A 41,049-nucleotide genomic window follows, 5' to 3' on the forward strand; every position below is an offset into this window, starting at 1 on the left:
TGGTTCCGGGCCCCAACCGTTTAACCGTTAGCTTCCGACAGCATACTGTCCATCTATCCGAGTGGTAGCGCTGTCTGGACGGTCTGGGCCAGGTGCCGGGCCTCGTCGGTGGCTTGCTCTTCGGTTGCGGCTTCAACCATGACGCGCACAACAGGTTCGGTACCCGATGGACGCAACAGTACGCGCCCAGTGTCTCCGAGGCGTTCTTCGGCTTCAGCCACGGCTTTCTGGATCTCGACAGAAGAACCAACGCCAGCCTTGTCAACGCCGCGCACGTTGATTAGGACCTGCGGCAGAACCGTCACGGCATCACCGAGTTCCTTGAGGGTCTTACCGGTAGCGGCAACCCGTGCGGCCAAGTGCAGGCCGGTCAGCACGCCGTCGCCGGTGGTCGCATACTCCTGCATGATCACGTGACCGGACTGCTCACCGCCTAGCGAGTAACCGTTCTTACGCATCTCCTCGAGAACGTAACGGTCCCCCACCGAGGTCTCAACAACCTTGATGCCGCGTTCCTTCATCGCAAGTTTCAACCCGAGGTTGCTCATCACCGTGACAACCAGAGTCTCGTCCTTGAGCTTGCCGGCCTCATGCATCGCGATCGCGAGGATCGCCATCTCCTTGTCCCCGTCGATCACGTTGCCCTCATGGTCAACGGTCAAGCAGCGGTCCGCATCACCATCGTGGGCCACACCCATGTCCGCTCCGTGTTCAACAACAGCCTTCTGAAGCATCTCCAGATGCGTTGAGCCGCAGCCTTCGTTGATGTTCACCCCGTCCGGGGAAGCGCCGATCACCACGACCTCTGCGCCAGCGGCACGGAACGCGTCCGGGGAACAACCGGAAGCAGCGCCGTGGGCCGCATCGATCACAACTTTGACGCCGTCCAGACGGTTCGGCAACGTCTGTAGCAAGTGCATCACGTAGCGGTCTTCCGCATCAGCAAAGCGGTATACCCGCCCCACGTCGCCGCCCTGGGGACGCAGAGGCTCCAACTGCATCCGGGATTCGATCGCGTCCTCTAGCGCGTCATCGAGTTTCTGCCCGCCGCGGGCGAGGAACTTGATCCCGTTATCCGGGGCGGGGTTGTGGGAAGCGGAAATCATGACGCCGAAATCCGCTTCTAGGTCTGCAACCAGGAAGGCCGCTGCGGGGGTTGGGAGTGTGCCGGCGTCATAGACTTCCACGCCAGAGGCGGACAGCCCCGCCTCGATCGCCGCGGAAATGAAGGAACCAGAGATGCGAGGGTCTTTAGCGACCACAGCGACCGGTTTCCGGTTCCCTTCAATGTCGTTGAAACCCAAGACAACGGAAGCTGACTGAGCGAGGCTCATCGCCAGTTCCGGGGTCAAAAGTTTATTAGCTCTGCCGCGCACACCATCGGTGCCGAATAGTCGAGTCATATATCTATCCTACGAGTCCGGCGGAGTGCTCTTGACCCCCGCCACATACGAGCACACCGCGAGCGATGCTGTTGACAGCATCACCCGCGGCGTGACAAAGAATTGTCTAGCGGCCCGCTCACACGAGCTACTGATTAGTTATCTGATGCGAAACCGTCGATGAGCGGGAACTCACCCACTGGGCCCTCATCTGCTTCGAATACACGGTCAGCGGAACCCACGATCAGCGGATCCGGTTCGTAGACAACCTCAGGGTCCTTACCTGGGTAATCGACCGTGTTCAGGACGTGACGGATCGCTTCGAGGCGGGCACGCTTCTTGTCGTTGGACTTCACCACGGTCCACGGGGCGTCTCCGGTGTGGGTGTAGAAGAACATCGCCTGCTTAGCCTCGGTGTAGTCGTCCCACTTATCCAGGGAGGCCAGGTCCGTTGGCGAGAGCTTCCACTGGCGTACCGGATCGGTGCCGCGGGATGCGAAGCGGTGCAGCTGCTCGGCACGGGAGACCGAGAACCACAGCTTGACCAAACGGATACCGGAGTTCACGAGCATCCGTTCAAGCTCTGGGGTTTCACGCATGAACTCAACGTACTGGCGTGGGGTGCAGTACCCCATGACGCGCTCAACGCCGGCACGGTTGTACCACGAGCGGTCGAACAGCACGATCTCACCACCGGATGGCAGGTGCTGGATGTAACGCTGGAAGTACCACTGGGTCTGCTCAACCTCGGTTGGTTTCGCGAGTGCAACAACGCGGGCGCCGCGCGGGTTCAGGTGCTCGGTGAAACGCTTGATCGCGCCACCCTTACCTGCGGCGTCACGGCCTTCGAAGATGATGACGAGGCGCTCGTCGTTATCCTGCATCCAACGCTGCATTTTCAGCAGCTCGATCTGCAGTTTGCGCTTCTCTTTTTCGTATTCGCGGCGGCCGAGCTTCTTCTCGTATGGGTAGCCCTGGCGCCATGCGTCGTCATCGAGCTCGAGCTTCGAGATCCTGTCTTCGGCATCGTCCTTAATAGGGTCGAAGCGGGTCTCGCTCTTATCGAGCTCTTTGTAGTCCACGTCATCTCCAAACTGCTTCAGGAACTCATCTTTTTCCTCACGACGGTTGGTCGTACCGCTCACGGTGTACAGCGCTTCTTCGCCATTGAGCTCGCGGTTCGGTTCCGCCGTCATCGCGGCCTGTTCCTTCGAAGCATCCGATGCGTCAGCTGGCTTCACGTCTTTATCCTCGACCGTGTTCGCCTCGCTCTGGGCTTTGGAGTTATTGCTGCTGCCTTTTCGTGAGGTAGCCATGCGATTCCTTCTTCAGGGTGAATGATGCAAACGTTGGCAGGATAGACCACTCCCAACATTCCCATTTTACGTTAGAAAAGGGCTACTTTGCGTGTTTCGTAAGGGCCATCACAGGCATCCCGCGTCACGATGGGCGGGCAGGCAGAGCCGTCTGGACGCACAGGTGGGGTTGCCAAACATGCGCGCGGACAGAGCCGGCTGGTTGCCGTGCGGGGTTAAACGAACGGGGTTAAACGAGCGGGTGGCCCGCCCCAAAGGGACGAGCCACCCGCGCATACACACTCCAGCGGGAGGTGTGTGAGCGAAAATTAACGCTTCGAGTACTGTGGCGCCTTGCGTGCCTTCTTCAGACCAGCCTTCTTCGACTCGATGACGCGTGCGTCACGGGTTAGGAAGCCAGCCTTCTTGAGTGCTGGGCGGTTGTTCTCGCGGTCAATCTCATTGAGCGCACGAGCGATACCGAGACGCAGGGCACCGGCCTGGCCGGATGGGCCACCGCCGTGGATGCGAGCGATCACATCGTATGCGCCTTCGAGTTCTAGAACGGTGAACGGATCGTTCACTTCCTGCTGATGCAGCTTGTTCGGGAAGTACTCGGCGAGTTCACGGCCGTTGAGGGTCCACTTGCCGGAGCCAGGGACAACGCGAACGCGTGCGATCGCGCGCTTGCGGCGGCCAACAGCGGAACCAGCAACGGTCAGGTTGCGTGGGGTTGCTTCGGTTGCTTCTGCAACCGGCGCGGATTCAGTCGTGTAGGTCGAGGGAACCTGGCCCTCGGTGAGCTCTTCGTTCTGAGCCACTTTAGTCTCCTTAGAAGATGTCCGTTATCGGGTGGCCCAGTGTTACTGGGAGACCTGCGTGATTTCGAAGGTCTTAGGCTGCTGAGCGGCGTGTGGGTGCTCTGCACCGCGGTACACCTTCAGCTTGGTCAGCTGCTGCTTACCCAGGCGGGTGTGAGGCAACATGCCCTTGACAGCCTTCTCCACTGCGAGCGTCGGGTTCTTCTCCAGAAGCTCAGCGTAGTTGGTGGAGCGCAGACCGCCCGGGAAACCGGTGTGGCGGTATGCGCGCTTCTGTTCGAGCTTGGCGCCGGTGAGGGCAACCTTCTCAGCGTTGATGATGATGACGTAGTCGCCCTGGTCATTGTGTGGGGCGAAAGTCGGCTTGTGCTTACCGCGCAGCAGGGTTGCGGCCTGGCTTGCGAGGCGGCCCAAAACAACGTCCTCAGCGTCGATGATGTACCAATCGCGCTCGACGTTTTCGGCCTTAGGAGAGTACGTACGCACTGTTCTTTTTGCCTTCGGTTGAATACTGGTCAGACGGTCTCGAGCTGGTTGTCGTGAGGTAACCAGGGTTCGCACCGCCGTGCGGATGATGCGCCGGCGCACACGCGCTACGGGTGAGGGCCGTAGCCGGTTCGCTTACTCTCTTGCGCTGTTCACAGACCAGAGGTCCTGCAACTGGACCGTCACGTAAACAGGTGGTGTCAAGAGCGCACTGCGCAACAGCTATCTAGTCTAGCTTAAACTCCTCGCCGATGACCAACCTATGGTGACCAGCATCTCCTAGCTCGGCTGTCCTGGGCCAACTCCCCCACACCGAGCCCCTATTCCTGATCCCTGCGGGCGCGGGTCGCATCTGCGCGGGCCGCCGCCGCATCGTCGTCAGGGTAATCAACATCTATCAAGACCAACGCGTGCCCGGCGGCCATCTTGGTGTTCGCATCGCGCACCCGCTCCCCTAACCGTTGCGCAGGCCAGTCCACGGGGCGCGTACCTTCGCCTACGCTGATGAGCGCACCGACGATCGTGCGGACCATGTGGTGGCAGAACGCGTCCGCGCTCAGCCGAGCCTCAACGAAGCCATCCGGCGAGCGTGTCACGCTGATCTCTTGGAGGTCACGGATCGTAGAGGAATGCTCGCGCGGCTTACAGAACGACAAGAAATCGTTGAGCCCCAAGAGCCCCTGAGCGGCTTCGTGCATCGCCGCTGGGTCGAGTTCGCGTGGATGGAACAGCACGTCGTTGCGGCGGAGCGGATTCCAACGATGCGGCCCGTCAGCGATCAGGTACCGGTAATGCCGGCGCAGAGCGGAGAACCGCGCGTCAAATCCAGGCGGTACCATGCGGGCTGAGTCGATGATGACGGCTCGGTCCGTGGCGCGGGCGAGCACCGCGTTGAGGCGCCGCACCAGGGTTTCCTCGATGCGCGCCGATCCGTCCCGTACGGTCAGTTTGGCGGTCGCTTCCGGGGAGAGGTCGCAGTGGATCATCTGCCCGAGCGCGTGTACCCCGGCATCCGTGCGCCCCGCAACCACCGTGCGCACTTCGGTTCGAGTGATCGTGAACAATGCATCTTCGACAGCTTGCTGCACACTCGGCTGATTCGGCTGCCGAGCCCACCCGCTGAAAGGCGTGCCGTCATACGAAAGCCGAATCGCGAACCTCTGCATATCCACGAGCCCCATCCTAGCCGCGGTGCCACTAACCGAACGTCAACGCATAGATGGAAGTACACGGCACGGCCAAATAGGGCCGTCGGCTATCCTGCCCTCGCTATGTCAGCTTAGCTGCGATCTTCTTGCGGAAGACCAGCAAAAGCACAAGCCCTGCGAGGACGAGCGCCGCCAGCACACCCATCGTGATGAACCACGCCGAGGACGGGCCGCTATAGACGAAGTGCTGATGGGCTTCGCTCAGGTCATAGCCTTGATCCGGCACCTCATCCTTCACCCCGTGCATGAACGGAAGCTCAACCCTGAGCCTCGGCGTGGTTTCGATGGTGGTTTTCAGGTCACGTTCCGGGGCAAACCGTACCTGCGCCCTAGTTTCTGGCCACAGGCCACCCTTGCGGCTCTCACTCATTGTAAAAGATGTGAAGGTCTGCCGAACCTTCTCAGTGAGTTCCTCAGGGTCCTTCCCTTCCCACGTGAAAATGAAGACCTGTTGGTCACCTTTCTTCTGCAACGTCAGAGAGCCGTTCTCCGGTGTTAAAGCCTCTTCAAAGTTTTCGCTTCCTCCGCCCAGCTCGGACTCCGGAACCGTTACCGAAACTTCAAAGGAAACCTTTCCCCTGAGCCCGGTTTCACAACCGCCGTTACGCTCGTTAGCTTCACTCCTCTCGCCTCACGAGCGCGGAACGCATTATCTCCATCCCTCTTGATGAGCTGAGTAAACGTTGCCCCTTCGGTGAAACCGAGACCCTTCATCCTTGAAGCGTCGATGTACTTCTCTCCGCCTATCCCAGGGCCGGGAGTCGATACGTACGGAGATAGCACCAGCTCTGGCCGACCTCCGCAGATGTGCGAGCAGTCCGTCTCAAGCGCGTACTCGTAGCCGCGTGCAAACGATCCAGGCGGCTCTGCCAACTCTGTGATACTGACCTTAAGGTTCTTGTCCCCCAGCAAAGCACGTAACGCGGTTGGAGCTCCGCATCGTCCTTGGCATCCATCACCACAGCGGCTTCTTCGCGCCCCAAGCCGATTGTGATGGTGGATTTCACCTTCCGAGCGTCTTCCGGCATCGTGGAGTCAATCCACCTCTCACGCGCCTTCTCCGCGTCTTCGCCTTCCCCATCTAGTCGATAGACGACCGCGAGCCGGTATCCATCAGCTCGGTTCTCGATCAGCGGGACGATCTGTCTGAAACCATGTTCTTTGATCTTGGGCTTGCGCAAGGGGCTGTTACTAGGCGTATTCGATGCCTTCCCGGCAGCCACAACTATGCTGCGGGTTCCCTTGCCGTACGCACCCACGTCTTGATCGGTCTCGATATCCACCGCGCATGCCGTCAACACCAGCGAACACAAGGCCAACAAGACAACGAACAGCACCGGCCAGCGGCGTTGACACCGCTCGGCATCAGGTCGCTGAGCAAGGGGCCGGCGTAATGCGTTCATGCAAGACTCATTTCTCCGGTAGAGGCGGAGGCGCTGGCGGCCCAGCGTCTTCAGTTGAAGGCACTGGAGGTGCGGGCGGCGTCGACGGCGCGGGAGGTGCGGTGCTATCACCTGGAGGTGCGGGAGGTGCGGTGCTATCAGCTGGTGGAGCCGGAGGTCCGGCATCACCCGCTGGTGGTGCCGGCGGATTGTATTGCGCACGCACCGTGTTGTAGGCATTCACCTGGGAACTATGTCCGTCTCTGTTGCCCTCCCCGGCGCTCTTCAACTTAGCTGCGATCTTCTTGCGGAAAACCACCAGCAGCACAATCGCTGCGATGACGATGAGCAGGAGCACACCCATCGTGATAAACCAGGCCAATGCCGGGCCACTATAGGCGAACTCGGCATGGCCGTTGTGCAGCCCGAAGCCGTCCGCTGGTACTCCCCCCTTCACCCCGTGCATCAACGGAAGCTCAACCTTGAGCGTTGGGATGGAACTGATCGTGGTGTTCAGGTCTCGCTCAGGGGCAAAATCAACCTGAACTGTCGACTCAGGCCACAACCCACCCCCACGGTTCTCCTGCATCGAGAAGGAATTGAACGTCACCTGGACTTTTCGTTCAAGCTCCTCAGGGTTCTTCCCCTCCCATGTGAAAGTGAAGACTCGTTGGTCATCCTTCTTCTCCGAGGTCAGAGAACCATGGCTTGGAGTAAAGGCCTCCTCTAACTTTTCAACCTCTGCACCCAGTTCAGACTCTGGGACCGCTACCGCAACTTCGAAGGAAGCTTTCTCCCCTACCCCGGGCTTCAACAGTGCGGTGATGCTCGTCATTTTCATGGGCTTCACATCAAGAGCATGGAACCTGTTGTCACTTGACACCTCGCTGATCGCGGTAAATATTGCTCCGTCGGTGAAACCTAGTTCATCAAGCGTCGATTGGTTGGGATATTTATAACCGTCTGTGCCTACACCCGGGGTCGAGACGTATGGTCTAAGCGGTATCGAACTCCCGTCCTCACATATCTGGGAGCAGTCCGCCTCTAGCGTGTATTCGTAGACGCGGGTAAACAACCCCTCCGGCTCGTCCAGATCGGTGATGCTAACCTCCAGGTTTTTATCCCCGAGCAAAGCACCCAAAGCGTCTTTGAGCTCGGTCTCGTCCTTGACGTCCATCACCACAGCGATATGCTCACGATCAGTTCCCACAGAACCGGGTAGCTCAACCTTTTGGGCACCGTCCGGCATTACGGAGTCGATCCACTTCTCACGCGCTTTCTCTGCCTCTCTACTTCCAGATTCTACTCTGTACACGACCGCGAAGCGGTAGCCATCAGTACGCTTCTCAATCAGCGGGGTAACTGCTATGAAACCGTGATCGGTAACCTTAGACTCTTGGAACGGAGTCCTCGGAGCCTTAGTGGACTCATTTCCAACCGACAATGTCCCGCCGCGGTCCTTGGGCGATACAGCATCGGCCTTCTTCTTGCTCACAATCTTGTTATCGAGTAGCGCCTTGCGCACCCATTGCAATAGCTGCCCGCTTGAGACATTCTCCTCCAGCGTGAATCCGTGACGTAGCTGCGCGTTGATGGACTCAAAGTCAACTCGTACAGACGGGCTCAGGCCACCAGCATCCAACGCGTTATTGAGAACTTTCTTATAGTCCTCAATATCCTTGAATGACATCGTGACGCTGACCGTGAGTTTCCGGCCCTTCTTCTTGACACTGTCAACCTTGGTACCCTCAGGCGCAGCTTTCTTGAGTGTCTTCTCGATCTTCTTCACATCGACCTTGCCGGCTTCTTTCTTGCTCAGCTCAGCCACCACAGTCATGCTGCGGGTCCCCTTGCCGTTGGCGTCCATCTTCTGGGTGGTTGTGATATCCACCGAGCACGCCGTCAGAACCAGCGAGCACAATGCCAGCAGAACCAGGAACAGCGTTGGCCAACGACGTTGGCTTTCTTTCGAGTGCGCGTGAGAGGCAACGCTTGCTTTCAGTGCGTTCATGCGGGCTTCTTTTCTGTGTTCTTGAGGTGTCAAGGGGTCTTGAGGTGAAGACTGACCGAGAAGAGTGATGCTTGTCTCAAGCGTAATCTAGGCACCCAGGATATAGTGCCTCACGTTAAAAACATAAGTCCCCGCACCGTCTTACGATGCGGGAACTTATGTGTGGTCTAAGCGGCGCTTAGCTCAACGTGGAAAGGCTTAGGCCCGGAAGGACTTACTTGTCTTCCTTGGCCTCAGTCTCTTGTGCCTCATCAGCCGGAGCCTCGGCGGCTTCAGTCTCGGTGGCCTCAGCCGGGGTTGCGGCTTCGTCCATCTCAGCTACGTTGGCTGGCGCGTCTTCCTGGGTCTCCACCTCAGGTGCTGCCTGCTCGGTAGCCTTCTGGGCTTCCTTCACAACAGCCTGCTTAGGGGAAACCGGCTCCATGACGAGCTCGATAACAGCCATCGGCGCGTTATCGCCGGAGCGGTTACCGATCTTGGTGATACGGGTGTAACCACCGTTGCGCTCTGCCATAGCCGGAGCGATGTTGGTCAGCAGCTCGTACACAGCGTTCTTGTTCGTTGCCGAACGCGGAGCGATCGCAGACTGCACGCGGCGGCGAGCGTTGAGATCGCCAGCCTTAGCAGTCGTGATCAGCTTCTCCGCGAACGGACGCAGACGCTTGGCACGGGTCAGCGTGGTCTTCAGACGGCCGTGAGTGAAAAGCTCACCTGCCATGTTGGACAAAATGAGGCGCTGATGCGCCGGGCTACCGCCGAGGCGTGGGCCCTTAGTTGGGGTTGGCATAGTCGTAAATCTCCTTGAGTGAGGCCTGACCCGTTACCGCGGGTGAGACCATGCGAGACGCTTCAGAGAGCGAACTCAGAACTCTTCAGTTTCGTAGTCGTCATCCGCCAGAGGAGCTTCGTATCCTGCTGGTGAATCCTTGAGTGCAAGGCCCAGCTCGTCGAGCTTGGACTTGACCTCGTCAATCGACTTTGCGCCGAAGTTACGGATGTCCATGAGATCCGCCTCAGAGCGGGCTACCAACTCACCAACGGTGTGGATACCCTCGCGCTTCAGGCAGTTGTAGGAACGCACCGTAAGCTCAAGATCTTCGATCGGCAGTGCCATGTCAGCGGCTGCCTGCTCATCCGTTGGGGATGGGCCGATCTCGACGCCTTCGGATTCCTTGTTGAGCTCGTGCGCCAAGCCGAACAGACCAACGAGGGTCACGCCGGCGGAGGCTACAGCGTCACGTGGAGACATCGACGGCTTGGTCTCGACATCGAGAATGAGCTTGTCAAAGTCAGTGCGCTGCTCAACACGGGTTGCGTCTACGCGGAACGTCACCTTGAGAACCGGCGAGTAGATCGAGTCAACCGGAATACGGCCGATTTCGGAATCTTCACGCTTGTTCTGAGCGGCGGACACGTAGCCGCGGCCGCGCTCAATGGTGAGCTCCATATCGAAGTTTCCGTTTTCGTTGAGCGTTGCGATCTCAAGCTCTGGGTTGTGGATCTCAACACCTGCAGGTGCAGAGATGTCACCAGCGGTGACAACGCCAGGGCCCTGCTTGCGCAGGTACGCAACAACTGGTTCGTCGTGCTCAGAGGAAACGGAGAGTTGCTTCACGTTGAGAACGATCTCGGTGACGTCCTCCTTGACACCCTCAACGGTCGTGAACTCGTGCAGAACACCCTCGATGCGCACGCTGGTTACAGCGGCACCTGGGATGGAGGAAAGCAGAGTACGGCGCAGAGAGTTACCGATCGTGTAGCCAAAACCTGGCTCAAGCGGCTCAAGGGTGAAGCGTGAACGGGTCTCAGACAGCTGATCTTCGGTCAGGGTCGGGCGCTGTGCAATTAGCACGGATGTTGTCCTTTCAGCGAGCGTCCGCTATATGACGCTGCAGATGGCGACTGGGTGAATGAGGAACTGTTGCTCCCCACTCCGGGGGAAGAACATCGGATCTTCCGGGACAGGACACCACAACACATTTTGTACTGCATTGCGTTGTCCAGCGCGCAACCCGCGTACTAGACGCGACGACGCTTCGGCGGGCGGCAGCCGTTGTGTGCAACCGGGGTGACATCCTGAATGGAGCCAACCTCGAGGCCTGCTGCCTGAAGCGAACGGATTGCGGTTTCGCGACCCGAACCCGGGCCCTTCACAAAAACATCGACCTTGCGCATGCCGTGGTTCTGCGCTTCCTTAGCGGCCTTCTCGGCAGCCATCTGCGCAGCGTACGGGGTCGACTTGCGCGAGCCCTTGAAACCCATCTGGCCCGAAGAGGCCCAGGAGATCACAGCACCGGTCTGGTCGGTGATCGAAACGATGGTGTTGTTAAACGTGGACTTGATGTGCGCATGACCCTGCGCAACATTCTTCTTGACTACGCGACGCGGCTTACGTGCCGCGCTCGTGGCCTGACCCTTTGGGGGCATTTTTACTCCTACCTGAAAGTCTTCTCTAAATTGGGCGAGCTAACCGCGTGGATTAGCGGGCCTTTTTCTTACCGGCAACGGTCTGCTTAGGACCCTTGCGCGAGCGAGCGTTGGTCTTGGTGCGCTGACCGTGGACCGGCAGGCCCTGACGGTGACGCACACCCTGGTAGGAGCCGATTTCAACCTTGCGGCGAATATCGGCTGCAACCTCACGGCGAAGGTCACCTTCAACCGTGTAGGAGCCCTCGATGTGGTCGCGCAGCTTCACGAGCTGATCGTCGCTGAGATCCTTGATGCGCGTGTTCGGGTCGATGCCCGTTGCTTCGAGGGTCTCGGCGGCACGGGTCTTGCCCACGCCATAGATGTAGGTGAGTGCGATGATTGCGCGCTTATCGCGCGGAATATCAACACCGGCGAGACGAGCCATAGTGGTCTCTTCCTTACTGTGTTCAGGAGGTGTTCGGCAATACCCTCCGCACCTTCAGGTGCGGCCCCGGCCTCCTGGTAGCCCGAGGGTAGACGGTAGCGGTACTACCCGGTACTGCTTATTTTCAATGTGTGGCGTGGTGCCGTGCGTCGACTGTTTCGCTTAGCCCTGGCGCTGCTTGTGGCGAGGGTTGGAGCAAATAACCATAACGACGCCGTGACGACGAATAACGCGGCAGTCGTCGCAAATCGGCTTCACGCTCGGATGGACCTTCACGTCGGTTGTGTCCTTACGTTTCTGATTGATCAGTTTTTAGTTGTTCAAACATCACGTCAGACTGCAAATTCCTCTTCAGACACAGACCAACGGCGGACCCTTCCGCAGGGTTCGCCGTGACTGGATCTTCAGAGATCACTTGTAGCGGTAGACAATCCGTCCACGGTTGAGGTCATACGGGGTCAGTTCAACGACCACGCGGTCCTCGGGAAGAATTCGGATGTAGTGCTGGCGCATCTTTCCAGAGATGGTCGCCAAAACTACGTGATCATTTTGCAAACGAACACGGAACATCGCGTTTGGCAGGGCCTCCGTAACGGTGCCCTCCAGCTCGATGACTCCTTCTTTCTTACCCATATCCTCCGCTAACGTCCGAACCCGCCAACACCACGAGCGTGATGCCAACGGATAGCGATGATTGACCAGCTACTTTGCACGTTAAATGCGTGGCAAAGCAACCAGCTATCCATCCTAGCTCACTAGCACATATTCAAGCAACCGCGTGTGAGGCGGATCGCCCTCGCGTGCCGGCCACTACTGGCGCGTGTGCTAGGCCTGAACCGGCGCCGGGGTGACGCCGTAGCGAGCTAGGTCAGCGGCGCCGCCGTCTTCTGCGGTCGATACCCAGATTCCGCCACGGTGGATCAGTACCGTGTGTTCCCACTGCGAGGCCCGGCCACCATCGGTAGTGACCACGGTCCAGTCATCGGCCAACGTCTTGGTATCCAAGCTTCCAGTGACCAGCATCGGCTCGATTGCTAGCGCCATGCCCGGCTTGATGCGCGGGCCGCGGTAGTCCGCGGCGTAGTTGAGAACATCCGGGGCCATATGCATCTCGGAGCCGATCCCGTGGCCGCAGTAGTCCTCGAGGATCCCTAGATCATGCCCGCCCTGTTGGTGCACCGACGCCTCGATCGCCTGCCCGATCTGCCCCACGAAACGGGCCGATGCGGCCGCAGCGATGCCAGCCCACATCGCCTCATGCGTGATGTCAGACAAGCGTTGGTCCGCCTCCGATGGCTTACCGATCAGAACCGTGCGTGCAGAATCGGCATGCCAACCATCGACGATCGCGCCACCGTCGATCTTCAGAACATCGCCGTCCTCAAGGACCTTCTCCCCCGGGATCCCGTGAACAACCTCTTCATTGACGGAAGCGCAGATCGTGGCCGGAAAACCGTAATACCCCAAGAAGTTACTTTTCGCCCCGTGGCGGTCAAGCACTCCGCGGAACACCTGATCCAGCTCCAGCGTGGTCACTCCAGGCTTAGCTGCGGCGACCGTCTCATCGAGTGCCTCACGTAAAACCACACCCGCATCAGCCATCCGCTTCAGCTCCGCCGGCTTCTTGTATTCAATCGAGCGCACCCTAGCGCCCCTCCTCCATACTCCAGAAACGAAACAAACAAGCGGCGCCCGACCCCGCAAACGAGGACCGGGCGCCGCCCAAACAATCTCTAAACCTTCAACGCTTCAGGCCTTCTGAAAATTAGGCCTTCAACGCGTTCATGATGCGTCCGGTGACCTCATCGAGCTCACCGAGGCCATCGACCTCACGGACCAGGCCGCGTTCACGGTAGGCCGCAACCACATCGGCGGTCTGCTCCTTGTAGACCGTCAAACGGTGGCGAATGACCTCTTCGGTGTCATCCTCACGGCCCTCGATCTCTGCACGCTTCAGAAGACGCTTAACCAGTTCGTCCTCATCTGCTGCCAGCAAGATGACTGCATCAAGCTCCTGGCCTTTGGCCTTCAAAACCTCATCGAGGAACTCAACCTGAGCAACCGTACGTGGGTAGCCATCCAGCAAGAAGCCGTCCTTGACGTCATCCTGGGCCAGACGGTCCTCAACCATCGAGTTCGTGACCGAGTCCGGAACGTAGTCCCCGCGATCCATGTACTTCTTCGCCTCAACACCCAGCGGGGTCATTTCCTTCACGTTGGCCCGGAAAATGTCGCCGGTCGAGATCGCTACAACACCCAAACCCTCGGTGATACGTGCAGCCTGAGTACCCTTACCTGAGCCCGGAGGGCCAACAATCAACAAACGCTTTGTCATCGCAGAAGTCCTTCGTAGTGTCGTTGCTGCATCTGAGCGTTGATCTGTTTGACCGTCTCAAGACCAACACCAACCATAATCAGCAGCGAGGTACCACCGAATGGGAAGTTTTGGTTTGCCCCGACCGAAACCAACGCAACCACTGGGATGATCGCGATCAACGCCAAGTAGACGGCGCCAGCAAACGTGATACGGGACGAGACGTAGCTCAGATACTTAGCGGTCGGCTCGCCCGCGCGGATGCCCGGAATAAAGCCGCCGTACTTCTTCATGTCGTCTGCAACATCAACCGGGTTGAACGTGATGGAGACGTAGAAATAAGTGAAACCGAACACCAGCAGCAGGTACAGAACCATGTGCAGTGGCGCCGAGGTGGTAGCGAGGTTAGCGTTGATCCACTCAACCCAGCCAGGCATATTGCCCTGCGGGTCCTGGTTGAACTGGACCATCATCATCGGCAGCGTCAGCAACGAGGACGCGAAGATCACCGGGATCACGCCGGCCATGTTGACCTTGATCGGGATGTACGTGGAGGTACCGCCAACCGTGCGGCGACCAATCATGCGCTTGGCATACTGAACAGGTACGCGACGCTGCGACTGCTCAACGAAGACCACACAACCCAGAACCACGAGGCCAAGGATGATCACGACGATGAAGATGAACCAGCCCTTCTGCTGAAGGATGTTCATCATCGAACCTGGGAAGCCAGCGACGATCGAAACGAAGATCAGCAAGGACATACCGTTACCGACACCGCGTTCGGTTGCCAGCTCACCGAGCCACATGATGAAGACCGTACCGGCGGTGAGCGCGACGATCGCAAGCGAAATAGTCCACAGAGTGCTCTCCGGGAAGATCTCAACAGGGCAACCTGGGAAGAGGTTGCCGGTGTTTGCGAGCGTGACCAACGTGGTGGCCTGCAAAAGGCCCAAACCGACCGTGAGGTAACGCGTGTACTGAGTCAGCTTGGCCTGACCTGCTTGGCCTTCCTTATGGAGGGCCTCAAAGTGCGGGACAACCACGCGCAACAACTGCACAATAATGGAGGCAGTAATGTAGGGCATAATGCCCATCGCAAGGATCGAAACCTGCAGCAGTGCGCCACCGGAGAACAAGTTGACGAACTCGTAGAGACCACCCGTGGTCTCTGAGATCGCTAGACACTGGTTGACCGCGGAATAGTCCACACCTGGGGACGGAATGAAAACGCCGATGCGGTAAACGATGATAATGCCGATCGTAAACAGCAGTTTGCGCCGCAGATCTGGGGTTTTGAAAACCCTTGATATTGCGCTCAGCACGCGTGGACTCCTTGCATGTGGACTATCTAGCTGCGTTCTTAGGACACAACTGTCCAGAACACAGTAAAGCTCTTGGGATTCTACCGCTAAGTGTAAGCCGGGGCTAATTCATCACCTGAAAATTTCCAGGGAAACTCTTTGCGCAAGCGCGAAACGCGGTCCCTCGGCACACGGGGCAGAAAACATAGGTGAGAAAGGGGGGCCTCTCCCGACTTCTACGGAAGAGGCCCCCCTTGACGAAGAGCGCTATGTGAGAGTCATCCGCTCACACAACACCCAACGAATCATTAGACGGTGGTAGCGGAACCGCCAGCTGCCTGAATCTTCTCAGAAGCCGATGCGGAGAAGGCATTGACCTTCACATCGAGCTTCACGTTCAGTTCGCCGGTGCCAAGCACCTTGACTGGCTGGTTCTTGCGTACCGCGCCCTTAGCAACGAGTGCCTCAACGGTGACCTCGCCGCCCTCTGGGAACAGTTCCTCAAGGCGGGTCAGGTTGACAACCTGGTACTCGGTGCGGAATGGGTTCTTGAAGCCGCGGAGCTTCGGCAGGCGCATGTGCAGCGGAAGCTGACCGCCCTGGAAGCCTGCAGGTACCTGGCGACGAGCCTTGGTGCCCTTGGTACCGCGACCTGCGGTCTTACCCTTGGATGCTTCACCACGGCCAACGCGAGTCTTGGACTTGCGGGAACCTGGTGCCGGGGCAAGATCGTGGATCTTGATCGGGTTCTCAGTGTTCTCAGACATGGTTACTTGGCCTCCTCGACCTCAACCAGGTGCTTCACCTTGTTCACCATGCCAACGGTTACTGCGTCTGCGGTGCGCTCAACCGTGTGGCCGATGCGCTTGAGACCCAGCGAGCGGACCGTCTCACGCTGTGCCGGGGCGCGGCCAGCGACGGAACGAACAAGGGTGATGTTCAGCTTTGCATCAGACGGAGTCAGGTTCTTCATAATTAGGCACCTGCCTTCGCGTTCTGCATCTTGCGGATCATCGCGCTTGGAGCAACCTCATCGAGGGCCAAGCCGCGGCGAGCAGCGACAGCTGCTGGCTCTTCAAGCGACTTCAGCGCAGCGATGGTGCCGTGCACGATGTTGATCTGGTTCGTGGAGCCCATCGACTTGGACAGCACGTCGTGAATGCCAGCGCATTCGAGTACTGCACGAACCGGACCGCCAGCGATAACACCAGTACCCTCAGCGGCCGGGACAAGGAGAACGACGCCTGCAGCGGCTTCGCCCTTGACGCGGTGCGGGATGGTGGTGCCAACGCGTGGAACGCGGAAGAAGTTCTTCTTAGCTTCTTCCACACCCTTCTGGATGGCTGCTGGAACTTCCTTGGCCTTACCGTAGCCGACGCCAACCATGCCGTTGCCGTCACCTACTACGACAAGAGCGGTGAAGCTGAAGCGACGACCACCCTTGACAACCTTGGAAACACGGTTAATGGTTACGACGCGCTCGAGGAACTTGTCTTTGTCTTCGTCCTGGCCACGGCGGTTGTCACGGCCACGGCCGCGATCTTCGCCACGTCCACGGCCTTCACCGCGACCGCGGCCTTCGCCACGTCCGCGACGCTGACCGGCGTCTTTCTGCTCTTCGCCCTGGGTTTTGTTCTGCTCTGCCACAGGGGCTTCGTTCTTCATTTCTTCACTCACAGTGCCAGCCCACCTTCACGCGCGCCTTCGGCGACCGCGGCCACGCGGCCGTGATACTTGTTACCGCCGCGGTCGAAAACCACGGCTTCGATACCGGCTGCCTTCGCGCGTTCAGCGATGAGTTCGCCAACACGCTTAGCCTTTGCGGTCTTGTCACCCTCGAAAGCACGAATATCGGCTTCCATGGTGCGGGCGGACGCGAGCGTCACGCCGCGGCCATCGTCCACGATCTGCGCGACAATGTGGCGCGCGGAGCGGGATACGACGAGGCGCGGACGGACAGCGGTGCCCACGATGTGCTTGCGCACACGAGCGTGACGACGGCTGCGGGAGGCAGCCCGGGAGCTCTTCTTTGTAGCCAGAGCCATAGTCACTTACCTGCCTTTCCGACCTTGCGGCGGATGACTTCGCCCTCGTACTTGATGCCCTTACCCTTGTAAGGATCTTGCTTACGGAGCTTGTGGATTTTCGCGGCGGCTTCGCCGACGCGCTGCTTGTCGATACCCGAAACGGTCACCTTGTTGGTGCCTTCCACGGTGTAGGTCACGCCTTCGGCGGCCTTCACCATGATGGGGTGCGAGAAGCCGAGCTGGAACTCGAGATCCTGGCCCTTGGCCATAACGCGGTAACCGGTACCGGTGATTTCGAGTTTCTTGGAGTAGCCCTCGGTGACACCTACGATCATGTTGTTGATCAAGGTGCGGGTCAGGCCGTGCTGGCCGCGGGTTTCACGCTCGTCATCCGGACGTTCGACCTTGACGGTGTTCTCTTCCTGAGAAACAGTCAGCATCGATGGAACGGTGTGGGAGAGTTCGCCCTTTGGGCCCTTCACGGAAACCTCTTGGCCGTCGATCTTGACCTCGACGCCCGAGGGAATGGTGATCGGAAGACGTCCGATACGTGACATAGTGTCTTCCCCTTCCCTTACCAGACGTAAGCGACGACTTCGCCGCCAACGCCCTTGGACTCTGCCTGCCGGTCGGTGAGAAGACCGGAAGACGTGGACAGGATCGCGATGCCAAGACCACCCAATACCTTAGGCAGCTCAGTGGACTTCGCGTAGACGCGCAAGCCCGGCTTGGACACGCGGCGTACGCCTGCGATGGCGCGCTCACGGTTTGGGCCGAACTTCAGGTCAATCTTGAGGTTCTTACCAACGCGGGCTTCCTCTTCGGCGTAGTCGGCGATGTAGCCTTCAGCCTTGAGGATTTCCGCGATGCGGACCTTCAGCTTGGAGGACGGCATGGTGACGTCCTCATGGTGTGCAGAGTTCGCGTTGCGCAGACGCGTCAGCATGTCTGCGACCGGATCTGTCATGGTCATGTGGGCTTGTGCCCTTCCTCGTCGGGGTTTCCTCGCTGCCTGTTAGGGCTTGTTGCTAAGGACCTTCGACGTAGTTGGTTTAGTTTTCGTTCTTGAACGGGAAGCCCAGCGCCTTGAGCAGTGCGCGGCCTTCTTCGTCGGTCTTAGCGGTGGTCACGAGGGTGATGTCCATACCGCGGGTGCGGTCGATCTTGTCTGGATCGATTTCATGGAACATAACCTGCTCGGTCAGACCGAAGGTGTAGTTCCCGTTGCCGTCGAACTGTTTAGGGTTCAGACCACGGAAGTCACGGATACGTGGCAGTGCCAGCGTGACGAGGCGGTCAACGAACTCCCACATGCGGTCGTTGCGCAGGGTCGCGTAGGCGCCGATTGGCATGCCTTCGCGCAGCTTGAACTGTGCAATCGACTTGCGAGCCTTGGATACAAGTGGCTTCTGGCCGGTGATCGCGGTCAGGTCGCGTACTGCGCCTTCGATGACCTTCGAGTCACGTGCGGCTTCGCCAACGCCCATGTTCACAACGACCTTCACAAGGCCTGGAACTTCCATGACGTTCTTGTAGTCGAACTGCTTCTGCAGTTCGTCGCGGATCTCGTCGCGGTACTTCGTCTTCAGACGCGGCTGGATCTTGGTAGTGGTCTCAGTCATCACAGATCCTTCCCGGAAGCCTTGGCGTAACGAACGCGGACGGTCTTTTCGCGGCCGTCCTTGGTTACGGTTTCGAGGCGGAAACCAACACGGGTTGGCTTCTTGGTTTCTGGGTCAACGATCGCGACGTTGGATACGTGGATCGGTGCCTCTACCTTCTCGATGCCGCCGGTCTTGGAACCGCGGTCAGTCTGGCCTACTCGGTTGTGCTTGGTGACGACGTTGACGCCTTCAACAATCACGCGCTGCTCAGACGGGATAACCTTCAGAACCTTGCCCTGCAGCCCCTTGTCCTTGCCGGACAGGACCTGTACCAGGTCGTCTTTCTTGATCTTTGCACCCATGAGTCAGAGCACCTCCGGCGCCAGCGAAACGATCTTCATGAAACGCTTATCGCGCAGCTCGCGGGCGACTGGCCCGAAGATACGCGTACCGCGTGGCTCGTTGTCGTTCTTGAGGATTACGGCTGCGTTTTCGTCGAACTTGATGTACGAACCGTCAACGCGGCGACGTTCCTTCTTGGTACGGACGACGACGGCTTTGACGACGTCGCCCTTCTTCACGTTTCCGCCAGGGATCGCGTCCTTGACGGTGGCGACGATGACGTCACCAATTCCTGCATAGCGACGGTTGGTTCCGCCGAGAACGCGGATGGCCAGGATTTCCTTGGCGCCCGTGTTGTCGGCGACCTTCAGTCGCGATTCCTGCTGAATCACTAGTCTCTCCTGTGTCTCGCTGGTTCTTCGTACTCGAAGCCTTGCGGAACGGAATGAATGGACTTCTCAGACCATCGCTTACCCCTGAACCCATGCGTCGGGCAGGTGTGCTGCTCCAGTGGAGGGGTTCAAGGCCGAGGCTTTCGGTCTGAGCCCGTGCTTGAGATGCGCAAGCCGCCGATGGTGTGGCTGGCTGATCTTCAGTGTCAGCTGGTTGGAGGTGGATAGTCTCCATTCACGTGCCTTTCACGGATGTTTCAGACCATAGGTCTTGCTTCACCTGTTTTAGGGCGCGCGTAGCCAGCTGACGCACGGACGTTCCAGTCTAACAAAAAGAAGGCCGGAACCGTAATCGCGTTATCGCGATCACAGTTCCGGCCTGTCCGGGTCAGCGTGCTACTGCCCCGTTAGCTATATAAGCTGCAGACGATTCTAGCTTACTTCGCCTTTTCGACGATCTCAACCAGACGCCAGCACTTGTCCTTGGACAGTGGGCGGGTCTCAGCCACGATGACCAAGTCGCCAACACCAGCGGTGTTGTTCTCGTCGTGGGCCTTCACGCGCTTGGAACGGCGCATGACCTTGCCGTAGAGGGCGTGCTTGACACGGTCCTCAACGTTGACGACAACGGTCTTGTCCATCTTGTCGGACACCACGTAACCGCGCAGGGTTTTGCGGTAACCGCGGGCTTGTGCCTCTTCGGCCACAGCGTTCTCCTTTTCGCTCATCACTTAGCGTCCTCCGCCTTCTTGGTTTTCTTCTTCTTGGTCTTCTTCTCGTCAGCCTGGGTTGCGACAACATCCTCGCGGATGCCGAGCTCGCGCTCACGAAGAATCGTGTAGATGCGAGCGATGTCGCGCTTGACGGCCTTGAGACGACCATGCTGCTCGAGCTGACCGGTTGCAGCCTGGAAACGCAAGTTGAACAGTTCCTTCTTTGCGTTTGCAAGCTCCTCGTTCAGACGAGCGTTGTCCATGCCGTCGAGCTTATCGACTGCCAGATCCTTAGAACCGATAGCCATTGGGATCATTCACCACCCTCGCGGCGCACAATACGCGCCTTCAGCGGAAGCTTGTGGATTGCCAGGCGAAGAGCTTCGCGAGCGACCTCTTCGGAAACGCCAGCCAGTTCGAACATAACGCGGCCTGGCTTGACGTTTGCAACCCACCACTCCGGGGAACCCTTACCGGAACCCATGCGGGTTTCGGCAGGCTTCTTGGTCAATGGACGGTCTGGGAAGATGTTGATCCAGACCTTACCGCCACGCTTGATGTGGCGGGTCATCGCAATACGTGCAGCTTCGATCTGGCGGTTGGTGACGTATGCGGGAGTCAGGGCCTGGATGCCCCACTCACCGAAAGTCACCTCGGTGCCACCAGAGGCCATGCCTTTACGGCCTGGGTGGTGCTGCTTGCGGTACTTGACGCGACGTGGAATCAGCATCAGGCGTTGCCTCCTTCAGCTGCTGCTGGAGCTGCTGCACCACGATCGTGACGACGGCGGCGCTCGCCACCGCGGCCACCACGGCGGTCGCCGCGACGGCCACCACGGCCTGGTGCTGCTGCCTGCTGTGCAGCCAGTTCCTTATCAGTGACGTCTCCCTTGTAGACCCAGACCTTCACGCCGATGCGGCCGAAGGTGGTCTTTGCTTCGAAGAAGCCGTAGTCGATGTTCGCGCGGAGGGTGTGCAGTGGCACGCGACCTTCGCGGTAGAACTCGCGGCGGCTCATTTCTGCGCCACCGAGGCGACCGGAGCACTGGACACGGATGCCCTTGGCGCCGGCGCGCATCGCGGACTGGATGGCTTTCTTCATTGCACGGCGGAACGCCACGCGGGAGGCAAGCTGCTCAGCGATTCCCTGAGCTACCAGCTGTGCATCGGTCTCTGGGTTCTTGACCTCGAGGATGTTCAGCTGAACCTGCTTGTTGGTGAGCTTCTCGAGCTCGCCGCGAAGACGGTCGGCTTCCGCGCCGCGGCGGCCGATCACGATACCCGGGCGTGCAGTGTGGATGTCCACGCGTACACGGTCACGGGTACGTTCGATCTCGACCTTGGAGATGCCGGCACGATCCATGCCGTCAGTCACCAGCGAACGGATTTTGACGTCTTCCTTGACGAAGTCAGCGTAGGACTGACCCGGTAGCTTCGAATCGGCGAACCAGCGCGACACGTGGTCGGTGGTGATGCCGAGTCGGAAGCCGTTTGGATTAATCTTCTGACCCATTTACTTCTCCCCACCCTTCTCAGGCGTGGCAACGACCACGGTGACGTGGCTGGTGCGCTTGTTGATGCGGAATGCACGGCCTTGGGCGCGTGGCTGGAACCGCTTCATGGTTGGGCCTTCGTCTACATAGGCTTCGCTGATGTAGAGCTCGTCCTCATTGAACGGCAGACCCTGCTGATCGGCCTTCTGGCGCGCGTTCGCGACAGCGGAGGCGACAACCTTGTACACAGGCTCCGAAGCGCCCTGCTGGGCGAACTTCAGGATGGCCAGTGCCTCGGTCGTCTGCTTGCCGCGGACAAGATTGACGACGCGCCGGGCCTTCATCGGCGTAACGCGCAGGTGGCGCGCAATTGCCTTGGCTTCCATTGCTTTCCTTTCCTAAGGAAGGAGCTGCAACCTCTGACCTATGGTCAGCGGCGCTTGCCCTTCTTGTCGTCCTTCACGTGGCCGCGGAAAGTACGCGTCATAGCGAACTCGCCGAGCTTGTGTCCGACCATCGACTCAGTGATGAACACTGGGATGTGCTTGCGTCCGTCGTGCACAGCGATCGTGTGGCCGAGCATGTCCGGCACGATCATGGAACGGCGGGACCACGTCTTGATGACGTTGCGGGTACCTGCTTCGTTCTGGTTCAGGACCTTCACAAGAAGGTGCTGATCAACGAAGGGGCCCTTCTTAAGGCTGCGTGGCATCTAAGAGCTCCTATCGCTTGTTCTTGCCAGTGCGGCGACGGCGCACAATGAGCTTGTCGCTGGACTTGTTAGGACGGCGCGTGCGGCCTTCCTTCTTACCGGCTGGGTTGACTGGGTGACGGCCACCGGAGGTACGGCCTTCACCACCACCGTGTGGGTGGTCAACCGGGTTCATGGAGACACCGCGAACGGTTGGGCGTACGCCCTTCCAGCGCATGCGGCCGGCTTTACCCCAGTTGATGTTGATCTGCTCAGCGTTACCGACTTCGCCGACGGTTGCGCGGCAGCGTACGTCAACGTTGCGGATTTCGCCGGATGGCAGACGCAGCTGTGCGTACTTGCCTTCGCGGGCTACCAGCTGAGCGGATGCACCAGCGGAACGAGCCATCTTGGCGCCGCCACCTGGGCGGAGCTCGATCGCGTGCACAACGGTACCCACTGGGATGTTGCGCAGCGGCAGGTTATTACCTGGCTTGATGTCAGCGTTCGGGCCGGACTCGACGCGGTCGCCCTGCTTGAGACGTTCCGGCGCTACGATGTAGCGCTTGGTGCCGTCCACGTAGTGCAGCAGTGCGATACGGGCGGTGCGGTTCGGGTCGTACTCGATGTGCGCGACCTTCGCCGGTACGCCGTCCTTGTCTGCGCGACGGAAGTCGATCAGACGGTACTGGCGCTTGTGTCCACCACCCTTGTGACGGGTCGTGATGCGGCCGGTGTTGTTACGGCCACCGGTCTTGTGCAGCGGGCGGAGAAGGGACTTCTCTGGCGTGCTGCGCGTAATTTCTGCGAAGTCGGCAACGGACGCGCCACGAAGGCCCGGCGTTGTCGGCTTGTATTTGCGAATTGCCATTTATTGTTCCTCGTTAAAGTGGTCTCCGGTTGCCTTAGGCGACCGGACCGCCGAAGATGTCGATGGTGTCATCGCCCTGGAGGGTGACGATCGCGCGCTTGGTGTTCTTGCGCTGTCCCCAACCGAAACGGGTACGCGTACGCTTACCCGGGCGATTGCTGGTGTTGACCGATGCAACCTTGACGCCGTAGATCTCCTCTACTGCAGCCTTGATTTCGGTCTTGTTCGAGCGTGGGTCCACCAGGAAGGTGTACTGACCCTCGTCGATCAGGTTGTAGCTCTTCTCCGAAACGACCGGAGCGACGATCACGTCGTGGGCCGTGCGACGGTTGATGTTAGTCACTTGGCGTCCTCCTTACCGGTGAAGGCGTCGAAGGCAGCCTTCGTGAAGATGACGTCATCAGCGCGGAGCACATCGTAGGTGTTGAGCTGGTCCGCGAACAGGGCGTGAACGTTCTCAAGGTTACGCACGGACAGAGCTGCGACGTCGTTGGCGCGTTCAAGCACCACGAGCAGGTTCTTCCGGGTCGTGAGGGACTTGAGGTTTTCGCGTGCCTGCTTGGTCGACGGGGTGTCGCCCGTGATGATGTCCTCTACGACGTGGATGCGATCGTGGCGGGCACGATCGGTGAGGGCGCCGCGCAGTGCAGCCGCCTTCATCTTCTTAGGGGTGCGCTGGGAGTAGTCGCGTGGCACTGGGCCGTGTGCGATACCACCGCCGCGCATCTGTGGCTCGCGGATGGAGCCCTGACGTGCACGGCCGGTCCCCTTCTGGCGGAACGGCTTGATGCCGGAGCCGGAGCGTTCAGCGCGGGTCTTGGTCTTGTGCGTACCCTGGCGGCGTGCTGCCTCTTGCGCAACAACTACCTGGTGCAAGAGAGCAACGGAGGCCTCGGTATCGAAGATCTCTGCTGGGAGATCAACCTTTACGGTTTTGATAGCCATTGGTTAGGCTCCCTTCACTGCAGTGCGAACCAGGACAACCTGGCCACGCGGACCTGGGACTGCGCCCTTGATGAGCAGGAGGTTGTTTTCTGCGTCAACACCGTGAACCGTGAGGTTCAGGGTGGTCTGACGCTCAACGCCCATGCGGCCCGGAAGCTTCTTGCCCTTGAAGACGCGACCTGGGGTCGACGCCTGGCCTACGGAGCCTGGCTTGCGGTGGTTCTTGTGCTGACCGTGGGATGCGCCTGCGCCGGAAAAGCCGTGGCGCTTCATTGCACCTGCGAAGCCCTTACCTTTGGTGGTTCCGGTGATGTCTACCTTGGAACCGGCTTCGAACTGTTCGACGGTCAGTTCCTGACCGAGTTCGTAGTCTGCGGCGTCAGCGGTACGTACTTCAGCTACGTGGAGGCGTGGGGTCACGCCTGCGGCCTTGAAGTGGCCAACGAGTGGCTTAGTGACCTTGGTTGGGTCTACCTGGCCGTAGCCGATCTGGATCGCGGTGTAGCCGTCGCGCTCTTCGTTGCGCAGCTGGGTGACGACGTTAGCGTCAGCCTTGACGACGGTGACCGGGATCAGGTTGTTGTCTTTATCCCAGACCTGGGTCATGCCGAGCTTCGTGCCCAGCAGGCCCTTGATGTTGCGGCTTGCGGTCATAGTTATCTCAGCACCTCCCTATTAAAGCTTGATTTCGATGTTGACATCCGCTGGCAGGTCGAGGCGCATGAGCGAATCGACGGCCTTTGGAGTTGGATCCACGATGTCGATGAGGCGCTTGTGGGTGCGCATCTCGAAGTGTTCGCGGGAGTCCTTGTATTTGTGTGGGGAGCGAATCACGGTGAACGTGTTCTTCTCCGTTGGCAGCGGCACTGGGCCGACGACGGTTGCGCCGGCACGAGTGACGGTATCCACGATCTTGCGTGCGGAGGTGTCAATGACTTCGTGGTCGTATGACTTCAGCCGGATGCGGATTTTCTGTCCCGCCATGCTGTCTTCCTTACGTTGTTAGCACTGTTATTGATGTGTGCCTCACGGGTCACAGCGGTGGCAGCTAGTTCCAGGAAGGTCTGGTTCTCTATGCGCTTGCTGTAACCGGCACGCCCGGTTGCGAGCCAAATCCTAAATACTTTAGGGTTCCTTGCCTCGGCCGAGCTCCGATCCACGCACTCGGGCGTGTCTTCACCGGTGTGGTGTTATCCGCCGTCATTTGTGCAGGGACCGTGTTGGCATCTTGGTTCTAGGCCCAAAAAGCCAACTTATCTAGTGTGGCACATCCTGTGTTGATTCACAAAATAATGTGATGGGCTCAACGTCGGTTGCCTCATTTCGGGTGTGGGCGGCGGGGACGCGAAAGGGGTCCGACTCCCCTTGCGGAGAATCGGACCCCTTTTTGTTATGGCGTTTCGTTATGGCTGATTCACATCATGTCGATGTGGCCTGCGCCAGATCAGTAAGACGGGTCTTACTTGATGATCTTGGTGACGCGGCCGGAACCAACGGTGCGGCCACCCTCACGGATAGCGAAGCCGAGGCCCTCTTCCATAGCGATTGGCTGGATGAGCTCGACGGTCATCTCGGTGGTGTCACCTGGCATAACCATCTCGGTGCCCTCTGGGAGGGTAATAACACCGGTCACGTCAGTCGTACGGAAGTAGAACTGTGGGCGGTAGTTCGAGTAGAACGGGTTGTGGCGGCCACCCTCGTCCTTGGAGAGGATGTACACGTTTGCCTCGAACTCGGTGTGTGGGGTGATCGAGCCTGGCTCGACAACAACCTGACCGCGCTCAACGTCTTCACGCTTGAGACCGCGGAGCAACAGACCACAGTTCTCGCCAGCCCATGCTTCGTCGAGCTGCTTGTGGAACATCTCGATACCGGTAACGGTGGTCTTCTGCAGTGGGCGCAGACCAACGATCTCAACCTCGGAGTTGAGCTTGAGGGTACCGCGCTCTGCACGGCCGGTAACAACGGTACCGCGACCGGTAATGGTGAAGACGTCCTCGATTGGCATCAGGAATGGCTGATCCTTCTCGCGGACTGGGTCTGGGATGTACTCGTCAACAGCGTTCATGAGCTCCATGATGGAGTCAGCCCACTTCTCGTCGCCCTGCAGCGCCTGGTAAGCGGAAACGCGGATGACTGGAGCCTCATCACCGTCGAAGCCCTGGGAGGACAGAAGTTCGCGAACCTCCATCTCGACGAGGTCGAGGAGCTCTTCGTCGTCAACCATGTCGCACTTGTTGAGTGCAACGAGCAGTGCAGGAACGCCAACCTGGCGTGCCAGCAGAACGTGCTCGCGAGTCTGAGCCATTGGGCCGTCGGTAGCAGCAACCACGAGGATTGCGCCGTCCATCTGAGCAGCACCGGTGATCATGTTCTTGACGTAGTCAGCGTGACCTGGAGCGTCAATGTGTGCGTAGTGACGCTTCTCGGTCTCGTACTCCACGTGGGAGATGGAGATGGTAATACCGCGCTGGCGCTCTTCCGGAGCGGAGTCAATGGTATCGAAGTCACGCTGGACGTTGGTGTCAGACGGGAAACGGTCTGCCAATACCTTCGAGATAGCGGCGGACAGCGTCGTCTTACCGTGGTCAACGTGGCCGATGGTGCCGACGTTTACGTGCGGCTTAGAGCGGTCAAACTTTGCCTTTGCCACAGATTCCTCCTAGAACTGTTTTCAGCAAACTTTCTACTGCTCACTCTTTTGGTGAGCAAGCTACCAATCAGTCTACTGATGGCGTGTTGGTTTATGAAAATTCAGCGGGATCCAGTGAGATCTGCCTCACCTTAGCGGTGATCCCTGTTCGTCCGCCGGCCAGCCTGTAAAGCTGCTCCGGCGGTGAACGGGTGGGCGGTACTACTCGCGGCAGCGCCGCCCACTCGTTCTACCCACAGGAATTACTCGCCGCGGGACTTCTGGATGATCTCGTCCGCGACGCTCTTCGGCACCTCGGCGTAGCTGTCGAAGACCATCGAGTACACGGCGCGGCCCTGCGTACGGGAACGCAGGTCGCCGATGTAGCCGAACATCTCCGAAAGCGGAACCTGGGCCTTGACGACGCGAACGCCCTGAGCGTCATCCATCGACTGGATGGAGCCGCGGCGGGAGTTCAGGTCACCGATGACATCGCCCATGTACTCTTCTGGGGTGCGGACCTCAACGGCCATGACCGGCTCGAGCAGAACCGGGTTGGCACGCTTCATGGCTTCCTTATAAACCTGGGAGCCTGCGATCTTGAACGCCATTTCAGACGAGTCAACATCGTGGTATGCACCGTCGAGCAGGGTTGCCTTGACGCCGACCATCGGGTAGCCAGCCAGGACACCGAGTTCCATGGCTTCCTGGATACCCTGGTCAACGGATGGGATGTATTCGCGTGGAATACGGCCACCGGTGACGGCATTCTCAAACTCGTAGATGGTGTCGCCTTCGACCTCGAGAGGTTCGAAAGTGACCTGGACCTTTGCGAACTGGCCGGAACCACCGGTCTGCTTCTTGTGGGTGAAGTCGACCTTCTCCACGGTGCGGCGGATGGTTTCGCGGTATGCAACCTGTGGCTTACCGACGTTCGCTTCAACCTTGAATTCGCGCTTCATGCGGTCGACGAAGACGTCGAGGTGCAGCTCGCCCATGCCGCCGATTTCGGTCTGGCCGGTTTCGTCGTTGAGCGAAACGGTGAAGGTTGGATCTTCAGCGACGAGCTTCTGGATCGCGTTGGAGAGCTTCTCCTGGTCGCCCTTGGTCTTCGGCTCGATGGCAACGAAGATCACTGGCTCTGGGAAGGTCATCGATTCGAGGATGATCGGAGCATCGGATGCGCACAGGGTGTCACCAGTGGTGGTGTCCTTGAGGCCGATGACCGCGTAGATGTGGCCTGCTACGATCTCTTCGACTGGCTGTTCCTTGTTCGCGTGCATCTGGAACATCTTGCCGATGCGTTCGCGCTTACCCTTGGTCGAGTTCAGGATCTGAGCACCGGATTCGAGGCGGCCCGAGTAGACGCGGATGAAGGTCAGGGTGCCGAAGAATGGGTGGGATGCGATCTTGAACGCGAGAGCCGAGAACGGCTCGTCGACGGATGGCTTACGGGTCAGCTCAACCGTCTCGTCCTTCGGGTCGGTACCGTGCATCGGTGGAACGTCCAGCGGCGATGGCAGGTAGTCGACGATGGCGTCGAGGATTGGCTGGATGCCGCGGTTCTTGAACGCGGAGCCGCAGAAGACTGGGTAGGCTTCGTCGGCAACGGTCAGCTTGCGGATGCCGGCCTTGAGCTCAGCTTCGGTGATTTCCTCGCCTTCGAGGTACTTCTCCATGAGCTCTTCGTCAGCTTCTGCGACGTCTTCGACGAGCTTTGCGCGGTATTCCTCAGCCTTGTCCTTCAGATCAGCTGGGATCTCTTCGGTGGTGTACTTCTGGCCGAGGGATACGTCACCCTTCGAATCAGCTTCCCACTTGAGAGCCTTCATGCTGACGAGGTCAACAACGCCAACGAAATCGCTCTCAGCGCCGATTGGCAGCTGCATCACGAGTGGCTTAGCGCCCAGACGGGAGACGATGGTTCCTACCGTGTGGTAGAAGTCAGCGCCCATCTTGTCCATCTTGTTGACGAAGCAGATGCGTGGAACGCCGTACTTGTCTGCCTGACGCCACACGGTCTCGGACTGCGGCTCAACGCCTTCCTTGGCGTCGAAGACAGCGACAGCGCCGTCGAGAACGCGCAGGGAACGCTCAACTTCAACGGTGAAGTCAACGTGGCCTGGGGTGTCGATGACGTTGATCTGGTTGTCATTCCAGTAAGCGGAGACTGCAGCGGAGGTAATGGTAATACCGCGCTCCTTCTCCTGCTCCATCCAGTCGGTCGTCGATGCACCGTCGTGCGTCTCGCCGAGCTTGTGGTTCACACCCGTGTAGAACAGGATGCGTTCCGTAGTAGTGGTCTTGCCCGCATCGATGTGGGCCATAATGCCGATGTTGCGGACCTTCTTAAGGTCGGTGAGCACGTCGAGTGCCACGGTGTCTCCCTTACGGTTGAGGTGTCAATACCCGGTGGCGAGGATCGCCACCGGGTAGAACGTGGATTACCAGCGGTAGTGAGCGAACGCCTTGTTGGCTTCCGCCATCTTGTGAGTATCCTCGCGGCGCTTGACTGCTGCGCCGAGGCCGTTGGAGGCGTCCAGGATCTCGTTCATGAGGCGTTCGGTCATGCTCTTCTCGCGGCGGACCTTCGAGAAGCCGACCAGCCAGCGCAGCGCGAGCGCAACCGAGCGACCAGGCTTGACCTCAACAGGGACCTGGTAGGTTGCGCCACCGACGCGGCGGGAGCGAACCTCAAGTGCAGGCTTGATGTTTTCGATGGCCTTCTTGAGGGTGGCTACCGGGTCGTTACCGGTCTTAGCCTGGGTGCCTTCAAGTGCGCCGTATACAATGCGCTCTGCGGTGGACTTCTTACCGTCTACGAGCACCTTGTTGATCAGCTGGGTGACCAGTGCGGAGCCGTATACCGGATCGTTGACAATTGGACGCTTGGGAGCTGGACCCTTACGAGGCATTACTTCTTCTCCTTCTTAGCGCCGTAGCGGGAACGGGCCTGGCCGCGGTCCTTGACACCCTGGGTGTCGAGTGCGCCGCGGACGATCTTGTAGCGGACACCTGGCAGGTCCTTCACACGGCCACCGCGAACGAGCACGATGGAGTGTTCCTGCAGGTTGTGGCCCTCACCTGGGATGTAGGCAGTTACTTCGGTGCCGCCTGCGAGGCGGACACGAGCAACCTTACGAAGCGCGGAGTTCGGCTTCTTAGGGGTAGTGGTGTACACGCGGGTGCACACGCCGCGGCGCATTGGGTTACCCTCAAGCGCCGGGGTCTTCGACTTGTTCTTGTGTGGAGCGCGACCCTTGCGCACCAGCTGCTGAATTGTAGGCAATCTATGTCCTTACGTTGCTGATCGGACTGTCCGCTTGCCCACCCGGTTGCCTCACTATGTAAAGCGCGGCGGGCGATGCGTGCGGTTATCGTTTTCTCGCGATCTCTAAACCGCTTGGTCCGAGGCGTGCGAAAGTGTGGAGTACGTCATTCAACCTGCGAACGACACGGACTGAGTCCACTTCTCCACACGAAAACTCTGATCATCCACTATATCAGCATTTTCGTTCTCGCCACAATCTGCACGTTCGCGGCCGCCAGGCCCTTATCCGCAAGCGTGCACGCCACAAGAGTGCCAGCGCCGCCCCAACGCCGCCACAACACAACATGGCCGGACCATAAACAGCTCTTAACGCCGATGCGGCGGGCACCTCCCCTACGGAAGGCACCCGCCGCATCGTACTTGGTCTCAGCTAACCGGTGATTCGTCACCAGCCAGCGAGGCTAGAGATCAGTTGAAGTCCTGACCGAAGTTGCCGTACTCCTCCATCGAGATCGCGGAGAACTCGCCGCCGAACGCATCCATCCCCTGATAATCGAAACCAGAGAAAGCGGATGGGCCGGAGTAGAAGGAAGCCTTCGCTTCCTCAGTCGGCTCAACATCAACCTGGGTGTAGCGATCCAAGCCAGTACCGGCAGGGATCAACTTACCGATGATGACGTTCTCCTTCAGACCCAACAGCGGATCAGACTTAGCCTCCATAGCGGCCTGAGTCAGAACGCGCGTGGTCTCCTGGAAGGACGCGGCGGACAGCCACGACTCGGTAGCCAGCGAAGCCTTGGTGATACCCATGAGCTCGTCACGGCCCGATGCCGGGCGGGCACCTTCAGCGACAGCCTTACGGTTAGCGGCCTGGAAGACCGCACGGTCAGCCAGCTCACCAGGAAGCAGATCCGTGTCACCCTGGTCAATCACGGTGATGCGGCGCAGCATCTGGCGAACAATAACCTCAACGTGCTTATCGTGAATACCCACACCCTGAGACTGGTACACAGCCTGAACCTCACGGACCAGGAACTTCTGTGCCTCACGCGGGCCAAGAACACGCAGAACCTGCTTCGGGTCAATAGCACCCGCAGCCAGCTGCTGGCCAACGTCCACGTGATCGCCTTCCTCAACCAAGAGGCGGGAACGACGCAGAACAGGGTAGGCCTCTTCCTCAGAGCCATCATCCGGGGTCACGATAACGCGCAGGGCGCGCTCGGTGTCCTCGATCGAGACACGACCAGCAACCTCGGTGATCGGCGCCAAGCCCTTAGGCGTACGCGCCTCAAAGAGCTCCTGAATACGAGGCAGACCCTGGGTAATATCGCCAGACTCAGCAACACCACCCGAGTGGAAGGTACGCATCGTCAACTGGGTACCAGGCTCACCAATCGACTGAGCCGCAACAATACCCACGGCCTCACCGATATCAACGAGCTTGCCGGATGCCAGCGAGCGGCCGTAGCACAACGCACACGTACCAACCGCGGAATCACACGTCAGAACCGAACGGACATTGACCTCGTCAATACCGGCATCGAAGAGGCGCTGAATCAGGACATCGCCCACGTCCTCGCCGGCCTCAGCCAACAGCTCACCGTTGGCGTCCACAACATCCTTGGCAAGGGTGCGGGTGTACGCCGAGTTCTCGACCGTCTCATGCAGAGTACGGACACCGTTGACCTCATCCGCGATAGCGACCTTAAGGCCACGGCGGGTACCACAGTCATGCTCACGCACGATGACGTCCTGAGAAACGTCAACCAGGCGGCGCGTCAAGTAACCCGAGTTAGCGGTCTTCAACGCGGTATCCGCAAGACCCTTACGGGCACCGTGAGTAGCGATGAAGTACTCAAGAACCGTCAAACCTTCACGGTAGGAAGACTTGATCGGGCGAGGAATAATCTCACCCTGCGGGTTCGACACCAGACCACGAATACCGGCAATCTGGCGCAACTGCAGCCAGTTACCGCGAGCACCGGAAGTCACCATGCGGTTAATGGTGTTGTACTTCTCCATGCCCTCCTGCATCTTGGAGGCAACCTCCTCGGTGGCCTGAGTCCAGATGTCAATGAGTTCGGTACGGCGCTCATCATCAGCGATCAGACCCATCTCAAACTGAGTCTGAACCTTCTGAGCACGCTCCTCATACGGGGCCAGGATCGCGGCCTTGTCCATGTGAGAGGTCACGTCAGAGATCGCAACCGTGACACCCGAGCGGGTGGCCCACTCGAAGCCCTTGTCCTTGAGGTTATCGAGGGTACGAGCAGTATCGACCTTCGGGTAACGCTCAGCGAGGTCATTCACGAGGTCACCCAAGGTGCCCTTGGTAGCGACCTCAGCGAACCACGGATAGTCCTCAGGCAACGTGTCATTGAACAAGGCGACACCCAGAGTGGTCTCCAGAAGCGCCGGCTTGCCTTCAACCCAACCCTCAGGGGCAGGCTGCGAAGCCGACGGAACAAAGTTATCCACCGCAATCGTGCAGACCGCGTTCAGATCAAGCTCGCCCGCATCGAACGCCATGATCGCTTCAGCAACAGACGAGAAGCTACGGCCCTCACCGACAACACCCTCACGGCGGGTAGTCAAGTGGTTCAAGCCGATGATCATGTCCTGCGCAGGCAGCGCAACCGGGCGGCCATCCGAAGGCTTCAAAATGTTGTTCGAAGACAACATCAGGATGCGCGCCTCAGCCTGAGCCTCAGGGCTCAACGGCAAGTGCACAGCCATCTGGTCACCATCGAAGTCAGCGTTGAACGCTGCACACGCCAGCGGGTGCAACTGCAGAGCCTTACCCTCAATGAGCTGCGGCTCAAACGCCTGAATACCCAGGCGGTGCAGGGTTGGTGCACGGTTCAACAGAACCGGGTGCTCAGCGATGATCTCTTCAAGAACATCCCACACCGCAGGGCGGAAACGCTCAACCATACGCTTAGCTGCCTTGACGTTCTGAGCGTGGTTCAGATCAACCAGGCGCTTCATCACGAACGGCTTGAACAGCTCAAGCGCCATCTGCTTAGGCAGACCACACTGGTGCAGCTTCAACTGCGGACCAACCACGATGACCGAACGGCCGGAGTAGTCAACACGCTTACCCAGCAGGTTCTGACGGAAACGACCCTGCTTACCCTTGAGCATGTCAGACAGCGACTTCAGCGGGCGGTTACCCGGGCCAGTCTGCGGGCGGCCACGGCGACCGTTGTCAAACAACGAGTCAACCGACTCCTGCAACATGCGCTTCTCGTTGTTCACGATGATCTCTGGAGCACCCAGATCCATGAGACGCTTCAAGCGGTTGTTGCGGTTGATCACACGACGGTAGAGGTCGTTGAGGTCCGAGGTAGCGAAACGGCCACCATCAAGCTGAACCATAGGGCGCAACTCCGGCGGAATCACCGGAACAGCGTCAAGGACCATACCCTCAGGCGAATTATCGGTAGTCAAGAAAGCGTTGACAACCTTCAGACGCTTGATCGCGCGAGTCTTACGCTGACCCTTACCGGTAGCAATCACCTCACGCAGCGCCTCAGCCTCTTCCTCGAGGTTGAAGTTCTGCAGACGCTTCTGGATCGCCTCAGCACCCATCAAGCCCTCAAAGAACAGGCCATACTTAGCGCGCATCGTGCGGAACAGCGACTCGTTACCTTCAAGGTCACCCACCTTGATGGTCTTGAAACGCTCCCACACCTCGGTGAGACGCTCAATCTCGGCGTCCGCGTTCTTACGGACGTTCGCCATTTCCTTCTCAGCGGCGTCGCGAGCCTTCTTCTTCTCAGCAGCCTTAGCGCCCTCACCCTCAAGGCGAGCGAGCTCTTCCTCAAGCTCCTGAGCGATCTCAGCGATATCAGCGTCACGCGTGTTAGCGATGTTCTTGATCTCAACATCGTGAGCGGCCTGCAAGTTCGGCAGCTCTTCGTGACGGCGTTCCTCATCAACCGAGGTGATCATGTACGCCGCAAAGTAAATAACCTTCTCGAGGTCCTTCGGCGCCAAATCAAGCAGGTAACCCAAACGCGAAGGAACGCCCTTGAAGTACCAAATATGCGTCACCGGAGCAGCCAACTCGATGTGGCCCATACGTTCACGGCGAACCTTAGAACGGGTCACCTCAACGCCACAACGCTCACAAATGATGCCCTTGAAACGGACACGCTTGTACTTACCGCACGAGCACTCCCAGTCACGCGTAGGACCGAAAATCTGCTCACCAAACAAGCCATCCTTCTCAGGCTTGAGCGTGCGGTAGTTAATGGTCTCCGGCTTCTTAACCTCGCCGTAGCTCCATTCGCGGATCTGTTCAGCCGTAGCCAAACCAATACGCATCAATCCGAAAGTCGATTCGGTGGACATAAGTCCTTACTCTCTTTCGTCAAAAAATTGAAGTCTTCATCAGGTGGTTCACCAGCCCAGCAACACAACCGGGCTGGACAAAGGTCCGTAGCCGGTGGCGGGCACCCCAGCCCGCCACCGCATCGAGCGCTACTTAGACCTCATCAACCGAGCTCGGCTCAACATTGGACAAGTTGATACCCAGCTCCTCTGCGGCCCGGAAGACTTCCTCGTCCGCATCGCGCATCTCAATCGTCTCGCCGTCGGTCGAAAGAACCTCAACGTTCAGGCACAGCGACTGCATTTCCTTCAACAGAACCTTGAAGGACTCCGGAACGCCAGGGGCAGGGATGTTATCGCCCTTGACGATCGCCTCGTAGACCTTCACACGGCCGTGGATATCATCCGACTTGACCGTCAGCAGCTCCTGCAGGGTGTATGCCGCGCCGTACGCCTCAAGCGCCCACACCTCCATCTCGCCGAAACGCTGACCACCGAACTGGGCCTTACCACCCAACGGCTGCTGCGTAATCATCGAGTATGGACCGGTCGAGCGAGCGTGGATCTTGTCATCAACCAAGTGGTGCAACTTGAGGATGTACATGTAACCCACGGAGATCGGCTCCGGGAACGGCTGGCCGGAGCGGCCATCGAACAGGGTCGCCTTACCGGAGTTATCGATCAGACGCTCGCCGTCACGGGACGGCAGAGTGTGGTCCAGCAGACCGCGGACTTCCTCTTCCTCGGCACCGTCGAAGACCGGGGTGGCAACCTTGATCGGAGCCTGCTCACGCGGCAGGTTCGGAAGGTTCTTGATCCACTCAGGTTCACCTTCGATGTTCCAGCCCTGGGATGCGGCCCACCCGAGGTGCAACTCCATGACCTGGCCCAGGTTCATACGGCCCGGAACACCCATTGGGTTCAGGATCACGTCGACCGGAGTACCGTCAGCCATGAACGGCATGTCCTCAACCGGGAGGATCTTGGAGATAACACCCTTGTTACCGTGGCGGCCAGCGAGCTTGTCACCAACGGTGATCTTGCGCTTCTGTGCAACGTAGACACGGACCAGCTGGTTCACACCTGGTGGTAGCTCGTCGTCATCGTCGCGATCGAAGATGCGGACGCCGATGACGGTACCGGACTCACCGTGCGGGATGCGCAGCGAGGTGTCACGGACTTCGCGAGACTTCTCACCGAAGATCGCGCGCAGCAAGCGCTCCTCCGGGGTCAGTTCGGTTTCACCCTTAGGTGTTACACGACCCACGAGGACGTCGCCGGCCTCTACCTCAGCGCCGATGTGGATGATGCCGCGCTCATCGAGCTGCGAAAGCACTTCCTCGGACACGTTCGGGATGTCACGGGTGATCTCTTCAGCGCCGAGCTTGGTGTCACGGGCATCGACCTCGTATTCCTCGATGTGGATCGAGGTGAGGACGTCGTCGGAGACCATGCGCTCGGAGAGGATGATCGCGTCCTCGTAGTTGAGGCCTTCCCAGGACATGAACGCAACGAGGAGGTTCTTACCGAGCGCGAGCTCGCCCGCCTGGGTTGCTGGGCCATCAGCAATGAGGGCCTGAGCTTCCAGCCGGTCCCCTTCCGTGACAACGACCTTCTGGTTGTAGCCGTTGCCCTGGTTGGAGCGGGCGAACTTCATGATCGGGTAGTTCGTCTGCGTGCCGTCATCGTTCATGACGGAGACGAGGTCAGCCGAAACACTTGTGACAACGCCTGGCTTCTTCGCCAGAACCGCGTCACCGGAGTCAACCGCGAGGTACTTCTCCATACCGGTACCCACGATTGGGGAATCCGGCTCCAGGAGCGGAACGGCCTGACGCTGCATGTTCGCGCCCATGAGCGCGCGGTTGGCGTCATCGTGTTCGAGGAACGGAATCAGCGCGGTCGCTGCGGAAACCATCTGGCGTGGCGAGACGTCCATGTAGTCGATCTCGTTCGGAGCGACCAGGACTGGTTCGCCGCCGCCACCGCGTTCACGGCAGAGAACGAGGTCTTCTTCGAAGGTGCCGTCTTCTGCCAGCGGCGCGTTTGCCTGCGCGATCTGGTATTCGAGCTCTTCGTCTGCGGTCAGGTAGTCGACGTGCTCGGTCACCACGCCGTCAACAACGCGACGGTACGGGGTTTCGATGAAGCCGAAGGAGTTGATGCGACCGTAGGTTGCGAGCGAGCCGATCAGGCCAATGTTCGGGCCTTCCGGGGTCTCAATCGGGCACATGCGGCCGTAGTGAGACGGGTGAACGTCACGGACTTCCATGCCTGCGCGGTCGCGGGAGAGACCGCCTGGGCCCAGAGCCGAGAGGCGGCGTTTGTGGGTCACGCCAGCCAGTGGGTTGTTCTGGTCCATGAACTGCGAGAGCTGGGAGGTTCCGAAGAACTCCTTGATCGCAGCAACCACCGGGCGGATGTTGATCAGGGTCTGCGGGGTGATCGCCTCGACGTCCTGGGTGGTCATACGTTCACGTACAACGCGCTCCATACGCGACAGGCCGGTGCGGACCTGGTTGTCGATCAGTTCGCCGACCGCGCGGATGCGGCGGTTGCCGAAGTGGTCGATGTCATCGACGTTGATCGGGATGTCGGTCTCTTCGCCCTTGCGTACGCCCTTGATGGTGCGCTCGCCTGCGTGGAGTGCGACGATGTAGCGGATCATCGCTACGATGTCGGCCTCGGTCAGAACGGAGGACTCTGGGGTGTCCATCGGCATGTCCATGCCGAGCTTGCGGTTGAGCTTGTAGCGGCCCACCTTAGCGAGGTCGTAGCGCTTCGGGGTGAAGTACATGTTCTCAAGCAGGTTGCGTGCCGCTTCAACGGTCGGCGGCTCGCCTGGGCGCAGCTTGCGGTAGATGTCCAGCAGCGCCTCTTCCTCGGTGTGGACGGTGTCCTTCTCGAGGGTGATGCGGATCGACTCGTAGTCGCCGAACTCTTCGAGGATCTGGGATTCGGTCCAGCCCAGTGCCTTGAGCAGTACGGTCACGGACTGCTTGCGCTTACGGTCGAGGCGGACACCGACCTGGTCGCGCTTATCGATTTCGAGCTCGAACCAGGAACCACGCGATGGGATGATGCGCGCGGAGTAGATGTCCTTATCGGAGGTCTTGTCTGGGGTGCGCTCGAAGTAGGCACCTGGGGAACGGACCAGCTGGGAAACAACGACGCGCTCGGTTCCGTTGATGATGAACGTTGCGTTGTCGGTCATGAGCGGGAAATCGCCCATGAAGACCGTCTGCTGCTTGATTTCGCCGGTCTGGTTGTTCATGAACTCGGCACGCACGTAGAGCGGTGCCGAGTAGGTGGCGTCGCGGTCTTTGGCTTCCGCGATCGTGTACTTAGGGTCCGCGAATTCTGGCTCGGAGAAGCTCAGGGACATGGTGCCCTGGAAGTCTTCGATGGGTGAGATCTCTTCGAAGATCTCGGCCAGCCCTGGTACTCGTGGGACGCTGGTGTCCCCTGTTTCTTCTGCCTTCGCTACGCGCTGCTGCCAGCGTTCGTTACCGATGAGCCAGTCGAACGATTCGGTCTGCAGCGCTAGCAGATCCGGGACGTCGAGGGGCTCGTGGATTTTCGCGAAGGAGATGCGGCCCGCTGCGGCGGCGGTACGAGCCGATGTAGCGGTTGAGTTCTGAGAGGTGCTCGAGGCGACCAAAGGTTTTCCTTCCACAGACCGTCATGTTTCCGGGTGCGGCTTTGTCCTCGCTATGCGTATTCTCTATGCGTTGACTAGCTGGTGAGACTAGGATTTCGCGTGAGGTTGTAAACGCCTGATGAGACGTTAAAACATCGACCCACCGCTATATGAAGGTCGATGTAACAGGACAAGAAGAGCCGCAACGATCCATCTTAGCGCAGTTCGTCAAGCGTGTCGAATAGTATTTTGAGCTCGCGTGCGTGATACCGAGCACGATGCCTGCCGGGCTTGCATGGCAAGCGCACCTTCGATCGTGAGATGCTGGTCACATTCGTGTGCATTTTTCTTACGATGGAGGTTTATATGTCCGGTGGCGTGACTGGCGATTCCACCCCTGGTGGCTTGCAGGGCATGGCGGCTTTGAGCGGGCGCGACGCGGTGATCATTGGTGCCGCGCGTACGCCTTTTGCGCGTCTTTTGGGCGAGCTCAAGGATTTTTCTGCCGCTGCGCTGGGCGGGCGCGCTATCGAGGCCGCGCTCGGCAGGGCTGGGGTCGGCGCGGAGTGTGTCGAGGCCGTGGTGATGGGGCAGGCGGTTCAGGCTGGATGTGGGCAGAACCCCGCTCGGCAGGCAGCCCTTTCGGTTCCGGGCCTACCTGCATCCGCTTATGCTGAGACGGTCAACAAGGTGTGCCTTTCGGGGCTTTCGGCTGTGATTCACGCCGCCCGCCTTGTTCGCCTAGGTGAGGCTGATGTTGTGGTTGCTGGCGGGATGGAGTCAATGTCGAATGCACCTCATCTTTTGCCGGGCTCCCGCACTGGCTGGAAGTACGGGGACGTAGCCGCGGTTGATTCGCTGGCTCATGATGGCCTCACGGATGCGACTGATCAGGTCTCGATGGGCTCGCTGACTGATGCCGGCAACGATGCTCGCGAGATTTCGCGGGCAGAGCAGGATGCGGTGGCCGCCGCCTCTCATCAACGAGCAGCTTCTTCCCATGAGCACCTGCAGCAAGAGATCGCCCCTGTTGAGTGGGAGGATCGCCGCGGCCGACAGCATACTGTCACAGACGATGAGGGTGTGCGTGAGGATACGAACGCTGAGGCCTTGGCTCAGCTGCGACCAGCATTCTCGAAAGAAGGAACCATCACTGCCGGGAACTCCTCTCCCCTATCGGATGGAGCAGCGGCCGTGATCGTGACTTCGCGCATCTGGGCTGAACAGAACGACGCGACCATACTGGCGACCATCGGCGAGGCAGGCCAGGTTGCCGGGCCGGATAATTCTCTGCACTCCCAGCCGGCCCGAGCGATCAAGAGGGCCCTCGAACGTTCCGGCATCGATCAGGGCGCCCTCGATGTCATAGAAATCAACGAGGCTTTCGCATCCGTGTCCGTGCAGTCCCAACGCGAGCTAGGTGTGGACGCAGAGGACGTGAACGCATGGGGTGGCGCGATCGCCTTGGGCCATCCACTCGGGGCGAGTGGCGCACGCCTCGTTGTGACAGCGTGCTACCAACTTGAGGAGAACGGCGGAGGCACCGCGGCCGTCGCGCTGTGTGGCGGCGGAGGTCAAGGCGAAGCACTCTTGCTGCACCGCTAGTCTGCCGCCCCTACCTCCCCCCATCATCAGCCAGGGCCCTTAACAAAGTTTGGCCCGTGCCACCAAATGGTGACACGGGCCAAACATTCATTCACTGTGAGCGGCGCACTGTCACGCCGCGGCGAGTGAAAGGAAATTACTTGAGGGTGACGGTTGCGCCAGCGCCCTCGAGAGCTTCCTTAGCCTTCTCTGCATCTTCCTTGGAGACGCCTTCGAGAACAGCCTTAGGAGCGCCGTCAACGAGCTCCTTAGCTTCCTTGAGGCCTAGGGAGGTCAGGCCGCGAACTTCCTTAATAACGCCAATCTTCTTATCGCCAGCGGCTTCGAGGATGACGTCGAATTCGGTCTGCTCTTCAGCGCCGCCTGCGGCACCGCCTGCAGCAGGAGCTGCAGCAACAGCAGCTGCGGTGACGTCGAAGGTCTCTTCGAACTGCTTAACGAACTCGGAGAGTTCGAAGATGGTCATTTCCTTGAACGCGTCAAGGAGCTCTTCGGTGGTGAGCTTCGCCATAGTGGCGTCCTTTCGTCGATGCGGAGGCTTTGCTCCGCGTAAAAGCTTGTCGGTTGAAACTGTTGGGCTCAAGCGTCCCGCGCCGCAACGGATGTTGCGGGACAACGGATGCTACGGAACCGTGACTACTCTGCAGCTGGGGCTTCGGCGGTTTCGCCGGCCTCTTCGCGCTTGAGACGCAGCGCATCGATGATGCGTGCAGCAGCGGATGCTGGTGCCTTGAGGACACCGGCAACACGAGCCAGCTGGTGTTCGACGGACTCGAGAGCAGCAAGATCCTTGATCTGCTCAGCGTCCATCTTCTGGCCGTCGTAGTAGCCGCCCTTGATGATGAGCTTCTCGTGGTCCTTAGCGAAATCGGTGAGGCTCTTAGCGGCTGCAACTGCATCTCCGCGTACAAACGCGATAGCAGTTGGGCCGTTGAGCATGCCCTCGAATGCGTCGACACCGGCGTTCTTAGCAGCGATCTCGGTCAAGGTGTTCTTGACGACTGCGTACTTGGTGTCTGGGCCCATGGAGCGGCGAAGCTCCTTGAGCTGTTCCACGGTGAGCCCACGGTATTCGGTCAGGACTGCAGCCGAGGACTCCTCGAAGTCCTTGGTGATCTCCGCTACGGCGATCTCCTTGACGTTCTTAGCCATGACACTCCTTCCGGGGTTCTAAGATGGTTCATCCCGGTTGGTTGCCCCGAAAAGCAAAATAGCCCTGGCACATAGGCACAGGGCTACACGGTGAACATCGACGGCGCTGATCGCCTCGGTTCGTGAAGAATCTGTCCCTACGTGGGCTGCCCTGCAAGTGCGGGAACCTTCGATGAGCGCACGCGCCCATAACCAACGGTCTTTGGTACACCGTCCAGTCTAACGCAATGGATCACGATGCGCCAATCGGCGGCGTACCTTACATATATTGATCGCGTAG

Annotated in this window: 47 protein-coding genes; 1 reads left to right on the forward strand and 46 read right to left on the reverse strand. The window is 59.3% G+C overall.

Translation table 11 applies throughout. The features are described from left to right. Positions 1-53 precede the first annotated feature (53 nt). From glmM to HMPREF3175_RS04320, 44 genes are all read right to left on the reverse strand, one after another. Positions 54-1,403, reverse strand: coding sequence for a phosphoglucosamine mutase (glmM, locus tag HMPREF3175_RS04110; RefSeq protein ID WP_035758108.1), 1,350 nt, complete (start codon positions 1,401-1,403; stop codon positions 54-56). A 134-nt stretch (positions 1,404-1,537) separates the two neighbouring features. After that, positions 1,538-2,698, reverse strand: a complete 1,161-nt coding sequence (gene ppk2 / locus HMPREF3175_RS04115) for a polyphosphate kinase 2 (protein WP_239446712.1) — start codon at positions 2,696-2,698, stop codon at positions 1,538-1,540. A gap of 308 nt (positions 2,699-3,006) precedes the next feature. Beyond that, positions 3,007-3,498 (reverse strand): 30S ribosomal protein S9, encoded by a 492-nt coding sequence (rpsI, locus tag HMPREF3175_RS04120; RefSeq protein WP_035758105.1) that lies wholly within the window; start codon positions 3,496-3,498, stop codon positions 3,007-3,009. 42 nt (positions 3,499-3,540) lie between these two features. Next, positions 3,541-3,984 carry a 50S ribosomal protein L13 gene (gene rplM, locus HMPREF3175_RS04125; RefSeq protein ID WP_035758103.1) on the reverse strand — a complete coding sequence of 148 codons (444 nt, stop codon included), beginning with the start codon at positions 3,982-3,984 and terminating at the stop codon, positions 3,541-3,543. A gap of 320 nt (positions 3,985-4,304) precedes the next feature. Continuing rightward, on the reverse strand, positions 4,305-5,150 hold the full coding sequence (truA, locus tag HMPREF3175_RS04130; RefSeq protein ID WP_232219335.1) for a tRNA pseudouridine(38-40) synthase TruA: 846 nt from the start codon (positions 5,148-5,150) through the stop codon (positions 4,305-4,307). A gap of 103 nt (positions 5,151-5,253) precedes the next feature. Next, positions 5,254-5,562 (reverse strand): hypothetical protein, encoded by a 309-nt coding sequence (locus tag HMPREF3175_RS04135; RefSeq protein ID WP_141742461.1) that lies wholly within the window; start codon positions 5,560-5,562, stop codon positions 5,254-5,256. A gap of 373 nt (positions 5,563-5,935) precedes the next feature. Then, entirely contained in the window at positions 5,936-6,595 is a 660-nt protein-coding gene (locus HMPREF3175_RS04140) for a hypothetical protein (RefSeq protein ID WP_070490801.1), read from the reverse strand. A 7-nt stretch (positions 6,596-6,602) separates the two neighbouring features. Further along, positions 6,603-8,585, reverse strand: a complete 1,983-nt coding sequence (locus HMPREF3175_RS10275) for a hypothetical protein (RefSeq protein WP_070490803.1) — start codon at positions 8,583-8,585, stop codon at positions 6,603-6,605. Between the two features lie 214 nt (positions 8,586-8,799). Then, positions 8,800-9,372: a 50S ribosomal protein L17 gene (gene rplQ, locus HMPREF3175_RS04150; RefSeq protein ID WP_070490805.1), complete on the reverse strand. Its 573-nt coding sequence runs from the start codon at positions 9,370-9,372 to the stop codon at positions 8,800-8,802. A 75-nt stretch (positions 9,373-9,447) separates the two neighbouring features. Further along, the gene (locus HMPREF3175_RS04155) at positions 9,448-10,437 is read right to left on the reverse strand and encodes a DNA-directed RNA polymerase subunit alpha (protein WP_035758089.1); all 990 of its coding nucleotides are present in this window, start codon (positions 10,435-10,437) and stop codon (positions 9,448-9,450) included. Between the two features lie 167 nt (positions 10,438-10,604). Continuing rightward, positions 10,605-11,012, reverse strand: coding sequence for a 30S ribosomal protein S11 (gene rpsK / locus HMPREF3175_RS04160; protein ID WP_035758087.1), 408 nt, complete (start codon positions 11,010-11,012; stop codon positions 10,605-10,607). 52 nt (positions 11,013-11,064) lie between these two features. Continuing rightward, a complete protein-coding gene (gene rpsM / locus HMPREF3175_RS04165) occupies positions 11,065-11,439 on the reverse strand; it encodes a 30S ribosomal protein S13 (RefSeq protein ID WP_035758086.1) in 375 nt (124 codons plus the stop codon). A gap of 162 nt (positions 11,440-11,601) precedes the next feature. Then, complete coding sequence (gene rpmJ / locus HMPREF3175_RS09880; protein ID WP_083285170.1) at positions 11,602-11,715, reverse strand: 50S ribosomal protein L36; 114 nt, start codon at positions 11,713-11,715, stop codon at positions 11,602-11,604. Positions 11,716-11,850: 135 nt separating this feature from the next. After that, entirely contained in the window at positions 11,851-12,072 is a 222-nt protein-coding gene (gene infA / locus HMPREF3175_RS04170; RefSeq protein WP_035758084.1) for a translation initiation factor IF-1, read from the reverse strand. 192 nt (positions 12,073-12,264) lie between these two features. Continuing rightward, the gene (map, locus tag HMPREF3175_RS04175) at positions 12,265-13,083 is read right to left on the reverse strand and encodes a type I methionyl aminopeptidase (RefSeq protein ID WP_035758082.1); all 819 of its coding nucleotides are present in this window, start codon (positions 13,081-13,083) and stop codon (positions 12,265-12,267) included. Positions 13,084-13,204: 121 nt separating this feature from the next. Continuing rightward, positions 13,205-13,774 (reverse strand): adenylate kinase, encoded by a 570-nt coding sequence (locus tag HMPREF3175_RS04180; protein ID WP_070490807.1) that lies wholly within the window; start codon positions 13,772-13,774, stop codon positions 13,205-13,207. Next, a complete protein-coding gene (secY, locus tag HMPREF3175_RS04185; RefSeq protein ID WP_035758078.1) occupies positions 13,771-15,078 on the reverse strand; it encodes a preprotein translocase subunit SecY in 1,308 nt (435 codons plus the stop codon). The genes HMPREF3175_RS04180 and secY overlap by 4 nt, the downstream gene beginning before the upstream one ends. A 287-nt stretch (positions 15,079-15,365) precedes the next feature. Beyond that, the gene (gene rplO / locus HMPREF3175_RS04190) at positions 15,366-15,824 is read right to left on the reverse strand and encodes a 50S ribosomal protein L15 (RefSeq protein WP_035758076.1); all 459 of its coding nucleotides are present in this window, start codon (positions 15,822-15,824) and stop codon (positions 15,366-15,368) included. A gap of 2 nt (positions 15,825-15,826) precedes the next feature. Next, complete coding sequence (rpmD, locus tag HMPREF3175_RS04195; RefSeq protein ID WP_070490808.1) at positions 15,827-16,033, reverse strand: 50S ribosomal protein L30; 207 nt, start codon at positions 16,031-16,033, stop codon at positions 15,827-15,829. Then, positions 16,033-16,722 carry a 30S ribosomal protein S5 gene (gene rpsE, locus HMPREF3175_RS04200; protein WP_070490819.1) on the reverse strand — a complete coding sequence of 230 codons (690 nt, stop codon included), beginning with the start codon at positions 16,720-16,722 and terminating at the stop codon, positions 16,033-16,035. The genes rpmD and rpsE overlap by 1 nt, the downstream gene beginning before the upstream one ends. Before the next feature lie 8 nt (positions 16,723-16,730). Beyond that, a complete protein-coding gene (gene rplR, locus HMPREF3175_RS04205) occupies positions 16,731-17,102 on the reverse strand; it encodes a 50S ribosomal protein L18 (RefSeq protein WP_035758070.1) in 372 nt (123 codons plus the stop codon). Between the two features lie 2 nt (positions 17,103-17,104). Beyond that, on the reverse strand, positions 17,105-17,641 hold the full coding sequence (gene rplF, locus HMPREF3175_RS04210) for a 50S ribosomal protein L6 (protein ID WP_035758067.1): 537 nt from the start codon (positions 17,639-17,641) through the stop codon (positions 17,105-17,107). Between the two features lie 17 nt (positions 17,642-17,658). Further along, positions 17,659-18,057 (reverse strand): 30S ribosomal protein S8, encoded by a 399-nt coding sequence (gene rpsH, locus HMPREF3175_RS04215; protein WP_035758064.1) that lies wholly within the window; start codon positions 18,055-18,057, stop codon positions 17,659-17,661. A gap of 79 nt (positions 18,058-18,136) precedes the next feature. Beyond that, entirely contained in the window at positions 18,137-18,706 is a 570-nt protein-coding gene (gene rplE / locus HMPREF3175_RS04220; RefSeq protein ID WP_035758061.1) for a 50S ribosomal protein L5, read from the reverse strand. Next, positions 18,706-19,050 (reverse strand): 50S ribosomal protein L24, encoded by a 345-nt coding sequence (rplX, locus tag HMPREF3175_RS04225; RefSeq protein ID WP_035758058.1) that lies wholly within the window; start codon positions 19,048-19,050, stop codon positions 18,706-18,708. Before rplX ends, rplE begins: the two co-directional genes overlap by 1 nt. A gap of 3 nt (positions 19,051-19,053) precedes the next feature. Next, positions 19,054-19,422 carry a 50S ribosomal protein L14 gene (rplN, locus tag HMPREF3175_RS04230; protein WP_035758055.1) on the reverse strand — a complete coding sequence of 123 codons (369 nt, stop codon included), beginning with the start codon at positions 19,420-19,422 and terminating at the stop codon, positions 19,054-19,056. Positions 19,423-19,859: 437 nt separating this feature from the next. Continuing rightward, positions 19,860-20,150: a 30S ribosomal protein S17 gene (gene rpsQ / locus HMPREF3175_RS04235; protein ID WP_035758053.1), complete on the reverse strand. Its 291-nt coding sequence runs from the start codon at positions 20,148-20,150 to the stop codon at positions 19,860-19,862. Then, entirely contained in the window at positions 20,150-20,443 is a 294-nt protein-coding gene (gene rpmC / locus HMPREF3175_RS04240) for a 50S ribosomal protein L29 (RefSeq protein WP_070490821.1), read from the reverse strand. The genes rpsQ and rpmC overlap by 1 nt, the downstream gene beginning before the upstream one ends. A gap of 5 nt (positions 20,444-20,448) precedes the next feature. Next, positions 20,449-20,865 (reverse strand): 50S ribosomal protein L16, encoded by a 417-nt coding sequence (gene rplP, locus HMPREF3175_RS04245; RefSeq protein ID WP_035758047.1) that lies wholly within the window; start codon positions 20,863-20,865, stop codon positions 20,449-20,451. Continuing rightward, a complete protein-coding gene (gene rpsC / locus HMPREF3175_RS04250; RefSeq protein WP_035758044.1) occupies positions 20,865-21,647 on the reverse strand; it encodes a 30S ribosomal protein S3 in 783 nt (260 codons plus the stop codon). Before rpsC ends, rplP begins: the two co-directional genes overlap by 1 nt. Beyond that, positions 21,648-22,013 (reverse strand): 50S ribosomal protein L22, encoded by a 366-nt coding sequence (gene rplV, locus HMPREF3175_RS04255; RefSeq protein WP_035758042.1) that lies wholly within the window; start codon positions 22,011-22,013, stop codon positions 21,648-21,650. Between the two features lie 44 nt (positions 22,014-22,057). Continuing rightward, a complete protein-coding gene (gene rpsS, locus HMPREF3175_RS04260) occupies positions 22,058-22,339 on the reverse strand; it encodes a 30S ribosomal protein S19 (RefSeq protein WP_035758039.1) in 282 nt (93 codons plus the stop codon). A 10-nt stretch (positions 22,340-22,349) separates the two neighbouring features. Beyond that, on the reverse strand, positions 22,350-23,189 hold the full coding sequence (gene rplB / locus HMPREF3175_RS04265) for a 50S ribosomal protein L2 (protein ID WP_035758037.1): 840 nt from the start codon (positions 23,187-23,189) through the stop codon (positions 22,350-22,352). Between the two features lie 34 nt (positions 23,190-23,223). Then, entirely contained in the window at positions 23,224-23,532 is a 309-nt protein-coding gene (gene rplW / locus HMPREF3175_RS04270) for a 50S ribosomal protein L23 (RefSeq protein ID WP_035758034.1), read from the reverse strand. Further along, positions 23,529-24,134, reverse strand: coding sequence for a 50S ribosomal protein L4 (rplD, locus tag HMPREF3175_RS04275; RefSeq protein ID WP_035758031.1), 606 nt, complete (start codon positions 24,132-24,134; stop codon positions 23,529-23,531). The genes rplW and rplD overlap by 4 nt, the downstream gene beginning before the upstream one ends. A 3-nt stretch (positions 24,135-24,137) precedes the next feature. Next, on the reverse strand, positions 24,138-24,788 hold the full coding sequence (gene rplC, locus HMPREF3175_RS04280; RefSeq protein ID WP_070490810.1) for a 50S ribosomal protein L3: 651 nt from the start codon (positions 24,786-24,788) through the stop codon (positions 24,138-24,140). A 21-nt stretch (positions 24,789-24,809) separates the two neighbouring features. Beyond that, complete coding sequence (gene rpsJ / locus HMPREF3175_RS04285; RefSeq protein ID WP_035758027.1) at positions 24,810-25,118, reverse strand: 30S ribosomal protein S10; 309 nt, start codon at positions 25,116-25,118, stop codon at positions 24,810-24,812. Positions 25,119-25,593: 475 nt separating this feature from the next. After that, entirely contained in the window at positions 25,594-26,787 is a 1,194-nt protein-coding gene (gene tuf / locus HMPREF3175_RS04290; RefSeq protein WP_035758024.1) for an elongation factor Tu, read from the reverse strand. 242 nt (positions 26,788-27,029) lie between these two features. Then, positions 27,030-29,144, reverse strand: a complete 2,115-nt coding sequence (gene fusA, locus HMPREF3175_RS04295; protein WP_035758022.1) for an elongation factor G — start codon at positions 29,142-29,144, stop codon at positions 27,030-27,032. A 66-nt stretch (positions 29,145-29,210) separates the two neighbouring features. After that, positions 29,211-29,681 (reverse strand): 30S ribosomal protein S7, encoded by a 471-nt coding sequence (gene rpsG, locus HMPREF3175_RS04300; RefSeq protein ID WP_035758019.1) that lies wholly within the window; start codon positions 29,679-29,681, stop codon positions 29,211-29,213. Continuing rightward, positions 29,681-30,055: a 30S ribosomal protein S12 gene (gene rpsL, locus HMPREF3175_RS04305; protein WP_035758017.1), complete on the reverse strand. Its 375-nt coding sequence runs from the start codon at positions 30,053-30,055 to the stop codon at positions 29,681-29,683. The genes rpsG and rpsL overlap by 1 nt, the downstream gene beginning before the upstream one ends. Positions 30,056-30,264: 209 nt before the next feature. Beyond that, positions 30,265-30,486, reverse strand: a complete 222-nt coding sequence (locus HMPREF3175_RS04310; RefSeq protein WP_070490812.1) for a hypothetical protein — start codon at positions 30,484-30,486, stop codon at positions 30,265-30,267. Positions 30,487-30,505: 19 nt separating this feature from the next. Continuing rightward, positions 30,506-34,393, reverse strand: a complete 3,888-nt coding sequence (locus HMPREF3175_RS04315; protein ID WP_070490814.1) for a DNA-directed RNA polymerase subunit beta' — start codon at positions 34,391-34,393, stop codon at positions 30,506-30,508. Between the two features lie 133 nt (positions 34,394-34,526). Continuing rightward, positions 34,527-38,033, reverse strand: a complete 3,507-nt coding sequence (locus tag HMPREF3175_RS04320; protein ID WP_070490817.1) for a DNA-directed RNA polymerase subunit beta — start codon at positions 38,031-38,033, stop codon at positions 34,527-34,529. A gap of 393 nt (positions 38,034-38,426) precedes the next feature. Here HMPREF3175_RS04320 and HMPREF3175_RS04325 point away from each other — a divergent pair, with 393 nt between their 5' ends. After that, positions 38,427-39,617, forward strand: coding sequence for an acetyl-CoA C-acyltransferase (locus tag HMPREF3175_RS04325; RefSeq protein WP_070490823.1), 1,191 nt, complete (start codon positions 38,427-38,429; stop codon positions 39,615-39,617). A 136-nt stretch (positions 39,618-39,753) separates the two neighbouring features. On the opposite strand, the gene rplL is transcribed toward HMPREF3175_RS04325, so the two are convergent. Then, a complete protein-coding gene (rplL, locus tag HMPREF3175_RS04330) occupies positions 39,754-40,128 on the reverse strand; it encodes a 50S ribosomal protein L7/L12 (protein ID WP_035758013.1) in 375 nt (124 codons plus the stop codon). Between the two features lie 125 nt (positions 40,129-40,253). Continuing rightward, positions 40,254-40,769: a 50S ribosomal protein L10 gene (gene rplJ, locus HMPREF3175_RS04335; RefSeq protein ID WP_035758011.1), complete on the reverse strand. Its 516-nt coding sequence runs from the start codon at positions 40,767-40,769 to the stop codon at positions 40,254-40,256. Between the last annotated feature and the right edge of the window lie 280 nt (positions 40,770-41,049).

This window comes from Arthrobacter sp. HMSC08H08, from assembly GCF_001807575.1.
Lineage (GTDB): Bacteria > Actinomycetota > Actinomycetes > Actinomycetales > Micrococcaceae > Pseudoglutamicibacter > Pseudoglutamicibacter albus.

Coding starts and splice junctions, on each gene's coding strand:
- glmM (WP_035758108.1), bottom strand. CDS start 1,403: ATGACTCGACTATTCGGCACCGATGGTGTGCGCGGCAGAGCTAATAAA.
- ppk2 (WP_239446712.1), bottom strand. CDS start 2,698: ATGGCTACCTCACGAAAAGGCAGCAGCAATAACTCCAAAGCCCAGAGC.
- truA (WP_232219335.1), bottom strand. CDS start 5,150: ATGCAGAGGTTCGCGATTCGGCTTTCGTATGACGGCACGCCTTTCAGC.
- HMPREF3175_RS04135 (WP_141742461.1), bottom strand. CDS start 5,562: ATGAGTGAGAGCCGCAAGGGTGGCCTGTGGCCAGAAACTAGGGCGCAG.
- HMPREF3175_RS04140 (WP_070490801.1), bottom strand. CDS start 6,595: ATGAACGCATTACGCCGGCCCCTTGCTCAGCGACCTGATGCCGAGCGG.
- HMPREF3175_RS10275 (WP_070490803.1), bottom strand. CDS start 8,585: ATGAACGCACTGAAAGCAAGCGTTGCCTCTCACGCGCACTCGAAAGAA.
- rplQ (WP_070490805.1), bottom strand. CDS start 9,372: ATGCCAACCCCAACTAAGGGCCCACGCCTCGGCGGTAGCCCGGCGCAT.
- rpsK (WP_035758087.1), bottom strand. CDS start 11,012: ATGCCCCCAAAGGGTCAGGCCACGAGCGCGGCACGTAAGCCGCGTCGC.
- rpsM (WP_035758086.1), bottom strand. CDS start 11,439: ATGGCTCGTCTCGCCGGTGTTGATATTCCGCGCGATAAGCGCGCAATC.
- infA (WP_035758084.1), bottom strand. CDS start 12,072: ATGGGTAAGAAAGAAGGAGTCATCGAGCTGGAGGGCACCGTTACGGAG.
- HMPREF3175_RS04180 (WP_070490807.1), bottom strand. CDS start 13,774: ATGACAAAGCGTTTGTTGATTGTTGGCCCTCCGGGCTCAGGTAAGGGT.
- rplO (WP_035758076.1), bottom strand. CDS start 15,824: ATGTCTGAGAACACTGAGAACCCGATCAAGATCCACGATCTTGCCCCG.
- rpsE (WP_070490819.1), bottom strand. CDS start 16,722: ATGAAGAACGAAGCCCCTGTGGCAGAGCAGAACAAAACCCAGGGCGAA.
- rplR (WP_035758070.1), bottom strand. CDS start 17,102: ATGGCTCTGGCTACAAAGAAGAGCTCCCGGGCTGCCTCCCGCAGCCGT.
- rplF (WP_035758067.1), bottom strand. CDS start 17,641: ATGTCACGTATCGGACGTCTTCCGATCACCATTCCCTCGGGCGTCGAG.
- rpsH (WP_035758064.1), bottom strand. CDS start 18,057: ATGACCATGACAGATCCGGTCGCAGACATGCTGACGCGTCTGCGCAAC.
- rplE (WP_035758061.1), bottom strand. CDS start 18,706: ATGACTGAGACCACTACCAAGATCCAGCCGCGTCTGAAGACGAAGTAC.
- rplX (WP_035758058.1), bottom strand. CDS start 19,050: ATGGGTGCAAAGATCAAGAAAGACGACCTGGTACAGGTCCTGTCCGGC.
- rpsQ (WP_035758053.1), bottom strand. CDS start 20,150: ATGAGCGAAAAGGAGAACGCTGTGGCCGAAGAGGCACAAGCCCGCGGT.
- rpmC (WP_070490821.1), bottom strand. CDS start 20,443: ATGGCTATCGGTTCTAAGGATCTGGCAGTCGATAAGCTCGACGGCATG.
- rplP (WP_035758047.1), bottom strand. CDS start 20,865: ATGCTGATTCCACGTCGCGTCAAGTACCGCAAGCAGCACCACCCAGGC.
- rpsC (WP_035758044.1), bottom strand. CDS start 21,647: ATGGGTCAGAAGATTAATCCAAACGGCTTCCGACTCGGCATCACCACC.
- rplV (WP_035758042.1), bottom strand. CDS start 22,013: ATGGAAGCCAAGGCAATTGCGCGCCACCTGCGCGTTACGCCGATGAAG.
- rpsS (WP_035758039.1), bottom strand. CDS start 22,339: ATGCCACGCAGCCTTAAGAAGGGCCCCTTCGTTGATCAGCACCTTCTT.
- rplB (WP_035758037.1), bottom strand. CDS start 23,189: ATGGCAATTCGCAAATACAAGCCGACAACGCCGGGCCTTCGTGGCGCG.
- rplD (WP_035758031.1), bottom strand. CDS start 24,134: ATGGCTATCAAAACCGTAAAGGTTGATCTCCCAGCAGAGATCTTCGAT.
- rplC (WP_070490810.1), bottom strand. CDS start 24,788: ATGACCGCAAGCCGCAACATCAAGGGCCTGCTGGGCACGAAGCTCGGC.
- rpsJ (WP_035758027.1), bottom strand. CDS start 25,118: ATGGCGGGACAGAAAATCCGCATCCGGCTGAAGTCATACGACCACGAA.
- rpsG (WP_035758019.1), bottom strand. CDS start 29,681: ATGCCTCGTAAGGGTCCAGCTCCCAAGCGTCCAATTGTCAACGATCCG.
- HMPREF3175_RS04315 (WP_070490814.1), bottom strand. CDS start 34,393: ATGTCCACCGAATCGACTTTCGGATTGATGCGTATTGGTTTGGCTACG.
- HMPREF3175_RS04325 (WP_070490823.1), top strand. CDS start 38,427: ATGGCGGCTTTGAGCGGGCGCGACGCGGTGATCATTGGTGCCGCGCGT.
- rplL (WP_035758013.1), bottom strand. CDS start 40,128: ATGGCGAAGCTCACCACCGAAGAGCTCCTTGACGCGTTCAAGGAAATG.
- rplJ (WP_035758011.1), bottom strand. CDS start 40,769: ATGGCTAAGAACGTCAAGGAGATCGCCGTAGCGGAGATCACCAAGGAC.